This is a genomic window from Micromonospora sp. NPDC005197, from assembly GCF_040608295.1.
Taxonomy (GTDB): domain Bacteria; phylum Actinomycetota; class Actinomycetes; order Mycobacteriales; family Micromonosporaceae; genus Micromonospora.
The window spans coordinates 1-47709 of sequence record NZ_JBEXHY010000042.1; the positions used below are offsets into that span (position 1 = coordinate 1).

The following is a 47709-nucleotide window of genomic DNA, read 5'->3' on the forward strand; positions in this document are numbered from 1 at the left end:
CGACGGCCACCCCGGTGCCGTCGGCGTCGCCGCCCAGCGACGCGCGGTACGGGCTGCGGGACGGTTGGACCTGGCACGTCGACCCGACCGGCTTTCGCATCGCGGCGCCGGTGGCCTGGGCACGCTGGACCGAAGGGGCGGTGACCTGCTTCCGGGAGCCCAGCGGGGCCCGGGTGCTCAGCGTCGAGGCGGGGCCGCCGCAGGTCGATCCGGTGGCGCACTGGAAGGCCGAGGAGAAGCGGCTCGTCGCCGGTGGCGCGCTGCCGGGCTACCGCAAGGTGGACATCTCGGCGCTCGACGTCTTCGACGGCGGGGCCCTCTGGGAGTGCAGTTGGGAGAACGCCGCCGGTGAGCGGGTGCACAGCATCCGGCTGCTCGCCAACACCTCGGCCGGGCGCGCCTACACCGTCTCGTGGTTGACAAAAGAGTTCGACTGGCAGGTCAACGCGGCATACTTCGTGATGATCCGGCAGAGCTTCACGCCCACCCTCTGACACTGTCCGATGTGGACCGCATGACTGACGCCCCTGCGACACCGGCGCTGGCTACAGTGGCGTAGTTTTGGCGCTCAAGATCCCTGGGGAGGGTGAGCCGAGATGATGGGACCGTCGCACGCGCTGTCCGGCGCGGCGGTATGGCTGGCCGGGTCCTGGGCGCTGGACCAGTTCGCCGACTACCACCAGTCGCCGCTGGCGCTGGCGGTGGGCACGGCGGTGTGCGCGGGCGGAGCGCTCTTTCCCGACCTGGACCTGTCCGGCAAGGTGACCCGCAACCAGGGTGGCGCCACCGTCGCCCGTACGTTCGGGGTCTTCTCGCTCTTCGTCGCCGAGGTGATGGAGAAGATCTCGCTCGGTGTCTACTACGCGACGAAGCTCAGCAAGGATCCGCGTCGCAACAACGGGCACCGGACGCTCACCCACACGCTTCCGTTCACGCTGCTGGTCGGCTGGGGCACCACCGCCCTCTGCGCCGCGTACGGCAAGTGGGCGGTGATCACGATCCTGTTCTTCATGTTCGGTCTCGCCCTGCGCGGGCTCTTCGACGAGTGGGCCGAACGGGCCGGCTGGGTGATCGTGACGCTCGCGTCGGCCGGCGCGGCCTGGTTCACCTTCGCCAACCTGCCGGGTGGGCGGGGCTACCCCCTGATCGGCACGGCCGTCGGGGTGGGCTGCTTCGTGCACATCCTCGGCGATATGATCACCAGAGCCGGGGTGCCGATCCTCTGGCCGATCCCGATCCGCCGACGCATGTGGACGATGATCGGCCTGCCCAACAGCATCGCGCTGCGGACCGGCAGCAAGACCGAGGTCGTCGTGCTGCGCGCCGTGCTGACCGTGGTCTCGGTGCTCGCCACCGCCGGCCTGATCGCGCCATCGGTGCTGCAACGGTTCAACATCGACGTATGACCCACGCCGCCCCCGCGTCACCCCCGGCGGAGAGCCCGCCGCCACCGCCGGCCGAGGACGCGCGGGTGCCGGAGTTCTGGCGCGCGCTGGGACTTCCCGGACTGGCGGACGTGCACGTGCACTTCCTGCCGCCGAGGCTGCTGCGCCGCGTGTGGGAGTACTTCGACGCCGCCGGGCCGCTGGTCGGCACCGAGTGGCCGATCCGCTACCGGTGGAGCGACGCGGACCGCGTCGCCCACCTGCGCCACCTCGGGGTACGGGCGTTCAGCGCGCTGGCGTACCCCCATCGACCGGGCATGGCGGCGGACCTCAACCGCTGGACGCTGCAGTTCGCTCGGGACACCCCGGGCTGCCTGCCCTCGGCGACCTTCTTCCCCGAGCCCGGCGCCGCCGCGTACGTCGAGGCCGCGCTGGCCGACGGAGCCCGGCTGTTCAAGGTGCACGTGCAGGTCGGCGGCTTCTCCCCCACCGACCCGGCACTGGACGAGGTGTGGGGGACGCTGACCGACGCCGAGGTGCCGGTGGTCGTGCACGCCGGGCACGCCCCGGTGGGGACGACACACACCGGGCCCGCCCCGTTCGCCGACCTGCTCGCCCGTCACCCCCGGCTGGCCGCCGTGGTGGCGCACCTCGGCGCGCCGGACTACCGGGCCTTCCTCGACCTCGCCGAGGCGTACGAACGGGTCCGGCTGGACACCACCATGGCGTTCACGCCGTTCTTCGACCGGTTCGTGCCCTTTCCCGCTGACGAGTTGCCCCGACTGCGCGACCTGGGCCTCGCCGGCAAGGTGCTGCTGGGCAGCGACTTCCCCAACATCCCCTACCCGTACGCCGACCAGCTGACCGGGCTGGCCCGGCTGGACCTCGGTGACGACTGGCTACGCGCGGTCTGCTGGAACAACGCCGCCACCCTGTTCGACCTGCCGTAAAGCGCCCCAGCCGGGGCCGCCCCAGCCGGGCCAGTGGGCCCGACTTGTTTTCGACATCGGCTATTGACGTCGCCGTAACAGGTGGCCTAGCGTCTGTCGAAACGCTTCGTCGAAACGCTTCGACGATCATTCGGGAGCGATCCCACGCCGGGCCGGAGGAGGTGCGCGGTGGCCACGATGCACGACGTCGCCCGCCTTGCGCAGGTCTCGGTCAGCACCGTGTCGTACGTGCTCACCGGCACCCGGCCGATCTCCCAGGCCACCCGGGACAAGGTGCTCGCCGCGATGGCCGAGCTCGACTACCAGCCCAACGCCATGGCCCGCGGGCTGGCCAGCCGGCGCAGCCGCATCCTGGGCCTGCTGATGCCGATGGACGAGCGCGGCCTGGGCGCGACCGAGACCGCGTTCGTCACCGGCGCCGCCGCCGCGGCCAGCGCCGTCGGCTATCACCTGGTGCTCTCGCCGGTCGGCGGCGGCAACCTCGACGACCTGCGGCGGCTGGCCAGCCAGCGGATGCTCGACGGCGTCGTGCTGATGGAGGTGCAGCTCGCCGACGAGCGGGTCACCGTGCTCCAGGAGGCGGGCGTGCCGCTGGTGCTGATCGGGCGCACCGGCGACACCACCGGGCTCTCCTACGTCGACATCGACTTCGAGCAGACCGTGCGGGAGGCCGTCGCGCACCTGGTCGGCCTGGGGCACCGCCACGTCGTCTACGTCAACCACTCGGCCGCCACGCTCGCCAGCGGCTACGGTCCCGCGTTACGCACCCGGGACGCGTTCGTCACGGCGATGACCGGGCACGGCCTGGAGCCGGTCATGATTCCGGCCGAGGACAGCGCCGCCGGTGGGCGGGCCGCCCTGGCCGCCGCGTTCGCGCGGACGCCGGAGCTGACCGCCGTGCTGGCGATGAACGAGACCGCGATCTTCGGCATCCTCGGCGAGCTGACCGGACGGGGGCTGTCGGTCCCCGACGACGTCTCGGTCGTCTCGATGGTCACCTCGCCACAGGTCGCCGAGTTGGCCACCCCGGCGCTGACCGCGATGACGTCGCCCGGGTCGACCCTGGGCCGGATCGCGATCGAGGCGCTGGTGCGCCACCTGGACGGGCCCGGCCACGAGCGCCACCAGCAACTGCTGCCGTGCGCGCTGGAGATCCGGGGATCGACCGCCGGGCCACGTCGGCCGGCACGAGTAACCACCGAACCATCCCCGACGGGCGGGGGCTGACCAGCGAAAACGGCCCGCCGCCGCGCGGCAACGCGACGACGGACCCAGTGAAGTACCGGGCTCGATACTCAACGAGGAGGATAGCAATGCAGCGATTCCGCCGGATCGTCGCGGCGATCGCCCTGGCGGCGACCGCGACGACCACCGTGGCCGCGTGCGGCGGCGGCGAGAGCGAGGACGACAGCGGGGCCAAGACCCTCAAGCTCTGGCACTACGAGAGCGAGAACAGCGCGATGGGGGTCGGCTGGAACCGGGCGATCGAGATCTTCAAGGCCGAGCACCCGGGCGTCGAGGTGCGCTTCGAGCGCAAGGCGTTCGAGCAGATCCAGCAGAACGCCGGCATGATCATCAACTCGTCCGAGGGCCCGGACATCATGGAGTACAACAAGGGCAACGCGACGGCCGGCCTGCTGTCGTCGCAGGGTCTGCTCACCGATCTGAGCGCCGAGGCCGACAAGCGCGGCTGGGCCGGCAAGCTCAGCCCCAGCCTCCAGACCACCGCCCGGTACAGCGACAAGGGCGTGATGGGGTCGGGCAACTGGTTCGGCGTGCCGAACTACGGCGAGTACGTCACGGTCTACTACAACAAGGACCTGTTCGACCGCAACGGCGTCAAGGTGCCGACCAGCATGGCTGAGATGACCGCCGCGATGGACACCTTCGTCGGCAAGGGCGTCACGCCGCTGGGCATGGCCGGCGCGGAGTACCCGGCCGGGCAGCTCTTCTACCAGTTGGCGCTCTCCAAGGCCGACCGGCAGTTCGTCGACAACTACCAGCTCTACAAGAACCCGGTCGACTTCAAGGCCGACCCGCTGAAGTACGGCGCGGACACCTTCGCCGAGTGGGTGCGCAAGGGCTACGTGGCCAAGAACTCGGCGAGCCTCAAGGCCGAGGACATGGGCACCGCGTTCATCGCCGGCAAGACCCCGATGATCGTCTCGGGCAGCTGGTGGTACGGCCGGTTCAAGACCGAGATGAAGGCCAACTGGGACACGTTCCTCTTCCCCGGCAACACCCTCAACGCCGGCTCGTCGGGCAACATCTGGGTGGTCCCGTCGAACAGCAAGGCCAAGAGCCTGGCGTACGACTTCATCGACATCACCCTGCGTCCGGAGATCCAGGACCTGATCGGCAACAACGGTGGCGTCCCGGTCGCCGCTGACGCGTCGAAGATCAGCGACCCCAAGGACCGCAAGCTGATCGAGGACTTCAACACGGTCAGCAAGCAGGACGGCCTGGCCTTCTACCCGGACTGGCCGGTGCCCGGCTACTACGACGTGCTGGTCGGTGGCTTCCAGGGCCTGATCAACGGGTCGAAGTCCCCCGACCAGGTGCTCGACACGATCGCCAAGCCGTACGCCGATGGCGTCAAGGAGATCACCGGCAAGTGACACGGCGAGCGGCGGGCACGACCGGCACGACCGGCGTGCCCGCCCGCCCCGCCGGGAAGGATCTTCCATGGCAGTCTCCGAGACCGTCGCCGCCCCACACCCGACGGCGACCCCCTCCCCGCGCAAGCCCCGCCGCGGACCGCGCGGCCGCAACGCGGCGTACTGGCTCTACCTGCTCCCCGGAGCGGTGCTGTTCGTCCTGGTCATCGGCGCGCCCCTGGTCGGCACCGGTTATCTCTCGCTGACCAAGTGGTCGGGCATCGGCGACCCCACCTTCGTGGGGTTCGACAACTACCAGCGCCTGCTGCACGACGAGGTGTTCTGGGCGTCGTTCCGCAACACCGTGGCGATGATCGTCGCGATGGTGGTGGTGCCCACCCTGCTCGGGCTGCTGCTCGCCTCGGTGCTCTTCGACGTCATCGGGCGCCGGTTCAAGCCGCGTACCGCCGCCGCGCTGCGGGCCGCGTTCTACCTGCCGCAGGTGCTGCCCGTGGTGGTGGCCGGCATCGTCTGGGGTTGGATCCTGCGCCCCGACGGCGCGTTCAACAGCCTGCTCGACGCAGTGGGCCTCGGCGCGCTGCGCCACGACTGGCTCGGCGACCCGGGCACGGCCCTCCCGGCCGTCATGGCCGTGATGATCTGGGTGCAGATCGGCTACCCGGTGGTCGTGTTCATGGCGGCGTTGCAGCGGGTCGACCCGGAGCTGTACGAGGCGGCCGAGGTCGACGGCGCGAACTGGCTGCACCGTTTCCGGACGATCACCCTCCCGCAGATCCGGCCGGAGACCTTCGTGGTGGCCCTGACCTGCACCATCGCCGCGCTGAAGGTGTTCGGGCCGATCTTCGCGCTGACCCGCGGTGGCCCGGAGAACGCCACCAACGTGCCGTCGTACTTCGCGTACTACACGTTCTTCAAGAAACTCCAGGTCGGCTACGGCTCCGCGATCTCCACCGTGCTCACGCTGATCATCGTCGTGGTGGCCGTGGTCTTCATCTGGATGCAGGCGCGCAGCGAGCGCCGGGACCGGGGGTTCTGACATGGCCGTGACGCTCACGCCGGTGCCCACACCGGTGCACCGGCCCGTCCGCGACCGGCACCACCGCGGCGTCAGCCGCTGGGTCGTGCTCGTCGGAGTCACCCTCGGCGCGCTCGTCATGCTGGTGCCGTTCGCGTTCATGCTGCTCAACGCGTTCAAGTCGCCCGGCGACTATTCGTCGGGCGGGCCGCTGAGCTGGCCGGGCGAGTTCTACACCAAAGGTCTGCGGACGTACTGGACCGAGGTGAACTTCCCGCTCAAGCTGTGGAACTCGGCGCTCATCGCCGGCTCCGTGGCGGTGCTCGGCGTCGTCGTTTCCCTGCTCAACGCGTACGCCCTGGGCATCGGCCGGGTCCGCGGCCGGCTGTGGATCGTCGGGTTGTTCCTGCTGGCCAACATGCTGCCGCAGGAGGCGCTGATCTACCCGCTCTACTACGTGGCGAAGGAGATCGGCCTCTACAACACCCGGCTCTCGGTGATCATCATCTTCACGGTGATCCAGAGCGCGTTCGGCACGTACCTGCTGGCCTCGGTCCTGGGCACCTTCCCGCGCTCGCTGCTGGAGGCCGCCGCGCTCGACGGCGCCGGCAAGTGGACGGTGCTGTGGCGGGTGGTCTTCCCCAATCTGCGGCCCACGCTCGCCGTACTCCTCATCTTCTTCTTCATCTGGACCTGGAACGAGTTCCTCATCCCGCTGGTCATGCTCATCGACAACCAGACGCAGACCATCCCGGTCGCGCTGGCGTCGTTGCAGGGCGACCGGCTGATGGACGCCCCGACGACCAACGCCGGCGCGTTGATCAGCCTGGTGCCGGCCATCCTCTTCTTCCTCATCTTCCAGCGCACTCTGGCGCGCGGCATCACGGCAGGAGCCGAGAAGTGAAGTTCACCGACGGGTACTGGCAACTGCGCCCGGGGGTCAGCGTGCTGCGCCCCGGCACAGTGGAATCGGTCGAGCCGGACGAGCGCGGCTTCACCGTCTTCGCGCCGGCCGGTCAGATCACCGGTCGGGGCGACACCCTCAACCGGCCCGTCGTCACCGTCCGGTTCTTCTCCCCCGCCCCCGGCGTCGTCGGGGTGACCATCGGTCACCACAGCGGCGGGCTGCCCCGCGAGCCGCACTTCGGGTTGGCCACCGACGACGCGCACCCGGTCACCGTCGACATCACCGGCATCACCGCGTCGCTGACCACCGGCGAACTGACCGCCCGGGTGGCGCTCATCGACGGCTGGCGGGTCGAGTTCCTGCACGGCGACCGGTTGATCACCGCCTCCACCGCGCGCAGCGTCGGCATCGTCACCGACGGCGAGGGCCGCCGGCACGTGCACGAGCGGCTCGCCCTCGGAGTCGGCGAGACGGTGTACGGGCTGGGCGAGCGATTCGGCCCGTTCGTGAAGAACGGCCAGACCGTCGACATCTGGAACGCCGACGGCGGCACCGCCAGCGAGCAGGCGTACAAGAACGTGCCGTTCTATCTGAGCAGCGCCGGCTACGGGGTCTTCGTGGACCATCCCGAGCACGTGTCGTTCGAGGTCGGCTCGGAGGTCGTGGCGCAGAACCAGTTCAGCGTCGAGGGCCAGTCCCTCACCTACTACGTCATCGACGGACCCGCCCCCAAGGACGTGCTGCGCCGGTACACGGCGCTGACCGGCCGGCCGGCCCGGGTGCCCGCCTGGTCGTACGGGTTGTGGCTGTCCACGTCCTTCACCACCTCGTACGACGAGAAGACGGTGACCGAGTTCGTCGACGGAATGGCCGAGCGGGACCTGCCGCTTTCGGTGTTCCACTTCGACTGCTTCTGGATGCGCCAGTTCCACTGGGTCGACTTCGTCTGGGACCCGGCGACCTTCCCCGACCCCGAGGGGATGCTGCGCCGGCTGCACGAGCGCGACCTGAAGGTGTGCGTCTGGATCAACCCGTACATCGCGCAGCGCTCGTACCTTTTCGAGGAGGGCCGCCAGGCCGGCTACCTGGTCCGCAACCCGGACGGGTCGGTCTGGCAGTGGGACAAGTGGCAGGCCGGCATGGCGCTCGTCGACTTCACCAACCCGGACGCGGTCCGCTGGTTCACCGGCAAGCTCAAGGTCCTGCTGGACATGGGCGTCGACTGCTTCAAGACCGACTTCGGCGAGCGCATCCCGACCGACGTGGTGTGGCACGACGGCTCGGATCCGCAGCGGATGCACAACTACTACTCCTACCTCTACAACAAGGCCGTCTTCGAGCTGCTGGAGACCGAGCGGGGCGAGGGCGAGGCGGTGGTGTTCGCCCGCTCGGCCACCACCGGCGGGCAGCAGTTCCCGGTGCACTGGGGCGGCGACTGCGAGTCGACGTTCGTCGCGATGGCCGAGTCGCTGCGCGGCGGGCTGTCCCTGGCGTCGTCCGGTTTCGGCTACTGGAGCCACGACATCGGCGGCTTCGAGGGCACCCCCGACCAGGCCGTCTTCAAGCGGTGGATCGCCTTCGGCCTGCTCTCCTCGCACTCCCGGCTGCACGGCTCCGGCTCGTACCGGGTGCCGTGGGCGTACGACGAGGAGGCCGTCGACGTGCTGCGGCACTTCACCCGGCTCAAGCTGAGCCTGATGCCGTACCTGGCCGCCGCCGCGCAGGAGGCGCACCGCGACGGGATCCCCATGATGCGTCCGATGATCGTGGAGTTCCCGGACGACCCGGCCGCGGCGCACCTGGACCGGCAGTACATGCTCGGCTCGGACGTGCTGGTCGCGCCGGTGCTCAGCGCCGACGGCCAGGTCACCTTCTACGTGCCCGCCGGCACGTGGACGCACCTGGTGACCGGCACGCAGCTCACCGGCCCGGCCTGGGTGACCGAGAAGCACGAGTTCGACAGCCTGCCGGTGCTCGCCCGGCCGGGCGCGGTGATCCCGTTCGGATCGCGCTCCGATCGGCCCGACTACGACTGGGCGGACGGTGTGCAACTGCGCCTCTACGCTCCGGCGGAGGGACAACGGCAACGGGTACGGATTCCGTCGCCCGGCGAGGGGCCGGGCGCGGAGTTCGAGGTGAGCTTCCGCGACGGCGTGGCCACCGCGGAACTGGTGGCGGGTGACTCGTCGGCGTACCACTGCGTGGTCGCCGGGACGGAGGTAGCAGGACGATGACGGCACGCACCTTTCCGGAGAGCTTCCTCTGGGGTTCGGCCACGGCGGCGTACCAGATCGAGGGCGCGGCCACCGAGGACGGCCGAGGGCCGTCCATCTGGGACACCTACAGCCACACCCCGGGGCGGACGCTGAACGGCGACACCGGTGACGTGGCCGCCGACCACTACCAGCGCTGGCCGCAGGACCTCGACCACATCGCCGAGCTGGGCCTGGGCGCGTACCGCTTCTCGATCTCCTGGCCGCGGGTGCAGCCGGGCGGATCCGGCCGGTTCAACCAGGCCGGCCTGGACTTCTACTCCCGGCTGGTCGACGGCCTGCTGGAGCGCGGCGTCCGCCCGGTCGCCACCATGTACCACTGGGACCTGCCGCAGGAGCTGGAGGACGCCGGTGGGTGGCCGGTGCGGGACACGGCGCTGCGCTTCGAGGAGTACGCGTCGGGGATCGTCGCCGCGCTCGGTGACCGGGTGCACACCTGGACCACGCTGAACGAGCCGTGGTGCTCGGCGTACCTGGGCTACGGCTCGGGCGTGCACGCGCCGGGACGGACCGAGCCGGCGGCCGCGCTGGCGGCGGTGCACCATCTGAACCTCGCGCACGGCCTGGCCGGCCGGGTGGTCCGGGAATTGGCCCCGACCGCAGAGCTGTCGGTGACGCTGAACCTGCACGTGATCCGCCCGGCGTCGGACTCGGCGGCGGACGTCGACGCGGCCCGCCGCATCGACGCGCTGGCCAACCGGGCGTTCCTCGGCCCGATGCTGAACGGGGCGTACCCGGCCGACCTGCTGGCCGACACGGCGGGCGTCACCGACTGGTCGTTCGTGCACCAGGGCGACGAGAAGGCGGCCGCCGTGCCCCTGGACGTGCTCGGTGTGAACTACTACTCGAGCACCCTGGTTCGCGCCTGGGACGGGCACTCGGCCCGCTCGGACGCTGACGGTCACGGCGCGTCGGCACACTCGCCGTGGGTCGGCGCCGACGACGTCGACTTCCTGCCGCAGCCCGGCCCGTACACGGCGATGGGTTGGAACATCGATGCGCCGGCCCTGACCGAGCTGCTGCTGCGGCTGGGCCGGGAGTACCCGGGGCAGCCGCTGATGATCACCGAGAACGGCGCTGCCTTCGACGACGCCGTGTCGGCCGGCGGCCGGATCCACGACGACCGGCGGATCGACTATCTGCGCCGGCACATCTCCGCCGTGGCGGACGCCCGCGAGCAGGGCGTGGACGTGCGGGGCTACTTCGTCTGGTCGCTGTTGGACAACTTCGAGTGGGGTTACGGCTACGACCGCCGGTTCGGGATCATCCGGGTCGACTACGACACGCAGGACCGCATCTGGAAGGACAGCGCGCACTGGTACCGGCGACTGGCCGCCACCGGCGAGCTGGACCAGCCCGCGGAGTAACGGCTTGCCTCCCCACGCCGCGCCCCGGCTCCGCACGCCCCCAGCGCCGCCCTGCCCTGCCCTGGGCTGACCGCCGCACCGACCCCGGCCAAGGTCCGTACCGCAGCCTAACCAAGATCACTCAATCATCCGTGGGCATCGCAGAGGAGGCACAGGTGGGCGATCCGGTGAAGGATGCCTCGCTCGAGGTTCCCATTCCAGAGGTCTGGCGGCCGGCGCTCAAGGCGGTCGTGGACTCGCTGGTGCGACGAGACGCCGTTATCGGCGCAGCTCTGCCGTCAGTAGAGCCAGTTCCGCCCGAAATCTCGCAACAATGCCTCCAGGCGGTCGACGACTACGGCGCGGTCACGCTGATCACCCCACCAGACGAATCCTGGAACACGTCCGTTGCACTGTGGTACGGCGATCACTGGCGCTGCTTGGTCGACCTCTGGACCGAAGAAGAAGGCAGGAGCGACCTGGTCCTCGATGTCCACGTCTTCGAGCACGGGCCCGGATACCGCTACCGCGTGCACCTCGTCTACGTCCCCTGAGCAATCCATCCACAGGTCTTGACAATTGCTCCGTTGTTCGGCAGAAGTCCGAAGAAGGATTCCATGGCGGCGTTGTCGCTGGCAGCGCCGACTCTGCCCATTCAACGCATTCCAACAACCGAAACTACAAGATCGGCGCGGGGCGGGGTGGTGATCTGTTAGACGCCGACGCGCTGCGGCGGGACGGTGAGCCCGTAGAGCGCCATCAGCTCAGGGCTGTCGACCCGGCTGCCGTCGGCCACCGAGTCGCAGGCGATGTCGACGATCTGGTCCTTGTGCGCCAACAGGTACGGCCGGGCCCCCACGTCGGCGCTGGCCAGGGTCGCGATGCCGGGCCAGTGCCGGCGGCCGAACAGCATCGGGTACCCGCGCAGCCCGTCGTAGGTGGCGCAGACCAGCACATCCGGGTACGGCAGCGCGGCCACCCGGCGGACCGCCGCGGCGGTCAGGCCCGGCATGTCGACGGGCACCACCACCACCGCCTCGATCCCCGCGTCGTCCATGGCGGCCAGACCGGCGCGGATGGACGAGCCGACCCCGGTGCCCCACGCCTTGTTGATCACAACGGTCGCCTTGCCCAGGTCGGTGGTCTCCCGGACCTGGTCCGCGGCGGCCCCCAGCACGACCACGATCTGCTCGCAGCCCGCCTCGGTCATCGTGTCGATCATCTGGTTGACCAGGGGCTTTTCTCCCTGGTGCAGCAGCGCCTCGGGACCGCCGATGCGGCGTCCCCCACCTGCGGCGATGATCATTCCTGCGATCCGGTTCAGCTGCGCCCCCTCAAGCACGGGATCGACCGTGACGGCCGGCCCCCTCCTACGGACACTGCAACGAGGAGGGCCGCGCATGAGTGGCGGGGCGAAAAGGGAAAATAGTGCAACCGTTACGCACCGGACCACCGACGGCGAGGCCTGCGATGGCGTACTCCGCCACCGCCGCAGCACCGGACGGCCCGGCGACCGACGGGCGCACCCCCGGGTGGACGATCGACTCCACGTCGCCCACCTGGGGGTATTCAGGTACTTGGATGCCGCCACATCGGCGATGTGGAGTCGATCATCGCGCGCGATGACCTCCGCCGAACCGGCCACGCTCGCCGAACCGGCCACGCAGTGCGAGCCGGTCAGGCCGCGTCGGCGTAGCAGTCGACGATGGACAGATCCAGGGGAAAGCGCACCGGGGTGTCACCGAACAGCAGCGCGGTGGCCCGCTCACCCGCCCGGCTCACCGCCGCCGCCACGGCCTCGGCCTGCTCGGCCGGACAGTGCGCCATCACCTCGTCGTGCTGGAAGAAGACCAGCTCGGCGTCGGTGCCGGACAACTCGGTGCGCAGTGTGGCCAGCAGCGTCGAGGCCCACTCCGCGGCGGTGGCCTGGATGACGAAGTTGCGGGTGAAGCGCCCCCGGGACCGGGCGGCTCGCGCCCGAGGGCTCTGCCGATCGGCCGCGGCGTCCGGATCGGTCGGCCCCTCGTCGGGGTCACCGAGGCCGACCGAGCCGGGTGGGCAGGTGCGCCCCAGCCACGAGCGCACCAACCCGCCCGCCTCACCGGTGCGCGCCGCCGCCTCGACGTAGCCGAACGCCGTCGGGTAGCTGCGTTTGAGCACCGCCAGCGCGGGCACCGCCGCACCGCCGGTCTGCCCGTACATGGCCCCGAGCAGGGCCACCTTGGCCCGGGGACGGTCACCACCGAACGAGTCCCGGGCGAGCGCGGCGTACAGGTCACCGGCGCCGCCCGCCGCCGCCAGCCGCGCGTCGCCGGAGACCGCCGCCAGGACGCGGGGCTCCAACTGGCCGGCGTCGGCGACCACCAGCCGCCAGCCCGGGTCGGCCACCACCGCCCGGCGGATCACCTTGGGGATCTGCAACGCGCCACCGCCCCGGGTCGCCCAGCGGCCGGAGACCACCCCGCCCGGCACGTACTCCGGCTGGAACCGCCCGTCGCGCACCCACTGCTCACGCCAGGACCAGCCGTGCGCCGTCCAGATCCGGTACAGCTCCTTGTATTCCAGCACCAGGGGCACCGCCGGATGGTCCACCCCGCGCAACACCCAGGCCCGGGTGTTGGGCAGCTCCACCCCGGCCCGGGCGAACGCCTTGAGCAGCTCGGCCGGGGAGTCGGCGTGCAGCTGGCGGACGCCGAACGCGTCGGCGATCCGGGCCGCCAACTCGGCCAACCGGCGCGGCGGCCCGCCGACCGGAGACGGCTCCCCCAGCAGCTCGGCGAGGATCGCGTCGTGCACCTCGGCCCGCCAGGGCAGCCCGGCGACGCCCATCTCCACCGCGATCAACGCGCCGGCCGACTCGGCGGCCACCAGCAGCCGGAACCGGCCCGGGTGCTCGGTGGTGGCGACCCGGGCGAGCTGGTCGGCGTACACCCGGGTCAGTGCCTCGATGCCCGGCCCCGGCGGACCGGGCAGCGTGTCGAAGAGCGCACCCTGGCCGTGCCCGGGCGGCGCGGCGGCGCGCGGCGGCGGGTCGGCCGGCACCGGAGCACCGGTCAGGCGGGCCCAGGCGGCGGCCAGCGAGCGGGGCTCACCCCAACGGCCGGCCTGCCCGAGCAACAGGGCCTCGGTCAACTCCACGTCGTGGCACCGCTCGACGCGCACCCCGGCCCGCAGCAGCGCCGGGTAGATCGCACCCGCGGCGGCCCAGACCCACCGTGGGTGCTCGGCCGCCTCCCGTGCGGCCATCGCGGCCGCGAGGTCGCTGACGGTCTCGATCGGGCCGACGGGTCGGCCGGCGGCGTCGAGCGGACGCAGCTCTCCCCCACCGCGTTCGCCCGCCACCACCGCCACCAGCACGAATGTGATTCTGCCTTCCCCCTCCGACAGGAAAACAGGTCGGTGCGTCGGCCCGGTGCTCGATAGCGTGGCCAGGTGCCTCCCCAGATCCCACACTCCGACCCCGGCACCCCCGACACCCGCGGTCCGATGCGGTACCTGTGGTGGCTGGTCCGGTGCCAGCCCTGGCGGGTGCTGCGCGGCAGCCTGCTCGGCACGGCCTGGATGGTCGGGCTCTCGGCCCGGCCCTACCTGATCGCCCGCGCCGTCGACGACGGCCTGCGCGCCCGCGACAGCCGCGCCCTGGCCCTGTGGGTCGTGGCGATCGTCGTGGCGGGGGTGGCGTTGTCGTACCTGGGCATCATGCGACACCGCACGATGACCTTCATCCGGGAAGACGCCAAGGCCCGCTCGGCGGAGGTGCTGCTGCGTCAGCTGTCCCGGGTCGGCGCGGCGCTGCCCCGCCGTTCCGCCGCCGGTGAGGTCGCCACCGTGGGCGGTTCCGACATCGACTGGTCGGCGCAGGTGCTGACACTGACCGGGCCGGGGGTCGGCGCGATCGTCGCGTACGGGGTCATCGCCGTGGTGCTCTGGTCGATCTCACCGCTGCTCGCGCTCTGCGTGCTGGTGGGTATGCCGGCGGTCGCGCTGGTCGTCGGGCCGCTGCTGCGCCGACTGGAACGGGCGGAGTCGATCTACCGGAGGCAGCAGGGCGCGCTCACCGCCCGGTCCGGCGACATCGTGGCCGGGCTGCGCGTGCTGGCCGGGGTGGGCGGCCGGGATCTCTTCGCCCGACGGTACGCGGCCCGCTCTGCGGACCTGCGCGCCGAGGGCTACCGCGTCGGCGCGGTCGTCAGCTGGATCGACGCGGCGACCGTCGCCATCCCCGGCCTGTTCCTGGCGGCGGTGGTGTGGCTCACGGCCCGGATGGTGGTCAGCGGCACCGTCAGCGTCGGTGAACTCGTCGCCGTCTACGGCATCGTCGCGAGCCTGATCGTGCCGGTCTGGTTTCTCCTGGAGGGCAGCCACCAGCTGATCCGGGGTCGGGTCGCCGCCCGGCGGATCACCGACCTGCTCCGGCTCACCCCGGACGACGTCGGCGGGCCGGGTCGCCGGTGGCCGTCCGCCGTCCCCGACGCGCGCCACCCGCACGCGGTGGCCGCGCCGAACGGCCCCGCCGACCTGCACGACCCGGTGACCGGGCTGACCGTACGCGCCGGCCGGCTGACCGCGGTGGCCGCGGACGACCCGGCGGCGGCCGTGGCGCTGGCCGACCGGCTGGGCCGGTACGTCGTCAGCGACACCACCTGGGGTGGCCTACCGCTGACCCGGGTCGCCCTGGACGAGGTCCGTGCCCGGATCCTGGTCGCCGACCACGACTCGTACCTCTTCGCCGGGACGCTGCGCGACGTCCTGCGCCCCGGGACCGACGACGAACGGCTCGGCGCCGCCCTGCGGACCGCGTCGGCCGACGACATCGTCGACGCCCTCCCGGCCGGGCTGGACACCCCGCTGGACGCCCGGGCCCGGACGCTCTCCGGCGGGCAACGCCAACGGGTACGCCTGGCCCGGGCGCTGCTCGCCGAGCCGGAAGTGCTGATCCTCGTGGACCCGACCTCGGCCGTGGACGCGCACACCGAGGCGCGGATCGCCGAGCGGCTGCGGACCGCTCGGGCGGGGCTGACCACCGTGGTGCTCGCCACGTCGCCGCTGCTGCTCGGCCGCGCCGATGTGGTCGCGCACCTGAGCGGAGGCCGGATCACCGCCACCGGCAGCCACGAGAACCTGCTCGACCACGACCCGGGCTACCGGCACCTGGTGGCCCGGGGCAGCGACGATCCGGCGGCCGAGCGGCCCGCCGACGCCGAGGAGGCGTACCGGTGACCCGGCTGCCGATCGCGGACCGCGGCACCGTACGCCGTGCCCTCCGGGACATGATCAACCGGCATCGCCGGGCCGTCGGCGTCGTGCTGGCGCTGCACAGCGCCGCCGCGGTCGCCGGCCTCGCCCCGCCCTGGCTGTTGGGCGCCATCGTCGACCGGGTCACCGCCGGCGCCGGCGTGGCCACAGTGGACCGGCTGGCACTGGCGATCGCCGGCTGTGTCCTGGTCAGCGCCCTGCTCTCCCGCTACGCCCAGTACGCCGGCCACCGCTTCGGTGAACGGGCCGTCGCCGAGCTGCGCGAGGAGTTCGTCTCCCGGACCCTCGGGCTGCCGGTGTCGGTCGTCGAGCGCGCCGGCTCCGGGGACCTGGCCACTCGCAGCTCGGTCGACGTGGCGACGGTCGGGACCACCGTCCGGGACGTGGTGCCCACCATCGTCATCGCCTCGGTGCAGTTGACGTTGCTGTTCGGGGCGGTCTTCCTGCTGCATCCACTGCTCGGGGTCGCGGCGCTGGCCGGGCTGCCGTCGATCGTGGCGGTGACCCGGTGGTACCTGCGTCGGGCCAGCTCCGCGTACCTCACCGAGGGCGCCCAGGCGGCCGAGTTGACCGAGGCGTTGACCACCACCGCCGAGGGGGCCCGCACGGTCGAGGCGCTGCGGCTGGCCGACGACCGGATCCGGCACGGCACCACCCGCGTCACCCGGGTGTGGCAGGCCCGCCGGGCGACCCTCGCGCTGCGGACCGTGTTCTTCTCGGTGGTGGAGGCCAGCTATCCGCTGCCCGTCGCCATGGTCCTGCTCGTCGGCGGCTACCTGTTCGCCGCCGACCGGGTCTCGCTCGGCGCGGTGGTCGCCGCCGCGCTCTACCTCCAGCAGGCCATCGACCCGCTGGACCGGCTGTTGCAGTGGACGGAGCAGGCACAGCGCGGCTTCGCGTCGTACGCCCGGGTGCTCGGCGTCGGGCTGGTCCCACCGGAGCCGCCGGGGACCACGGCCACCTCGCGGGGCGAGCGGCTCGTCGTGCGCGAGGCGCGGTTCTCGTACGCCGACGGGCACGACGTGCTGCACGGCATCGACCTGGAGGTGCGGCCCGGCGAACGGCTGGCGGTCGTCGGCCCGTCGGGCGCCGGCAAGTCGACCCTGGCCCGGCTGCTGGCCGGCATCGACGCGCCACGGCGGGGCGTCGTCAGCATCGGCGGCTGCCCGGTCACCGACCTGGACCCGGCCGAACGCCGGCGGCGGATCGCCCTGGTCACCCAGGAGCACCACGTCTTCATCGGCTCGGTACGCGACAACCTCGCGTTCGCCGCACCGGACGCCTCGGACGAGCAGATGCGCGCCGCGCTGGCCACTGTGGGCGCCGACTGGTACGACGAGCTACCCGAGGGTCTGGACACCGCGCTCGGCGACGGCGCCCGGCAGCTCGGCGCGGCCGAGGCCCAGCAACTGGCGCTGGCCCGCCTGCTGCTCGCCGACCCGCACACGCTGATCCTGGACGAGGCGACCGCGGCGCTCGACCCGAGCACCGCTCGGCGGACCGAGCGGGCCCTGGCCGCCGTGCTCGTCGGGCGGACCGTCATCGCCATCGCGCACCGGCTCAACACCGCCCACGACGCCGACCGGGTGGCCGTCCTGGCGGACGGCCGGATCACCGAGATCGGCAGTCACGACGACCTCGTCGCGGCCGGCGGGGCGTACGCCGCCCTCTGGCGCTCGTGGCACGCCCACGCCGACGAGCGCCAGAGGTGACGGCCTACTTGACCGCGCCGGAGGTGAGGCCGGCCTGGATCTGACGCTGGAAGACCGCGTACACGATGATCATCGGGAGGATGGCGATGGTCAGCGCGGCGAACAACCCGGACCAGTCCGCCTCGTAGCCGGCGTTGACCGAGATGTCGGCGATGCCCTGGGTGAGCACCCACTTGTCCTTGGCGTTGGAGAGCAGCACCAACGGGAGCTGGTACTGCGCCCACTGCCCGATGATGTTGAAGATCGCCACGCTGATCAGACCCGGCTTCGCCATCGGCATCATGACCTTGAAGAACAGCCGGGTGTGCCCGCAGCCGTCGATCATCCCCGCCTCGGCCACCGAACTCGGCAGCGTCTTGAAGAACGCGGCCAGGAAGAAGATCGTGAACGGCAGCGAGTACGCGATGTAGACCAGCACCACGCCCTGGTAGGTGTCCAGCATGCCCAACTGCTTCACCACGAAGAAGAGCGGCACCAGGGCGAGGAAGACCGGGAACGCCAGCCCCGAGACGAACAGGTAGTAGATCGCCCGGTTGCCCCAGAACCGGTACCGCGCCAGCACGTACGCCGCCATCGAGCCGAGCAGCATGGTGCCGAAGGTGCTGCACGAGACCACGAGGACGCTGTTGAGGAAGTACCGGCCGACGTGCGCCTTGGTCCACGCCCGGCCGAAGTTCTCCCACCGCAGCTCCGCCGGGAGCGTCCACGGGCTGCTGAAGATCTCGCTGGTGTTCTTGAATGCGGCGAGGAAGGTCCAGAGGATCGGCACGATCACGATCACCGCCCACACGGCGAGCGCGATGTGTCCCAGGCCGGCGAAGAGCCGCACCTCCGAGCGGGGGCCCTTGCCGCGTCGGCCGGAGGGCGACGGGTCGCCGGTCTTCGGCGGTAGGGCCGCCGGCGTCGGCGGCAGCGTCGACTGCGGGTTCATCAGTACTCCACGCTTTCCCGCTTGGTGAGCCGCAGCGTCAGCGCCGCGAACGTGAGGGTGAGGAAGAACAGCGCCACGCCCATTGCGGAGGCGTAACCGTACTTCGAGTAGACGAACGCGTTGCGGTAGATCTCCATGGCCAGCACGGTGGTGGCGCCGTCCGGGCCACCACCGTCGACCGAGAGCACGGCCACGATGGCGAACGCGTCGAACGCCGCGATGCCCAGATAGACCCACGCGACCTGGAGGGTGTCCCAGAGCAGCGGCAGGGTGACCCGGAAGAACAGGGTCACCCTGCTCGCCCCGTCCATCTCCGCGGCCTCGTAGATCTCGCCCGGAATGGAGGCCATCCCGGCCGAGAAGAGCACCACGTAGAAGCCGACGGCCTGCCAGACCAGCACCGCGAGGATCGACCAGAGGGCCAGGTTCGGCTTGACCAGGAAGAGGATCGGATCCAGGCCGAGCTTCATCAGCACACCGTTGATCAGACCCGACTCGTTCGGCCGGTAGACCATCTGGAACAGCACCGCGATGATCGCCACCGCCAGGACCTGGGGGAAGAAGAACACCACCCGGTAGAACTTCGCCCCCCAGACTCCCTGGCGTTGCCCGCCACTGCTCTTGCCACCCACGTTGAGCAGGAAGGCGAAGAACAATGCGATGGCGATGGTGATCAGCGGCAGGGCAAGCAGCAGTACGCCGTGGTGCTGGACCGCCTTCCAGAAGGCGCCGTCGTCGAGCAGCTTCCGGTAGTTGTCGAAGCCCACCCACTGCGGGGCGGAGAGCCCTCGCCAGTTGGTCATCGAGATCTGGAACGCCTGGGCGTACGGCCAGATCACGAATGTCACGTACAGCGCGACCGGGGCGAACAGGAACCCGATCACGAATGGATACTTGCCGTGCCGCATGACCCTAGCTCCGATCGATCAGCGCTTGAACTTGGCGACCGAGCTGTCCTTCTTGATCGCGTCGGCGCGCTTCTGGATCCGCTCCACGAAGGCGTCCGCGTTGATCCGGCCGAACATCAGCTCGTTCGTGGCGCTGCGCGCCTCGGTGTCGAGCTCCTTGTACCAGCCGTCGAAGTACAGGTTGAACACGTCCTGCCCGGCCGCCTTGAGCGCGGCCTGCGAGCTGGCCACACCGGGCGGGAAGGCGAAGCCCTCCGAGCCGGCGGTGACCACGGTCGGGGCCTTGACCACCTCGGTGAAGCCCTTCGCGCCCGCCGTGGACAGCATCTGGCGCATGTACTCCAGGCCGCCCTTGGGGTTCTTGCTCTTCGCCGAGACGAAGTAGCCCTCGCCCGCGGTGGCCCGCAGCGCGGTGGCCGGCAGCTTGTCCGACGCGGTGAGGCTCGGCACCGGCATGAGCTGGTAGTCGAAGCCGGCCGGGGTGTCCTGCTTCTGCTCGCCCTCCAGCCAGTCACCGCTGGGGTACAGGGCCACCTTGTACTGGTTCTGCCGCAGCTGCACGTCGGTGTGCTTGAGCCCCTCGAAGCTCTTGTCGCTGAACTTCGCCCCGACCTCGGCCCACGCCGTGGCCGCCTGCTTGACCGCGTCCTGCTTCCAGGCGCCGTCCTCCAGGTTGTCGATGTTCTTCAGCACCTCCACGCCACCGATCTTGGCGGCCTGGGTGAGGATCACGTTCCACTGGTAGTACGCCGCGTTCGCCCCGGCGTAGCCGTACGGCGTGATGCCCTTGGCCTTGATGGCGGTGAGCAGCTTGATGAAGTCGTCCCAGGTCTTCGCCGGCGCCCAGCCGTTGTCCTTGAACAGCTTGGCCGAGTACCAGATGCCGAAGACGGTGGAGACGTAGTACAGCACGTACGGCTTGCCGTTGAACGAGCCCGCCTCGACGGTGCCCGGCACCACGGTGTCGCGGACCTTCTTGGCCGGGTCGTCGACCGACGGGGCGTCCCACAGCTCGGTGAGGTCCTGGAGCTGACCGTCGGCGACCAGCGCGCCGAAGTCCATCAGCTTCTCGCCCGAGTTGTTCACGAACTCCGGCGGGTTGCCGGACGCGAACCGCGGCTGGAGCACGGTGGAGATGGCCTGCGTGGACTGGTGCTTGATCTCCGCCTTGGGGAACGCCTTCTTGTAGAGCGGCTCGTGCACGTCGGTGGCGTACTTCTCGCCGTAGCCGCCGTTGAAGATGATCACCTCGATGGGGGCGTCCTCCTTGACGCCCAGCGGGTTGGTCGCGCTCTTGGTGCCTTCGGCGGCCTTCTCGTTGTCCTTGTCACCGCCGCTGCTCGTCGCGCAGGCGCTGAGCAGGCCGATGGCCGGAGTGGCGAGCATGCCCACGGCGGCGGCGCGACGCAGCACCGTGCGACGGTCGAGTGCGGCCGGGTGCTCGGGGGTAATCGACATCGTCGTCTCTCCTTGTGGAATTCGGGTCAGGCGGTGCGCCGGAGACGCCCGGCGTACCGCGACTCGAGGGCGTTGTTGTGCTCGTCCCCGCCGGGGACGTTGGCGGAGAGGTAGATAGGGGGTACCTCCCCGGCCTGATGGAACCGTCGTACGACCTCAGCGGTCAGCAACTGCGCCAGCAGCGCGGTGGTGACCGAGGAGACCGCACAGACCGCGCCGCCGCCCTCGAGCGGCAGCAGTGCGTCACCGTACGGCGCGCCGTTGTCCAGCACGACGTCGGCGAGGTCGGCGAGCCGTTGACCGGACGGGTGCCGTGGCGCCACCCGCGCGGTGTGCTCGACCGAGGTGACCGCGATCAACGGGTGACCGCGCTCGGTGACCAGCGCCGCCAGCTCGACCACCGAGCCGTTGATGCCGGACTGGGACGCCACCACGAACACGTCGCGCGGCTGGGGCGCCGCGAGGGCGTAGATCTGGTGGGCGATGGAGGGGTCGCGTTCCAGCTTGGGGTCGGCGAGCACGTCGCGCGGGGCGTCGCCGTGCACCACCAGGTCCCGTACCGAGAGCCGGTTGGTGGGGACCAGCCCACCGGCGCGGGCGACCAGCTCGGCGGCGAACGCCTCGGAGTGCCCGGCGCCGAACGCCTGGAGCACGCCGCCGGCGCGCAGGCTGTCGGCGATCAGGTCGGCGGCCCGGGTGATCCCGTCGGCCTCCGAGTCGAGCAGGCGGTCGAGCACCGGGCGGACGGCGTCCGCGTACCCCTGGGCACTGATCATGAGAGGGCCCCTTTCGCGGCCTTGTGCCCGTCGACGGCCTGCGCGGTGCGCCGGAAGGCCGCGTGGGCGCGGTCGTGGGTGCGCTGGGCGACGGCGATGTAGAGCAGGTCGAGCACCACCAGTTGCGGGTGGCGGGCGGAGAGGGCGTCCGGCCGGAAGGTGGTGGCCTGGCTGGCGGTGAGCAGCACGATGTCGGCCAGCTCGGCCAGCGGTGAGCGGGGAAAACCGGTGAGGGCGAGAGTGGTGGCGCCCCGGCTGCCCGCCTCGGCGAGCATCTCGATCGTCTCGCGGGTCTGGCCGGTGTGCGAGATGCCGAGCGCGACGTCGCCGACGCCGAGCAGCGCGGCACTGGCCAGCCCCTCGTGCACGTCGCTCCAGGCCCAGGCGGCCACCCCGATGCGGTGCAGGCTGAACTGCATCTCCTCGCCGACCAGGGCGCTGCCGCTGGCGCCGAAGATGTTCACCCGGCTGGCGCCGGCGATGGCCACCGCGGCGCGTTCCACCTCGCCGAGGTCGAGCAGCGCGGCGGTGTCGTGCATGGCCCGGGTGTCGGCCGCCATGATCTGGTCGAGCACCCGCGCGAGGGGGTCGGTGGGCTGGATCTCGCGGCCGATGTCGACGGTCCAGCCGGCCAGGCGGGCCCGGCCGGTCTCAGCGGCGATGCCCAGCCGCAGGTCGGCGTACCCCTCGAAGCCCATCGCCCGGCAGAAGCGGGTGATGGTCGCCGGCGAGGTGCCACTGCGCTCGGCAAGCTCCACAATGGTGGAGCGCGCGGCGGCCTCCGGGTCGCTGAGGACGTGCTCGGCGACGCGGCGCAGCGCGCCGGTCAGCTCGGCGAGCCCGTTGCGCACCCGGGCCAGCACCCCGTCGGAGGGTGAGTTCCTCCGGTCGGTCACGTGGGCGTCGACCACCGCGGTCCCCGCGACGGTGTCCACCTCGTGATCAACCATGGGTCGCCTCACCTTTCCGAAAAGACTGTTAACTGTTAGTGGTAAAAGTTCTTACTGAACGGCCCTCTGTGTCAAGACTGTGGGCGAAGTTTTCAAACTGTTACCTGGCGCACAGCCCTCCGCGCCGGCCCGAAGTTGCCCTCCGCGGCGGCGCCGACCAGCATGAACAGGCCCAGCACCGCGCAGCGCAAGGAGGCCCGTGCCGATGTCCGACACCGTCGTGGTCGGTCTCGACGTCGGGGGTACGTCCACCCGGGCGACCGCCCTGACCCTCGCCGGCGAACGCCTCGGCACCGGCCGAGCCGGCGGCGGCAACCCCACCAGCCACGGCGCCGAACGGGCCGCAGCCGAACTGTCGACCGCGCTGCGCGCCGCGCTCGCCGACGTCGACCCGAGCCGGGTGGCCGCCGGCACCATCGGGCTGGCCGGCGCAGCCCGGCTGCTCGCCGACCCCGCCGGACGGGCCGCCTTCGACCGGGCCTGGCACGACGCCGGCCTGCGCTGCCCGTACGCCGTACACGGCGACGCCCTGGTCGCCTACGCCTCCGGCACCGCCGAGCCCGACGGGACGGTGCTCATCGCCGGCACCGGCGCGATCACCGCGCAGGTCGTCGACCTGCGACTCGACCGGACCGCCGACGGCCACGGCTGGCTGCTCGGCGACGCCGGGTCGGGCTTCTGGCTCGGCCGCGAGGCGGTCCGCCGGCTCCTCGCCGACCTGGACGCCGGCCACGCGCCGGGCACGCTGGGCGCGGCGGTGCTCACCGACCTGGTGGGCAGCGCCGACGTCGCTCCCCGCCCCCGCGACACCGTCGACGCCACGATCCAGGCGGTCACCCGCCGGCCGCCGATCGACCTGGCCCGGCTGGCGCCACTGGTCGTCACCGCCGCGACCGACGGCGAACCGGTCGCCACCGCGCTGATCGCCGAGGCCGCCACCCACCTCGCCGGGAGCGTCGGCCGGATCCGTCTCGCCGGGGCGACGACGCCGGTCGTGCTCGGCGGCGGGCTGCTCACCGCGGACACCCCGCTGGCCACCGCCGTCCGCGCCGAGATCGGCCGACGCTGGCCGTCCGCGCCCCTGAGCACCGCCGGTGACGGGGCCGCCGCCGCGGCCTGGCTCGCCGCCCGCGAACTGCCCGAGCTGACCGACCCGGCCGCCCTGCACGCCCGCCTCTTCCCCGCTCCCTGACCACCCCATCGCGCCCCGCCGGCGCCCACCGCGCCCCAGCCACACGCCACCTCGCCGCGACACGCGCCGGCGACGACGCGTCGCTGCGACGGGCAAGATCGCGCCCGATCCAGGAAGTAGTGCCTCCCGCCGCGACGAAGGGACTCGTTCGAGGATCGAGCGCGACATGTCCGCGCGGGGCGCGATGCGGGCGCGGGGCTAGAGGGCGTCGAGGACCGTGGTGAGGCGGCGCCAGACGTGCGAGCGCCAGCCGCCGTCGAGCAGGGCGTAGGTACGCTGCTGGAGCGGGTCGTCCGGGTCGAAGCCGGAGTGTTCGAGGAACAGCCGGGTGCCGCGCCCCTCGGCGACGAGGGTCCAGGTCACCACGGTGTCCAGCGATCCGCCGCGCCAGGACCAGCACAGCAGGCGTTGCGGGTCCAGGTCGAGCACCTCGCAGTGCACGATGCCGTCGAACCCGGGGCGCGGGTCGGTGCGAAAGGTGAACCGGTGGCCGACGACCGGCACGAAGTCGGTCCGCATCAGCCAGCGCGCGATGAGATCAGGATCGGTCAGCACTCGCCAGACCTTGGCCGGCGGGTGCGGCAGGAACTGGTCCACCCGGATGGTGCCGCGCTCACTCATCGTCAAGCTCGTCCAGCACGTCGCGCAGCGCCCCGAGTCGACCGCGCCAGTACGCTTCGTACGGGCTGAGCCAGTCGGCGACCTCCTGCAGCGGCTCCGGCCGGAGCGCGTACAGCCGCTGCCGTCCGACCGGCCGCTCGACCACCAGGCCGGCCTCCTTGAGCACCTTGAGGTGCTCGGACAGGCTCGGCCGGCGCATGTCGAAGTGCTCGGCGAGCCGCTGCACCGGCTGCTGCCCGCCGTCGCGCAGCAGCCGCAGCAGCTCACGCCGGGTCGGGTTGGCCAGCGCCGCGAAGACGGCCGACTCAGACACGGGTCGCCTGGAGGACGATGCCGTTGCCGTCGGGGTCGTCGAAGGTGGCGTACCGGCCCCAGGGGGCGGACTGGATGCCCCCGTTGGCGAAGTCGACCCCCCGCTCCCGTAGCCGGGCGACGTCCGCGTCCAGGTCGTCGGTCTCCAGCACCAGGCCCTTGAGGGACCCGGGCGGCATGGTCGGGAACCAGGTGACCAGGGTGAGGGCGGTGGCGGCGCCCGGGGGCGCCACCTGCACCCAGCGCCCGCCGTCGGGGCCCATCGGGTTGTCCCGGACCAGGTCGAACCCGAGGACGTCGACGTAGAAGTCCCGGGCCCGATCCTGGTCGGTGACGGGTACGGAGAGTAGTTGCACGTGGGTCACGGTCATGCCGACCACAATAGGTAGGAGATTTCCTACCGGTCAAGCCGACACCCTACTTGAGCTGGCCCGCGGTCAGGCCGGCCTGGACCTGCCGCTGGAAGGCCACGTAGATCGCCAGCACCGGCAGCACCGCGATACTCAACCCGGCGAAGAGCCGAGCGTAGTCCCCCGCGTAGCCCTGACTGACCGACAACGCGAACAGCCCCTGGGCGAGCATCCACTTGGACTCGTCGCCCTGCATCAGCACCTGCGGCAGCAGGAACTGGTTCCAGTGACTGAGGAAGTTGAAGATCGCCACACTGATCAGTCCCGGACGCGCCATCGGGAGCATCACCCGGAAGAAGAGCCGGAAGTGACCGCAGCCGTCGACCATGGCCGCCTCGGCCACCGAGGTCGATAGGGTCCGGAAGAACGCGGTCAGGAAGAACACCGTGAACGGCAGCGAGTAGGCCGCGTACACCAGGATCAGTCCCGTCCAGGTGCCGAAGAGGCCGGCGTTGCGGACCACGAAGAACAGCGGCACCAGGGCGAGGAACACCGGGAACATGAGGCCGCCGACGAACAGGTAGTAGACGATCTGCCGGCCGCGGAACTCGTACCGGGCGAAGACGTACGCGGCGGCGGCGCCCATCAGCATGGTGAGGCTGACCGAGCCGGTGACCACCACGAGGCTGTTGAGGAAGTACCGGCCGATGTGCGCCCCGGTCCACGCGCGCGCCCAGTTGTCCCAGCTCAGCGACGCGGGCAGCCCCCACGGGTCGGCCAGGATCTCGCCGTTGGTCTTGAACGAGCTGAGGAACATCCACAGCAGCGGCAGGACGGTGAGCAGGCCCCAGAGCAGCAGGAAGCCGTGCGAGAGGGCGTTGGCGACGCCGAATTCCCGGCGGACGGGACGGTCCCGACCCGGGGTCGGCGTCGGCGCGGCGGCGGTGGGCTGGTCCAGTGTGGTCACGAGTACTCGATCCGATCGCGCCGGCCGACCCGCAGCGACAGCACCGCCACCGAGAGGGTCAGGAAGAACATCACCACGCCGATCGCCGAGGCGTAGCCGAACTTGGTCTCGCTGCCGAAGGCGGTGTCGTACATCCGTACGCCGATCACGTCGGTGGAGAAGTTCGGTCCGCCGTTGGTCATGAGCTGCACGAGGATGAACCCGTCCAGGGCGAAGATGGCCAGGTAGACCCAGGCGACCTGCACGGTGTCCCAGAGCAGCGGCAGGGTGATCCGCCGCAGCGTGGTGAACCGGGACGCGCCGTCGAGCAGCACCGCCTCGTAGATCTCCTTCGGCACGGCCGACATCGCGGCGCCGAACAGGACGACGTAGAAGCCGACGTTGCTCCACACCATCACCGCCAGCACACACCAGAAGGCGGTCGCCGGGTCGCCGAGCCAGGTCGGCGCGGGCAGGCCGACGGCGTGCAGCGCGCTGGTCAACAGCCCCTTGTTGGGGTGGTAGACCTCCTTGAACAGCAGCGCGATGATCACCACGGAGAGCACCTGCGGGAAGAAGTACACGGTGCGGTAGAACGCGCCACCGCGGACCCCGGTGACTCCGGCGCGGCCCCGGCGCCCGCCCAGGGCGAGCATGGTGGCGAAGAAGAGCCCGAACCCGATGGTCAGCACGGGCACCAGGGCCAGCAGGATCACGTTGTTCTTCAGCGCGTTCCACACGTAGTCGTCGTGCCACAGCGCCGTGAAGTTCGCCAGCCCGACCTGGTTGGCGTCGGCCGAGTAGCCGAGCCAGTCGGTGGTGGAGATCTGGAACGCCTGCAGGTACGGCGAGACGACGAAGAAGACGTACAGCAGCACCGGCGGCACCAGGAACGTGACGATCAGCGGCCACTTGCCATGTTTCACGGTGGACCTCTCCCGGAGTGCGACCGGTGGGGGCGCGCTCGCCCCCACCGGCCGGGCTGTCAAGCCGCTCGCTTGTACTTCTTGATCGAGCTGTCCTGGGCGATCGAGTCGGCGCCCTTCTGGCACTGGTCGAGGAACTCCGCCGGGCCGATCCGGCCGCTGAAGAACTCGCCGCACGCCGCGTCGACGAGGTTGCGCTCCAGCTTGCGGTAGTAGTTGTTGTAGACCCAGTTGAAGCCGTTGGCCCCGGACGCGTCGAGTGCCTTGACCACGGTCTTGAGCCCGTACGGCAGCTCGACGCCCTCGGTGGCGCCGGCGACCACGGTGAGGCTGGCAACCTTCTTGGTGAAGTCCTGCGCGCCCTTGCGCGACAGCATGGTCCGGAAGTACTCCAGACCACCGGCGACGTTGCGGGCCTTGGCCGGCACCATGAACGGCTCGCCCGCGGTGCCCCGGATCGCCTCGAACGGCAGCTTGTCGCCGCTGCCCAGGCTGGGGGTGGGCGCGATGGTCATGTTGAACCCGGCCGGCGTGACGTCCTTCTGCTCGCTCTCCAACCAGGAACCGCAGGAGATGAAGGCGGCCTTGCCCTGGCACCAGGCGGTCTGCGACTGCTTGTGGTCCAGGCCGGGCGAGCCCTCCAGGATGAACTTGTCCTTGACGATCTGGTGCCACGCGTCGGCGGCGGTCCGCATCGAGTCGGACTTCCAGGCGTTCGGCTCCAGGTTGTCGATCGCGGTCGCCACCGACGGCCCGCCGAGCTTGATCGCGGTGGCGATCAGCGGCCAGCTCATGTAGCGCGGGTGCAGGCCCGCGTACGTCCAGGGGGCGATGCCGGCCGCCTTGATCTGCTTGCACTGCGCGATGTGGTCGTCCCAGGTCTTGGCGTACTCCCACTTGCGTTCGGTGAACAGCTTCTCCGAGTACCAGATGCCGTAGGCGGTGTAGGTGTAGTTGAGCACCAGGAACGTGCCGTCGTACGAGCCGACCTCCACCGCGCCGGGCAGCAGGGTGTCCTTGACGGTCTTGCCGGGCACGTCGAGGCTCGGCGCGGCGAGCAGCTCGCCCAGGTCGGCGATGGCGTTCTGGCTGACCAGGCCGTTGAAGTCGATCTGGCTGGCGCCGGAGTTGTTGACCACGTCGGGTGGCGTGCCGTCGACGAAGCGCGGCTGAAGGGTCTTGCTGATCTCCTGGGTGGCGGAGTGCTTAATCTTCGCCTTCGGGTACTTCTCGGTGTACATGGCCTCGTGAGCCTTGGCGTACTCCTCACCGAACCCGCCGCCGAAGATCACCACCTCGAGCGGGGCATCCTCTTTCACGCCGAGCGGGTTCTCGGCGCTCTTGGTGCCCTGGTAGGTCTCGGTATCGCCCTTGTCACCGCCGCCTGTCGCACAACCGCTCAGCAGACCGGCGGCGGGGGTGGCCAGCAGGCCGGCGGCGGCGCTGCGCCGCAGGATGTCACGCCTGTTCATCAGATCTCCTCGGGTCGGGTCGGGCGGATCGCCGGAAGTGGGGGGAGGCGTCCGCCGCGCGAGGCACGTCGATTCTCTTCAGTTAACGCGTTGTTGCTGAAGAATTCTTACGACAGGCCGGCCCGGACTTCAAGTCCTGACTGTCGAACCGTTATCACCACCGGCCGCCGTCGGTCGCCTAGCCTGAGGTGATGCGCCGTCTGCGCGACCTCGCCGACCGCACCCCGGCCGGACGGGAGCGGTACGTCGACCTGCTCCGCGCGCTCGCTATCACCATGGTCGTTCTCGGACACTGGGGCGTCACGGTGATCGGGCGGGACGCCTCCGGCCAACCCACCGGGCACTCCGCGCTCGGCGACCTGCGCTGGGCGTACCCGCTGACCTGGGTGGCCCAGGTGATGCCCGTGTTCTTCCTGGTCGGTGGCTACGCCAACGCGGCCTCGCTGACCCGGCTGCGCGCCCGGGGTGGCAATGCGGCGGACTGGCTGCTCGACCGCAGTGCCCGACTGGTCCGCCCCACGAGCGCGCTGCTGCTCGTGCTCACCGGGGCGGCGGCGGTGGCCCGGCTGCGCGGCGTCGACCCGACCCGAATTCGCGAGGTGGTCTGGTTCGCCACCATCCCCCTGTGGTTCCTGATCGCCTACCTGGCGGTCGTCGTGCTCACCCCAGCCATGTACGCGCTGCACCGCCGTCTCGGCCTGGCCGTCCCGCTGGTGCTGGTCGCCCTGGTGGGCCTCGGGGACCTGGCCCGGCTGACCGGGTCGGTGGAGCTGAGCTACGGCAGCTACCTGTTCGGCTGGCTGGCCATACACCAGCTCGGCTTCGCCTGGTACGACACCCGCGCCACCCCGCCGACCGCCACCGAGACCACGCCCGCAGCGCCGCCGACCACCGAGACCGCGCCACCGTCAGCCGCCGACGCCGGCGGGCCGTCGGCTCCCGACCACCCGGGGGTACGCCGGCGGCGGCTGCCCACCTCCCGGCGGGCCGGGCTGGTGTTCCTGACCAGCGGGCTGGCCGCTCTGCTGCTGCTCACCGGGCCCGGCCCGTGGCCGGTGGCGATGCTGCACGTGCCCGGCGAGCGCCTGGACAACCTCAGCCCGCCCAGCCTCGCGTTGCTGGCCGTCGCCACCGCCCAGCTCGGCCTGATCCTGCTGCTGCGCCGGCCAGCGGAACGCCTGCTGCGCCGCACCGGCCCGTGGCAGCTGGTGATCGGGGTCAACCTGGTGGTGCTGACCATCTTCCTCTGGCACCTGACCGCCGCGATCCTGCTCATCGGGCTGCTCGACACGACCGGGACGCTGCCCACTCCGGCCGCCGGTTCAGGCGCCTGGTGGGCGTGGCGAGTCCCCTGGCTGCTGCTGCTCGCGGCCGTCCTGGCGGTGCTGGTCGCGATCTTCGGCCCGGTCGAGGCGCGCAGCGCCCGGCACCGCACCGCACGGCGGGTCGGCCGCAGCACCACGGCCCGCGCGGCGCTGACCGTGGCCGGGTACATCGCCGTGGTGGTCGCGCTGCTGATCAACAGCACGACCTCGCCGCACGCCCGGGAACCCTTCGGCACACCCGTCGCGGCGCTGCTGGCGTACCTGGCCGGGGCGGGCGTCCTGCGGTTGCTCAGGTCTGGGTGGGGAACCCGAGGTTGACCCCACCGTGGCGCGGGTCCAGCCACCGGCTGGTGACCACCTTGCCCCGGGTGAAGAACCGCACCCCGTCCTCGCCGTGCGCGTGCAGGTCGCCGAAGAGCGACGACTTCCAGCCGCCGAACGAGTGGTACGCCATCGGCACCGGGATCGGCACGTTGATCCCCACCATGCCGACCTCCACCTCGTGCTGGTAGCGCCGGGCCGCGCCGCCGTCGTTGGTGAAGATCGCCGTGCCGTTGCCGTACGGGCTGGCGTTGACCAGCTCCACCGCCTCGTCGTACGAGCCGACCCGAACCACGCTGAGCACCGGCCCGAAGATCTCGTCGGTGTAGATCGACATCTGCGGGGTCACCCGGTCGAACAGGGTCGGGCCCAGCCAGAAGCCGTCCGGGTCGCCGTCCGGCGTCACGTCCCGCCCGTCCACCACCGGCACCGCCCCGGCGGCCACCCCGGCGTCCACGTAGGAGCGCACCTTCGCCGCGTGCGCCGCGGTGACCAGCGGACCCATGTCGCAGCCCCGCCGGCCGTCGCCGGTCCGCAGCCCGGCCATCCGCTCGGCGATCCGCTCGACCAACGCGTCCGCGACCGGCTCCACCGCAACCAGCACCGAGATGGCCATGCACCGCTCCCCCGCCGAGCCGAATCCGGCGTTGACCGCCGCGTCGGCGGCCAGGTCCAGGTCGGCGTCCGGGAGCACCACCATGTGGTTCTTCGCGCCGCCGAGCGCCTGCACCCGCTTACCGGCGGCGGTTCCACGCTGGTAGACGTACCGGGCGATCGGGGTGGAGCCGACGAACGACACGGCCCGCACCTCCGGGTGCTCCAGCAGCGCGTCGACCGCCTCCTTGTCGCCGTTGACGACGTTGAGCACCCCGTCGGGCAGGCCCGCCTCGGCGAACCACTCGGCCAGCAGCAGCGCCGCGCTCGGGTCCTTCTCGCTCGGCTTGAGCACCACCGCGTTCCCGCAGGCCACCGCGACCGGCACGAACCACAGCGGCACCATCACCGGGAAGTTGAACGGGGAGATCACCGCGACCACCCCGACCGGCTGACGGATGGTGTACGAGTCGACCTCGGTGGAGACGTTCTCACTGAACGCGCCGCGCAGCGCCGACGGCAGGCCGCACGCGTACTCGATGACCTCCAGGCCGCGCTGCACCTCGCCGGCGGCGTCGGCGAGCACCTTGCCGTGCTCGGCGGTGATCACCTCGGCGAGCCGGTCCCGCCGGGCGTGCACCAGCTCGCGGAACGCGAACAGCACGGTCGACCGCTTCGCCAGCGACGCGTCGCGCCAGTCGCGGGCCGCGCGGGCGGCGGACCGCACCGCGACGTCGACGTCCGCGGTCGAGGCCAGCTCCACCTCGGCGGTACGCCGACCCGTCGCCGGGTCGAACACGTCACCGCGTCGCTCGGATGTGCCGCCGACCCGCTTGCCGTCGACGAAGTGGCCGATGCTCATGCCGCCACCTCCGCCGACGAACGGATCGCGTCGACCAGGATCGCCAGGCCCTCGCGGGCCTCCTCCTCGGTCAGCGTCAACGGCGGCCCCATCCGCAGCACGTTGCCGTACAGACCGCCCTTGCCGGCCAGCAGGCCACCGTCCCGAGCGGCTTCGAAGACCCGGTTGGTCAGCACCGGATCCGGCTCGCTGCCGCCCGGCCGGACGAACTCGACGCCGAGCATCAGCCCCTTTCCGCGTACCTCGGCGACGCAGTCGAGACCGCCCACCGCGGACCGCAGGCCATCGGCGAGGATCGCGCCGACGCGGGCCGCGTTGGCCTGGAGGTCGTGCGCGAGGAGGTAGTCGAGCACCGCGTTGCCGGCCGCCGTCGAGATCGGGTTGCCGCCGAAGGTGGAGAAGCTGATCCCCGGCACCGCCTGGAGCACCTCGGCCCGGCCGACCACCCCGGCGAGAGCGAACCCGTTGCCGACACCCTTGGCGAAGGTGAGCAGGTCCGGGGTGACGCCGTGCGCCTGGTAACCCCAGAAGTGCTCCCCGGTACGCCCCCAGCCGGTCTGCACCTCGTCGGCGATGAACAGGATGCCGTGCTCGTCGAGGACCTTCTTCCAGCCGGCGAAGAGCCCGTCCGGCGGGTGCACGAAACCGCCCACGCCCTGGATCGGCTCGGCGATCAGCGCGGCCACGTCACCGGCGGTCTGGGTGGCCAGCACCTCGCGCAGGTCCTCCACCGCCGCGTCGACCTGCTCCTCGGCGCTGAGCCGGGCCAGCAGACCGCGCACCCGGTCACCCGAGTGCAGCCAGGCCACCTGGAGCGGGTTGAGGCCGCTGGCCGACCAGTTGCGGTTGCCGGTGACACCCATCGCCGCGTACGACCGGCCGTGGTAGCTGTTCCGCACCGCCAGGATCTGGTGCGAGCGGCGGTAGTTGGTGGCGACCAGCAGCGCCGCCTCGTTCGCCTCGGTGCCGGAGTTGGTGAAGAAAACCCGGGCGTCCGGGATGCCGGAGCGCTGGGCGATCTTCTCGGCCAGCTCCACCTGCTGGCGGATCAGGTAGAGCGTCGAGGTGTGCACGATGCCGGTGGCGAGCTGCCGCTCGACCGCCTCACGGATCTCCGGGATGTCGTAACCGATCATGTTGGTCAGCACGCCGCCGAAGAAGTCCAGGTAGGTGCGGCCCTGCGCGTCGGTGACCCGGCGGCCCGAGCCGGAGACCAGCTCGATCGGCTCGTCGTAGTAGAGGGGCATCCAGGACGGGAGCACGGCCCGGTGGCGGGCCAGCAGGTCGTCGGTCATGGTGGCAACCCTTCAGCGGCGTTCGTGGATACCGCACGCTCCCACCGCCGGCCCGCGCGAACAACTGTCAGGGTGTAGCGCAAGGCCGTTCCGGCCTGACAGCACGTCAACGGTTTCCGAGACAATCCCGCCATTTCACCGCTGTTTCGCGCAGCGTCAGCGGCCTACCGCCACTCGATCCGCAGCCTCGCCGGGCCCCGTTACCCTGGTTCCGTCCACTGTCGCCGGGGAGGCACGCGGCGACGAGTGGGCCGACGCCCTCCTGCCCCGCTACGGCCGCCTGACGCACCTCATCGCCTGCGAACGGGTCGGGCCCGGGATGGACGGTCGACCCCGCAACATGCGCGGCGAGGACATCGGTGCGCACACGGCCCCCCTGGACCGGCTCTACCGCGCCGGTTCGGCGTTTCGGATCGGCATCGGCGACGGCGGCAACGAACTGGGGATGGGCCTCCTGCCGGCGGAACTCGTCGGGCGGGTGGTCGCCTCGGGCGAGCGGATCCGGTGCGTGGTCGGCGCGGACGCGCTGCTCGTCGGCGGCACCTCCAACTGGGCCGCCGCAGCCCTCGTCGGCGCGCTGTCGCTGCTGCGCCCCGAGGTGCCCGAGCTTCGTACGCTGCTGGAGCCCGCGTGGTCGTCCGACCTGCTGACCGCGATCGTCTCGGCGGGCGCGGTGGACGGGGTACGCCGCCGCCCCACGCGCAGCGTCGACGGACTCGACTGGCCCGCGTACGCCGAACCGCTCGCCCAGATCGCGGACCTGGTCAGGAGCGCCCGCTAGGCGGGCTCACCGCACGGTGGCTGGCTGGCTCGGCCGCCGGCCGCAGCGGTCTCGACACGCGTCTCGGCGGACTGGCCCGGGCGGATCCGCGGCGGCGCAGCGGCAGGTGCAGGGCGGTGGCGACCACCGCGAAGGCCGCCCAGCCGCTGCCCACCGCGACGGCCGACGAGACGTCCTGCAGGTAGTGGTACGCGGTGAGGAAACCGACCAGCGCGAGGCTGTTGCGCGCGAAGTGCCCGCTGAACTCGACCAACTGACGGCGAGCCTCGACGGCGACCAGCACCCCCGAGTACGGGAAGGTCACCACCATGCCGCGCAACACCGCGCCGAGCACCGCGGTGAGGATCGCCCCGACGAAGATGACCAGCAACTTGAGCAGCGCCGGCAGACCGTCCGGACGACCTTCGGCCGGCGTCTCCGCGCGGGAGTCCGCGTCGCCGGCAGCGGCCGGTCCGGCAGCGGCAGCGTCCGCTTCGCCGGCAGCGGCGGCGTCCGCTCCGCCGGCAGCGGCGGCGTCCGCTCCGCCGGCAGCGGTTGCGGGGGCGACCCGCGTACGGGCGCGACGGCGCAGCAGGAGCATGGCCGGCAGCCAGAGCACGAGCGTGGCGCCGAGGGCCTCCTCGAACGGGATGTCGACGGCCAACAGACCTGCGCTCAGCGCCACGTAGACAGCGATCCCCGCGCCGTCGGCGAGCAGGATGGGCCAGCGCAGCCGCTGGTGGGTGACCGCCACGGTGACGAAGAAGAGGTTGAGCCCGAGCACGCCGAGCACCTGCGCACCGCCCACCCCGTACGGCGTGCTGACCAGGGCGAGCGTCATCGGCAACGGAAGGCTGTAGACCAGCGCCCGGAGCCGGACCGAGCGGATCACGCTGACCGCCCAGACCACGGCCGTCACCAGCAGGACCGCACTCACCGTCATGGCTTCCCCGTCTCGGCCGTCAGTCCTGGAAGGTCGCGGCGTTCACGCAGACGTGGAACACGCGGGTGAGGCGCTCGACGTCCGTCCGGTTGACCGAGAACTGGTTCTCGCCGATCTCGCCGTGCGCGGTCATCCGGGCCTCCCAGCAGCTCGACCCGTCCCAGACTGTCAGATTGACGAGGAGCTGTGGACTGACCACACCGAAGGGCAGCAGACCCACCCGCGCCCCGGCCGCGCGCTGCCGCTGCACGAGCGCGGACAGCTCGTCGGTCAGCGTGGCGTAGACGAAGACCCGGGTGATCCGGACGCCCCGTTGCAGGGCCGCGACGTTCGCCTCCCAGTACCGTCGGCCGATCTCGCTGCGCCACCAGCTCAGCTCCCCGCTCACCCGGGGCATCACGTTCGTCAGCGCGTCGAGCCGGTGCACGCAGCCGCGGGTCGCACCGACCAGGTCCTCGTCCTCGTCGCCGCGGCGGATGATCCGCCCCTGCGCGAGCTGCTCGGCCTCCAGCCGGAACTGCTCGTAGCGCCGCTGCGCCTCGGCCGCGACCCGCGTGCCCGCGTGCTGCTCGGCCGCCTCCCGCATGGCCGCGGCCAGCTCCGTGGTGGTGTGGACGAGCCACGGCGGACCGTCCAGCAACGTCCGCAGGTGAAACCGGCGCTCCGCGCGGGCCAGCGAGTCCACCAGCAGCGAGATGGTGATGCCCATCAGGCCGGCCAGCAGCGACTCCACCCCGGAGGCGGCGTTGGTGAGGTCGAGCATGACGCTGAGGGTGATCGACAACGTGATGCCGACCAACGCCACCGGGTCGGTGTGCGCCACCAGACGCGCGAAGCCGTCGGAGGCGCCGCCGCGCTCCCGGGGCCGCCGACGGGCCACGTCACGGACCATCGAACTCCCCCAATCCGCCGGTGCCGCCAGGGTAGACGCCAGCCACAACCCGCCGGCCCCGCCGGACCGGAGCGGTAGCATCCGGCACGTGCAGAGCGCGGATGCGGCCCCGTCGACCGACACGGTCGCCGAGCAGATCACGGCGGACGTCCGGGCCTGGGTCGACTCCACTGCGCTCCGCGGCCTGGTCCGGCACTTCGGCGGCGACTGGCCGACCGGCGACCTCGCCGACGTGCTGCGGTTCCTCGACGACTTCTCCGCCCGGCACTGGGACTTCCGGCAGGGGCGCGAACGCCCGGACGCGCGGGAGCCGACCCTCGACGCGCTCACGTCCAGGCTGGTCCTCGACGCGGCCGCCGCGCTCGGCATGGCGCGTACGGTGCCGCCGGCCCGCCCGGCGTACGCCCACCTGGTCGTGCTGGGCGGCCTGGCGCACGCCTGCGTGCGTCGCGTCGCGTACGCCGCGCACCTGCTGCGCGCCGGCCTGCGGGTGACCGGCGAGGTCGCCGTGCTGGGCAGCTTCCGACCACTGTCCGAGTGGGAACGCGCCACCCTCGCCGACGCGGGCCTGCCCCCGGACGAGACCGAGGTGGACGTGCTGGACACGGCGGTCCGGCAGGTGTTCGGGGTGACCGCCCCGACCGAGCAGGACGGCGTCGACGCCGGCCACCCCCACCACTCCTGGTCGTCGCGGACCTACCGGCCGACGGGCCTGCCACCGGTACGGGTGCTGGCCGCGCCGTCCAGCGAACCCGACCGGCGACGCGCCCACACCGCCGACACCCAGCGGTTCTGGGCCGGACACGTCCGGCTCGCCCCGGGTGACGAGGCGCTGATGGTCACCGCGCCGATCTACGTGCCGTTCCAGCACTGCGACGCGCTACGCACCCTGGCCGTGCCGTACGGCTGCGCCATCGAGACCGTCGGGGTGGACCCGACGCTGGCCGACCTGGCAGTACTGCCCGAGCAGACCCTCACCCCCGGGCGGTACCTGCAGGAGATCCGCTCGGCCATCCGCTCGTTGCGCGCCCTGCACCACCAGGTCGCCCGGCGGTGACCCGACGATCCGCCAGGCCCTACGCCCCGGCGGTGTCGGCGACGGCCTGGGCGAAGACCTCGGAGCGGTGCTCGAAGTTGCGGAACCGGCCGTAGCTCGGGGCGGCCGGGGACAGCAGCACCACCCCGCCGGCCGGGGTCACCTCACGGGACAGCCGGACCGCTTCCACCAGGTCGTCGACCAGCTCCGTCCGCACCTTGGGCAGGCCGTCGAGCGCCGCGACGATGCGGGCGCCGCTGTCCGGGATGCCGATCACGGTCAGTTCCCGCTCGGCGAGGTGCTCGGCCAGCGGCGTGTAGTCCAGCCCTCGGTCGGTGCCGCCGACGATCACGGTCAACGGTCGCCCGTCGTACGCGTCGATGGCGTGCATGGCCGCGTACGGGCTGGTGGCCAGGGTGTCGTCGACGAAGGTCAGGCCGGACGGGTCGGTGATCTCGGTGAGCCGGTGGGCCAGCCCCTGGAACTCGGCCACCGCGACGGCCAGGTGGTCCTTGGCGGCCACCACGTCGATGCCGAGCGCGTCGAGCACGGCGAGGGCGACGCACAGGTTGCCCTCGTTGTGCCGGCCCACCAGCGGCAGCACGGCGCGGGGGAAGAGCGGCTGGTCGCTGAGGTGGAACCAGGGGGTGCCGTCCGCGCCGGTGGCGACGTTGGTGGTGTCGGGGCGGCCGGCCCGCACCGCCGGCAGCTCCCCCAGCTCGGCGGCGAGCCGTGGGTCGGCGCCGTTGACCACGATCGTCTGCGGATCGTGGGCGAGCAGGTTGAGCTTGTCGCGGTAGTACTCCCGCTCCCCGCCGTGCGCGTCCAGGTGCTCGGGGAACAGCGCGGTGACCACGGCCACCCGGGGCGAGTCGGTGAGGTCGCTGCACTGGTAGCTCGACAGCTCCAGCACGTACAGCTCCGCGTCGGGCAGGTCGAGGGTCGGCACCCCGATGTTGCCGCCGAAGACGTTCGGGCGGCCCATCGCGGTGAGCAGGTGGCTGATCAGGCTGGAGGTGGTGCTCTTGCCCTTGCTGCCGGTCACCCCGACGGTGCGCGCGGCGTGGTCGGCCATCCACAGGGCGGTGCCCTGGGTGACCGGCACGCCGCGTCGGCGCAGCTCGACCAGCCAGGGATGAGTCTGCGGCACGCCGGGCGAGCGGACCACCACGTCGGCGGCGGCCAGCCGGGCGAAGCCCGCCTCGCCGGTGACCAGCGGGGCCGCCTCGGCCAGCGGCCCGTCCCAGGGCAGTGACAGGAAGTTGGCGCTGTCGTCGACGGCGACCAGCTCGGCGGGGCCGTGCGCGGCGATCGCGGTCACAGCTGCCCGGCCCTCCCGGCCGGTCCCCCAGACGGCGACGGTACGTCCGCGCAGGTCAGACAGGCGCACTGGGCTCTCCTCGGGGTCACGGCGGCGGCAGGGCGGGGGCCGGTCCGGACACGGCCGGACGAACCAGGGCCTAGTATGGCGTGTGCCCAACGAGCAGCTCCGGCGGATGGACGCCTTCACCTTCCCGTCCTACTCGATCGACTTCGCCACCGGCGAGGTGTTGTTCGACTACGCGCTGACCGGCCCGGCCGGTGAGCAACGGTTCACCGAGGTGATCACCCTTCCGTTGCCGGCGCAGCCGCCGTCGGACGAGACCGTGGCCACCCTCGGCCGGGTGCTGGAGGTGCTGCACCTCGTCGCCGGTGTGAGCTACTACAAGGTCGCCGCGCCGCCCCGGCTGGTGCTGCCGGCGCCGCTGGGCGCGGCCACCGTCGACTACGTCACGGCCGTCTACACCAAGGGCCTCGCGGAGTACGCGTACCGCAACCAGTTGCCGCACGTGCTCGAGGTGCGCCCGCAGGTGCCGGCCGGCTCACCGGAGTCGCCGCGCGTCTACGACAACTCCGATCGTCGCCCCCTCTCCGCCGTCGGCGGCGGCAAGGACTCGATCGTGAGCTTGGAGGCGCTGCGCCGCGCCGAGCTGGACCCGGTGCCGTTCTCGGTCAACCCGAACCACGTGATCGTCTCGGTCAACGAGGCGTCCGGTCTGACCCCCCTCGCGGCCCGACGGCGCATCGACCCGGTGCTGTTCGACCTGAACGCGGCGGGCGCGCTGAACGGGCACATCCCGGTCACCGCCATCAACTCGCTGATCGCGGTGGCGACGGCGGTGCTGCACGGGCTCGGCCCGGTGGTGATGTCCAACGAGCGCTCGGCGTCCGACCCGAACCTGGTCTGGAACGGCCACGAGATCAACCACCAGTGGTCCAAGGGCGTCGAGGCCGAAGGGCTGCTGCGGGGGGCGCTGGCCGAGCACGCCGGCCTGACCGAACCGTACTTCTCGCTGCTGCGTTCGCTGTCCGAGCTGCACATCGCCCGGCTGTTCGCCGAGTTCACCCGGTACGACGACGTGGTGACGAGCTGCAACCAGGCGTTCAAGCTGCGCGACGCGTCCGAGCGCTGGTGCCGGGACTGCCCGAAGTGCCGGTTCGTCTTCCTCGCGATGGCGCCGTTCATGCCCCGCGAGCGGGTCACCCACATCTTCGGCGGCGACCTGCTGGCCGACCCGGAGCAGATCCCCGGCTACCGGGAGCTGCTGGGCGTGGACGGGCACAAGCCGTTCGAGTGCGTGGGCGAGGTCGAGGAGTCGGTGGTGGCTCTCGGCCTGCTCGCCGAACAGGACCAGTGGCGCGACGCCCCAGTGATCAAGGCACTGGTCGAAGCCGTACCGGAAACGGCCTGGTCCGCGGTGGCGACGTCGGACGTCTTCACCCCCGGCGGCCCCAACCACATCCCCCCAACCTACGCAAAAGCCCTAACCTCCCTGTCCTAACCCCCTCCCCCTGCCCCCTCCCCCCGTTGATCATGAAGTTATTGCCACTCTCATCGGCGTGTCTTGGCAATAACTTCATGATCAACGCGGGAGGTGGGGGGCAGAGAGGGAGGGGGTCAGGGGGTGCGGACTGCTTCCAGGGCCAGCAGGGCCACGTGCAGGGAGAGGCTTGCCTCTACCGAGTCGAGGTCGACGTCGAGGATGCGGGCTATGCGGGCCAGGCGTTCGTAGAAGGCCGGTCGGGACAGGTGGGCGGCCGCGGCGCCGGCGGACTTGTTGCGCCCCTGCTCCAGGTACGCGCGCAGGGTGTCGAGGAGCCGCTCCCGGGGGTGCTGGGCGTCGTACTCCAGCAGTGGGCCGAGTTCGCGCTCCACGAAGGTCTGTAGCCGGGGCTCGTCGCGCAGCAGGTGCAGCAGCCCCGCGAGGCCCACGTGCGGCAGTCGGAAGATCGGCAGGTCACGCCGGTCCCGTCGAGCCGCCTCGACGATCTGCCGCGCCTCGACGAGCGACCGTCGAGCCTCGCGCAGACTGCTCACCCCGGACCCGGCGGCCACGATCAGTCCGGCCGACGCGCCGCCGACGCCACCCCGCAGCGGGTCGACACCCGACCCCGGCCGGGACGGATCGGCGGCGGACGTGGCGCGGCCCGTGCCGGCGTCGAGGCGTACCCGACGAAGTGCGCCGGCGAACGCGGTCAGCGCGCGGTCCTCGGCGGCCGGGTCGGGCAGGGCCAGCAGCGCGCCCACCGAGTTGTCGTCGACCGCGCTGGTCAGCGCGGTCAGCTTCGCCTCCCGCAGTGCCTGGCCGACGGCCTCGGACAGGTCCCGCAGCCGGGCCTGGCCGGCCTCGGGGCCGTTCTCTCCGGCGGGGTCGTCGCCACGGTGGCGAACCATCACGCCGACGAGGTGCCTGCGGTCCAGCGCCACACCGAGCGCCTTGGCGCGCAGCGCCACCTCGTCGACCGGTCGGGAGTGGTCGAGCAACGCCGTGAGCAGGGTGCGGTGCAGCTGCCGTTCCAGCCCCTCGGCGTCGCGGCGGATCAACCGGCCCAGCGCGAGGGTGGACGCGGCCCGCTCGATGAGGATGGTGAGCCGGGTGGGCGGGGCGACGGTCGGCTCGCCAGACCGAGCGCTGGGCGCGTCTCCGCTGGCCGGCCAGCGCAGCAGCAACCGCCCCCAGTCCTGCCCTCGGGCGCCGACGACCGTCACCAGCCAGCCGCTGTCCGGGTCGTACGCGGTGCGCCCGGCCGGCCGGATCCGCCGCGAGTGCTGCTCCCAGCCGTCCAGCAGCAGCTCGGCGCTCTCCCCCGCCGGGTCGTACCCGAGGACCTGCCGGGACAGGTTCTCCAGCACGACGGGGCAACCGGACAGCTCGGCAGCCTGCCGGATCACCTCGGCCGCGTCGGCGCCCTCGACGGAGAGGTCGGTGAACCGCTGGTGGATCTCCTCGGCGGCCCGCAGCTCGGTGAGCTGCGCGTCGACGATCAGCGCGTGCACCGCCTCGGTGATCCGCACGAACGGGGTGGCCCGGCGCAGCTCGACCAGGGGCAGGCCGCGCCGCTCGGCGGCGGCGGCCATCACCCGGGGTACGCCGCTGACGTACCGGCGGCCCAGTTCGACGACGAGCCCGGAGACACCGACGTCGGCGAGGTCGCCGATGAACGCGCGCAGGCCCGCGTCGTCGGCCGGCAACCCGATGCCTGTGGTGAGCACCAGCTCGCCGCCGCCGAGCAGGGTGGCGATGTCGGGTACCTCGGCGACGTGCACCCAGCGGACCGGCCGGTCCAGCCCGGCGTCCCCGGCGACCACGCGGGGAGCACCGTGGCGGACGGGATCCAGGGCGAGGACCTCACGGACGGTAGGGAACACGGCCGCCACGCTACCGTCCGTGACCCCGGACCTCGACGTGCCGGGGCCGCTCAGTCGACGCCGAACTCCATGGCGGCGCGGTCGAGCGCCTCGTCGGCGGCGGAGGCGACGCCCCGGGAGGCGATGGCCTCCGCGCCGCCCTCGGGCATCGCGCCGATCAGCCCGGTCGAGGCTGCCTGCGCGGCGCCGATCATCCGCTGGGGTGCCGCGCCGCCGACCATCCCGAGGGAGGCGTACTGCTCGAGCTTCGCCCGCGAGTCGGCGATGTCCAGGTTGCGCATGGTGAGCTGGCCGATCCGGTCGGACGGGCCGAACGCCGAGTCCTCGGTGCGCTCCATCGACAGCTTGTCCGGGTGGTAGCTGAACGCGGGGCCGGTCGTGTCCAGGATCGAGTAGTCCTCGCCCCGGCGCAGCCGCAGCGTCACCTCGCCGGTGACCGCCGTGCCGACCCAGCGCTGCAACGACTCGCGCAGCATCAGCGCCTGCGGGTCGAGCCAACGGCCCTCGTACATCAGGCGACCGAGGCGGCGGCCCTCGCTGTGGTAGTTCGCCAGGGTGTCCTCGTTGTGGATGGCGTTGACCAGCCGCTCGTACGCGGCGTGCAGCAGCGCCATGCCGGGCGCCTCGTAGATGCCCCGGCTCTTGGCCTCGATGATCCGGTTCTCGATCTGGTCGGACATGCCCAGGCCGTGCCGGCCGCCGATGGCGTTGGCCTCCAGCACCAGGTCGACGGGGCTGCCGAACTCCTTGCCGTTGATCGTCACCGGGCGACCCTGGTCGAACCCGATCGTGACGTCCTCGGCCGGAATCTCCACCGACGGGTCCCAGAACCGGACACCCATGATCGGGCTGACCGTCTCGATGCCGGTGTCGAGGTGCTCCAGGGTCTTCGCCTCGTGCGTCGCGCCCCAGATGTTGGCGTCGGTGGAGTATGCCTTCTCGGTGCTGTCCCGGTACGGCAGGCCGCGCTCCAGCAGCCACTCCGACATCTCCTTACGCCCACCCAGTTCGGTGACGAAGTCGGTGTCGAGCCACGGCTTGTAGATGCGCAGCTGCGGGTTGGCCAGCAGGCCGTAGCGGTAGAACCGCTCGATGTCGTTGCCCTTGAAGGTCGAGCCGTCGCCCCAGATCTGGACGTCGTCGGAGATCATCGCCCGCACCAGCAGGGTGCCGGTCACGGCCCGGCCCAGCGGGGTGGTGTTGAAGTACGCCCGCCCGCCGGAGCGGATGTGGAAGGCGCCGCAGGTCAGCGCCGCCAGCCCCTCCTCGACCAGGGCGGCGCGGCAGTCGACCAGCCGGGCGACCTCGGCGCCGTAGCTGAGCGCACGGCCGGGCACGGAGCCGATGTCGGGCTCGTCGTACTGGCCGATGTCGGCGGTGTAGGCGCAGGGGACGGCGCCCTTGTCGCGCATCCACGCGACCGCGACCGAGGTGTCGAGGCCGCCGGAGAAGGCGATGCCGACACGTTCGCCGATGGGCAGGGAGGTGAGAACCTTGGACACGGGGAAGATTATTCAGCAAGACGCATGGTCATGCAAGCGGATCGTCGCGACCCAGTTCCCAGAACGCCACCGCCGCCGCGGCGGCGACGTTCAACGAGTCCACGCCGCGTCGCATCGGGACGACCACCCGCACGTCGCTGGCCGCCTGCGCCGCCGCGGTGAGACCGGGACCCTCGGCGCCGAGCAGCAACGCCGCCCGCGCGCGCTGCGCCGGGGTCAACCGCTGAATGGGTACGGCGTCCGGCGCCGGCGTCATGGCGAGCACCGTGAAGCCCGCCTCGCGTACCTCGTCGAGGCCGGTGGGCCAGCGTTCGAGCTTGGCGTACGGCATCGCGAAGACCTCGCCCATGCTGACCCGCACACTGCGCCGGTAGAGCGGATCGGCGCAGGACGGCGACAGCAGCACGGCGTCGATGCCCAGCGCGGCGGCGCCCCGGAAGATCGCGCCGAGGTTCGTGTGGTTGTTGACGTCCTCCAGGATCACCACCCGGCGCGCGGCGGCGAGCACCTCGGCCGCCGTCGGCAGCGAGCGGCGGTGGAACGACGCGAGCACCCCCCGGTGTACGTGGAAACCGGTGGCCCGTTGCAGCACGTCCTGGGTGGCGGCGTAGACGGGCGCGTCGCCGGTGTCCAGGTCGGCGAGCTGGTCGACGCGCTTGGCGTCGACCAGGTACGACCGGGCCGGATAGCCGGCGCGCAGCGCCCGGCGCAGCACCAACTCGCCCTCGGCGATGAACAGGCCGTGCGGAGGCTCCCAGCGGGTGCGTAGCTCGACGTCGGTGAGCGCGCGGTAGTCGGCGATCCGGTCGTCGTCGGGGTCGGTGATCTCGTGGACGGGCACCCGCCGATTCTGCCGGACGGCCGACCCCCGCTCCGGATGGCCGCCCAACGGGGTGTTTTGTCCGGTCGAGACGGGGAACGACCGGTGGAATACCGGACCCGACGGGAAGGACCAGCCAGGTGAGCGCAGACCACATGGCACCGGGCGAAGCGGGCGCGCTGCCCCGGCGACCGACCGTCGCGGACCACATCGTCTCCCGCCTGTTCAGCTGGGGCGTGCGGCGCTACTTCGGCTATCCCGGCGACGGCATCAACGGCATCACCTCCGCCCTGCAACGCACCAACGAGCGCGCCCAGTTCGTCCAGGTCCGGCACGAGGAGACCGCCGGCTTCGCCGCCTCCGGGCACGTCAAGTACGGCGGCGGGCCGCTGGGCTGCGCGCTGGTGACCAGCGGGCCCGGCGCCATCCACCTGCTCAACGGCCTGTACGACGCCAAGCTCGACCACCAGCCGGTGGTCGCCCTCGTCGGGCACACCGCGGTGACCGCCGAGGGCGGCGGCTACTACCAGGAGGTCGACCTCCTCGCCCTCTACAAGGACGTCGCGGCGGCGTTCCTGGCCCAGCTCGACCACCCGGCGCAGGTGCGTCACCTCGTCGACCGGGCGTGCCGCACGGCGCTGTCCCGGCGTACCGTCACCGCCCTGGTGCTCCCGTCGGACCTGCAGGACGAGCCGGCCATCCCGGACCCGCCGCACGCGCACGGCTACTACCACACCAGCAACGTGCCGAGCAGCACGCCGACCATTCCGCCGCAGGCCGACCTGCGCCGCGCCGCCGAGGTGCTGCGCGGCGGCGAGCGGGTGGCCATGCTGGTCGGGCAGGGCGCGCTCGGCGCGCAGGACGAGGTCCGCGAGATCGCTCACCGGCTCGGCGCCGGGGTGGCAACCGCGCTGCTCGGCTTCACCGTCGTCGACCATCGCGAGCCGTGGGTGACCGGCGCGATCGGGCTGCTCGGCACCCGGCCCAGCTGGCAGCTCATGACCGGCTGCGACCGGCTGCTGATCGTGGGCAGCAACATGCCGTACTCGGAGTTCTACCCGCCACCCGGTCAGGCCCGCGCGGTGCAGATCGACCTGGACGGCACCCAGCTCGGGCTGCGCTACCCGACCGAGGTGAACCTGACCGGCGACGCCCGTCCGACCCTGCGGGCGCTACTGGACGAGCTGGGCCCCGGCCCCGGGCCGACCGCCTGGCGGGCCGAGATCGCCGAGACCACCTCGGCCTGGCGGCGTGTCCAGCGCGACCTGGCCGCACAGACCGCCGACCCGGTCAACCCGCAACTGCTGTTCACCACGCTCAGCGACCGGCTCCCCGACGACGTGATGCTCGCCGTGGACTGCGGCACCGCGACCGCCTGGTACTCCCGGCACGTGCAGGTCCGGCCCGGGATGCTGGCCAGCCTCTCCGGCACGCTGCTGTCCATGGGTGGCGCCATGCCGTACGCCCTGAGCGCCAAGTTCGCCCACCCGGACCGGCCACTGGTCGCGCTGATCGGCGACGGGGCGATGCAGATGAACGGCGTCAACGAGCTGATCACCGTGGCGAAGTACTGGCGCGGCTGGGCCGACCCGCGGTTCGTGGTGCTGGTGCTCAACAACCGGGACCTGGCGTTCGTCAGCTGGGAACAGCGCTCCAGCGAGGGGACGCCGATGTTCCCGGACAGCCAGCAGCTGCCGGACATCGGCTATCACCAGTGGGCCCAGGTGCTCGGGCTGCACGGAGAGCTGGTCGACGCGCCGGAGCAGGTGCCCGGCGTCTGGGAGCGCGCGCTGACCGCCGACCGGCCGGTCGTCATCAACGCGCTGGTCGACCCGGCCGAGCTGATGCTGCCGCCGCACTTCACCGCCGAGCAGGCCCGCAAGACCGCAGCGGCGGTGCTACGGGGCGACACCGACTGGGCCGGCATCATCCGCCGCGGCCTCCCCGCGACGATCGCCAGCTACCGCCCCCGCCGCCGCGAGCGCTGACCCCGCCGGGTCAGCCGCGGCGGTCGAGCCAGCGTTGCAGGGCCGAGCGCGGGTCCTGGCCCTGGGTGGGCTGCTGGCGCTCGGGGACGGCGGGGCGCTCCACCGGGCGGCGGGGCTCGCCGGCCATCTCGCGGCTCGGCGCGACGAACGCCATCTCCGGCTGACCCTTCACCGCCGTGGCGATGACCCGGGCGACCGCGTCGATCACCTTGCTCTGCACCGCCGAACCCACCGAGTCGGCGGGATCGTCCGGGTTGGCGGCGATGCCGGCGACGGCCACCTGCGGGGTGAAACCGACGAACGTCTCGGTGGCGTTCTCCTCCGAGCTACCCGTCTTGCCGGCCACCGGCCGACCGCCGAGGATGTCGTTCACGCCGGTGGCGGTGCCGCCGTTGCACTGCCCGTACGGCGACTGCTGGCCCACCGGGCAGCGGGCCGCATCGGTCGCGGCGCGCGCCACGTCGGCGTCGAGGACCCGCTTGCAGGACGGCTGGCCGACCGGCACCGTCGCGCCCTTCGCGTCGGTCACCGAGACCACCGGCACCGGCGTGCAGTAGGTGCCCTCGGCGGCCACCGTGGCGTACGCGTTGGCCAGGTCCAGCGGGGTGGTGGCGGCGACGCCCAGGGTGAACGACCCCCAGTTCGCGGCGTTGTCCTTGGCGAAGGCGGCGTCCGTGTCGGCGCGGAAGGTGATGCCCAGCCGCTGCGCCATCTCCACCACCTTGTCCTGGCCGACCTGCTCGGCCAGCCAGACGAAGTAGGTGTTCACCGAACGGCCGAAGCCGTCCCACATCATCCGGTACCCGTCCATCCAGTCCGGGTTGGCGTTCGCCGGGCACCAGCGGCCGTCGCAACTGCCCGGCCCCTCGGCGGCGTACCGGGTGGGCAGCTTGGCGGGCGCGTCGAACCCGGTGGAGAGGGTACGGCCCGACTCCAGCGCGGCGAGCATGGTGAACAGCTTGAACGTCGAACCCGCCTGGTAGCCGTCGACACTGGCCCCACCGGAGATCAACGGGTTGACGGTGTTCGGGTAGTTCGCCTGCCCGGCCGGGTTGTCGGCGAGGCTGTAGTGCCGGTTGACCGCCATCGCCAGCACCCGACCGGTGCCCGGCTGCACGGCCGCGATCGGCAGGGCGCGCTTGTTGTCGTACCCGTACACCTTGGTGGCCTGCTGCTGCGCGGTGGCCTGGACCTGCGGATCGAGCGAGGTGACGACGGTGTAGCCGCCCGAGCGCAGGGCCTGCTCGCGCTCGGCGGTGGTGGCGCCGAAGGCCGGCTGGGTCAGCCACCACTGGCGCAGGTAGTCACAGAAGTAGCCCCAGTCGTCGTGGCCCTGGGCGACGGCGGTGCAGCCGTTGGGCTGCGCGGTCGGGTGCAGGGTCAGCGGCTCCGCCTTGGCCTGCGCGGCCTGCGCGGCGGTGATCGCGCCGGTGGCGGCCATCGAGTCCAGCACGTACGACCGGCGGGCCAGCGCCTCGTCCTTGTCGCCGCTGATCGGGCTGTACGCGTCCGGGGACTGCACCAGGCCGGCGAGCAACGCCGACTCGGCGAGGGTCAGGTTCGCCGGCGGCTTGCCGAAGTAGCGCTGGCTGGCCGCCGCGATCCCGTACGACCCGGAGCCGAAGTAGGCGATGTTCAGGTACCGGTTGAGAATCTCGTCCTTGCCGAGGCTCTTCTCCAGCGCGCCCGCGTACCGGATCTCCTGGAGCTTGCGGCCGACGGTCGGGTCGGTGGCGGCGGCGCGCTCCTGCGGCGTGCGGGTGGGGTCGGTCTTGAGCACGTTGCGGACGTACTGCATGGTCAGCGTGGAGCCGCCCTGCTCGGTGCCGCCGCCCTTGACGTTGGCGACCAGCGCTCGGGCCAGGCCCCGCAGGTCCGCGCCGCCGTGGTCGTAGAACCGCCGGTCCTCGGCCGCCACGATCGCCTGCCGCATCACCGGGGCGACGTCCGACAGCGCGACGTCGGTGCGGTTCACGTCGTAGAACGTGGTGAGCAGCGTCTTGCCGTCGTTGGCGTAGAGGTACGAGCGCTGCGGGGTGGCCGGGGTCTTCAGCGAGGCCGGCAACGCGGCGTACGACCCGATCGCGGCGCGCGCGGCGAACCCGACCAGCAGGTTGCCCGGGAGCGCGGCGACGGCCAGGGCGAGCCCGGCCAGCACGCCGGCGAGCAGCACGGTGAACAGCCGCGACAGCGGCGAGCGAGAGGCGGCCATGCTCCCCAGGATTGCCACAAAAACCGCCAACCGACCACCCCCGCCTCCCAACTGTCACCAACTTCACGGCCCCCGCCCAGCACCCGCCCAGCCCCCGGCCCGCGTTGATCATGAAGTTATTGCCACGACACGCCGAGGCCGAAGGCAATAACTTCATGATCAACG

At 71.8% G+C, this 47709-nt stretch carries 39 protein-coding genes and 1 pseudogene; 18 read left to right on the forward strand and 22 right to left on the reverse strand.

What is annotated here, in order from left to right; all coding sequences use genetic code 11:
- The 10 genes and pseudogenes from ABZU46_RS16210 to ABZU46_RS16255 form a co-directional block, all read left to right on the forward strand.
- Positions 1-494, forward strand: a pseudogene (locus ABZU46_RS16210) (serine/threonine protein kinase); the annotation flags it as partial.
- Between the two features lie 102 nt (positions 495-596).
- A complete protein-coding gene (locus ABZU46_RS16215; protein WP_354858361.1) occupies positions 597-1406 on the forward strand; it encodes a metal-dependent hydrolase in 810 nt (269 codons plus the stop codon).
- The gene (locus ABZU46_RS16220; RefSeq protein WP_354858363.1) at positions 1403-2335 is read left to right on the forward strand and encodes an amidohydrolase family protein; all 933 of its coding nucleotides are present in this window, start codon (positions 1403-1405) and stop codon (positions 2333-2335) included. Before ABZU46_RS16215 ends, ABZU46_RS16220 begins: the two co-directional genes overlap by 4 nt.
- Before the next feature lie 177 nt (positions 2336-2512).
- A complete protein-coding gene (locus ABZU46_RS16225; RefSeq protein ID WP_354858438.1) occupies positions 2513-3562 on the forward strand; it encodes a LacI family DNA-binding transcriptional regulator in 1050 nt (349 codons plus the stop codon).
- Between the two features lie 86 nt (positions 3563-3648).
- Positions 3649-4953 (forward strand): extracellular solute-binding protein, encoded by a 1305-nt coding sequence (locus tag ABZU46_RS16230; RefSeq protein ID WP_354858366.1) that lies wholly within the window; start codon positions 3649-3651, stop codon positions 4951-4953.
- A 67-nt stretch (positions 4954-5020) separates the two neighbouring features.
- Positions 5021-5989, forward strand: coding sequence for a sugar ABC transporter permease (locus ABZU46_RS16235; protein ID WP_354858368.1), 969 nt, complete (start codon positions 5021-5023; stop codon positions 5987-5989).
- A 1-nt stretch (position 5990) separates the two neighbouring features.
- Complete coding sequence (locus ABZU46_RS16240; protein WP_354858371.1) at positions 5991-6872, forward strand: carbohydrate ABC transporter permease; 882 nt, start codon at positions 5991-5993, stop codon at positions 6870-6872.
- Positions 6869-9109 carry an alpha-xylosidase gene (gene yicI / locus ABZU46_RS16245; protein WP_354858373.1) on the forward strand — a complete coding sequence of 747 codons (2241 nt, stop codon included), beginning with the start codon at positions 6869-6871 and terminating at the stop codon, positions 9107-9109. Before ABZU46_RS16240 ends, yicI begins: the two co-directional genes overlap by 4 nt.
- Complete coding sequence (locus ABZU46_RS16250) at positions 9106-10515, forward strand: GH1 family beta-glucosidase (RefSeq protein WP_354858375.1); 1410 nt, start codon at positions 9106-9108, stop codon at positions 10513-10515. Before yicI ends, ABZU46_RS16250 begins: the two co-directional genes overlap by 4 nt.
- Positions 10516-10670: 155 nt before the next feature.
- Positions 10671-11048, forward strand: a complete 378-nt coding sequence (locus ABZU46_RS16255; RefSeq protein WP_354858377.1) for a hypothetical protein — start codon at positions 10671-10673, stop codon at positions 11046-11048.
- Positions 11049-11206: 158 nt separating this feature from the next.
- On the opposite strand, the gene ABZU46_RS16260 is transcribed toward ABZU46_RS16255, so the two are convergent.
- Both ABZU46_RS16260 and ABZU46_RS16265 read right to left on the reverse strand, forming a co-directional pair.
- The gene (locus tag ABZU46_RS16260; protein WP_354858441.1) at positions 11207-11800 is read right to left on the reverse strand and encodes an NTP transferase domain-containing protein; all 594 of its coding nucleotides are present in this window, start codon (positions 11798-11800) and stop codon (positions 11207-11209) included.
- 371 nt (positions 11801-12171) lie between these two features.
- Positions 12172-13881: a bifunctional 3'-5' exonuclease/DNA polymerase gene (locus tag ABZU46_RS16265; RefSeq protein WP_354858443.1), complete on the reverse strand. Its 1710-nt coding sequence runs from the start codon at positions 13879-13881 to the stop codon at positions 12172-12174.
- Between the two features lie 99 nt (positions 13882-13980).
- Between ABZU46_RS16265 and ABZU46_RS16270 the strand changes: the two genes are divergently transcribed.
- Complete coding sequence (locus tag ABZU46_RS16270) at positions 13981-15714, forward strand: ABC transporter ATP-binding protein (protein ID WP_354858446.1); 1734 nt, start codon at positions 13981-13983, stop codon at positions 15712-15714.
- Positions 15715-15764: 50 nt separating this feature from the next.
- The gene (locus tag ABZU46_RS16275; RefSeq protein WP_354858448.1) at positions 15765-17462 is read left to right on the forward strand and encodes an ABC transporter ATP-binding protein; all 1698 of its coding nucleotides are present in this window, start codon (positions 15765-15767) and stop codon (positions 17460-17462) included.
- A 4-nt stretch (positions 17463-17466) separates the two neighbouring features.
- On the opposite strand, the gene ABZU46_RS16280 is transcribed toward ABZU46_RS16275, so the two are convergent.
- The 5 genes from ABZU46_RS16280 to ABZU46_RS16300 are packed head-to-tail and all read right to left on the reverse strand — an operon-like array spanning position 17467 to position 22485.
- The gene (locus tag ABZU46_RS16280; protein ID WP_354858380.1) at positions 17467-18393 is read right to left on the reverse strand and encodes a carbohydrate ABC transporter permease; all 927 of its coding nucleotides are present in this window, start codon (positions 18391-18393) and stop codon (positions 17467-17469) included.
- A complete protein-coding gene (locus ABZU46_RS16285; RefSeq protein ID WP_354858382.1) occupies positions 18393-19301 on the reverse strand; it encodes a sugar ABC transporter permease in 909 nt (302 codons plus the stop codon). Before ABZU46_RS16285 ends, ABZU46_RS16280 begins: the two co-directional genes overlap by 1 nt.
- A gap of 18 nt (positions 19302-19319) precedes the next feature.
- On the reverse strand, positions 19320-20759 hold the full coding sequence (ngcE, locus tag ABZU46_RS16290) for an N-acetylglucosamine/diacetylchitobiose ABC transporter substrate-binding protein (RefSeq protein WP_354858384.1): 1440 nt from the start codon (positions 20757-20759) through the stop codon (positions 19320-19322).
- 26 nt (positions 20760-20785) lie between these two features.
- Positions 20786-21535, reverse strand: a complete 750-nt coding sequence (locus ABZU46_RS16295; protein ID WP_354858387.1) for an SIS domain-containing protein — start codon at positions 21533-21535, stop codon at positions 20786-20788.
- A complete protein-coding gene (locus ABZU46_RS16300) occupies positions 21532-22485 on the reverse strand; it encodes a MurR/RpiR family transcriptional regulator (RefSeq protein ID WP_354858390.1) in 954 nt (317 codons plus the stop codon). Before ABZU46_RS16300 ends, ABZU46_RS16295 begins: the two co-directional genes overlap by 4 nt.
- A gap of 205 nt (positions 22486-22690) precedes the next feature.
- Between ABZU46_RS16300 and ABZU46_RS16305 the strand changes: the two genes are divergently transcribed.
- Positions 22691-23677, forward strand: a complete 987-nt coding sequence (locus ABZU46_RS16305; RefSeq protein ID WP_354858392.1) for a BadF/BadG/BcrA/BcrD ATPase family protein — start codon at positions 22691-22693, stop codon at positions 23675-23677.
- A 198-nt stretch (positions 23678-23875) separates the two neighbouring features.
- Here ABZU46_RS16305 and ABZU46_RS16310 read toward each other — a convergent pair whose 3' ends face one another.
- The 6 genes from ABZU46_RS16310 to ngcE (ABZU46_RS16335) are packed head-to-tail and all read right to left on the reverse strand — an operon-like array spanning position 23876 to position 28304.
- Positions 23876-24298, reverse strand: coding sequence for an SRPBCC domain-containing protein (locus ABZU46_RS16310; RefSeq protein ID WP_354858394.1), 423 nt, complete (start codon positions 24296-24298; stop codon positions 23876-23878).
- Positions 24291-24611, reverse strand: coding sequence for a metalloregulator ArsR/SmtB family transcription factor (locus tag ABZU46_RS16315; protein ID WP_354858396.1), 321 nt, complete (start codon positions 24609-24611; stop codon positions 24291-24293). The genes ABZU46_RS16310 and ABZU46_RS16315 overlap by 8 nt, the downstream gene beginning before the upstream one ends.
- The gene (locus tag ABZU46_RS16320) at positions 24604-24981 is read right to left on the reverse strand and encodes a glyoxalase superfamily protein (RefSeq protein WP_354858399.1); all 378 of its coding nucleotides are present in this window, start codon (positions 24979-24981) and stop codon (positions 24604-24606) included. The genes ABZU46_RS16315 and ABZU46_RS16320 overlap by 8 nt, the downstream gene beginning before the upstream one ends.
- Before the next feature lie 46 nt (positions 24982-25027).
- A complete protein-coding gene (locus ABZU46_RS16325) occupies positions 25028-25927 on the reverse strand; it encodes a carbohydrate ABC transporter permease (RefSeq protein WP_354858401.1) in 900 nt (299 codons plus the stop codon).
- The gene (locus ABZU46_RS16330; protein WP_354858404.1) at positions 25924-26832 is read right to left on the reverse strand and encodes a sugar ABC transporter permease; all 909 of its coding nucleotides are present in this window, start codon (positions 26830-26832) and stop codon (positions 25924-25926) included. Before ABZU46_RS16330 ends, ABZU46_RS16325 begins: the two co-directional genes overlap by 4 nt.
- A gap of 59 nt (positions 26833-26891) precedes the next feature.
- Positions 26892-28304: an N-acetylglucosamine/diacetylchitobiose ABC transporter substrate-binding protein gene (gene ngcE / locus ABZU46_RS16335; protein WP_354858406.1), complete on the reverse strand. Its 1413-nt coding sequence runs from the start codon at positions 28302-28304 to the stop codon at positions 26892-26894.
- 191 nt (positions 28305-28495) lie between these two features.
- On the opposite strand from ngcE (ABZU46_RS16335), the gene ABZU46_RS16340 reads away from it, so the two are divergent.
- The gene (locus ABZU46_RS16340; RefSeq protein WP_354858408.1) at positions 28496-29947 is read left to right on the forward strand and encodes an acyltransferase; all 1452 of its coding nucleotides are present in this window, start codon (positions 28496-28498) and stop codon (positions 29945-29947) included.
- On the opposite strand, the gene ABZU46_RS16345 is transcribed toward ABZU46_RS16340, so the two are convergent.
- Positions 29919-31406, reverse strand: coding sequence for a CoA-acylating methylmalonate-semialdehyde dehydrogenase (locus ABZU46_RS16345; protein ID WP_354858410.1), 1488 nt, complete (start codon positions 31404-31406; stop codon positions 29919-29921). The two genes, ABZU46_RS16340 and ABZU46_RS16345, sit on opposite strands and share 29 nt — an antisense overlap.
- Positions 31403-32701: an aspartate aminotransferase family protein gene (locus tag ABZU46_RS16350; RefSeq protein WP_354858413.1), complete on the reverse strand. Its 1299-nt coding sequence runs from the start codon at positions 32699-32701 to the stop codon at positions 31403-31405. The genes ABZU46_RS16345 and ABZU46_RS16350 overlap by 4 nt, the downstream gene beginning before the upstream one ends.
- Between ABZU46_RS16350 and ABZU46_RS16355 the strand changes: the two genes are divergently transcribed.
- Entirely contained in the window at positions 32700-33482 is a 783-nt protein-coding gene (locus ABZU46_RS16355) for a glutamate cyclase domain-containing protein (protein ID WP_354858416.1), read from the forward strand. The genes ABZU46_RS16350 and ABZU46_RS16355 overlap by 2 nt on opposite strands.
- Here the strand turns inward: ABZU46_RS16355 and ABZU46_RS16360 are convergent.
- Positions 33466-34404: a hypothetical protein gene (locus tag ABZU46_RS16360; protein ID WP_354858419.1), complete on the reverse strand. Its 939-nt coding sequence runs from the start codon at positions 34402-34404 to the stop codon at positions 33466-33468. The genes ABZU46_RS16355 and ABZU46_RS16360 overlap by 17 nt on opposite strands.
- Positions 34405-34423: 19 nt before the next feature.
- A complete protein-coding gene (locus ABZU46_RS16365; protein WP_354858421.1) occupies positions 34424-35296 on the reverse strand; it encodes a hypothetical protein in 873 nt (290 codons plus the stop codon).
- Positions 35297-35384: 88 nt separating this feature from the next.
- On the opposite strand from ABZU46_RS16365, the gene ABZU46_RS16370 reads away from it, so the two are divergent.
- Positions 35385-36353, forward strand: a complete 969-nt coding sequence (locus tag ABZU46_RS16370) for a hypothetical protein (RefSeq protein ID WP_354858423.1) — start codon at positions 35385-35387, stop codon at positions 36351-36353.
- A 19-nt stretch (positions 36354-36372) separates the two neighbouring features.
- Here the strand turns inward: ABZU46_RS16370 and murD are convergent, their stop codons facing one another.
- Positions 36373-37722 (reverse strand): UDP-N-acetylmuramoyl-L-alanine--D-glutamate ligase, encoded by a 1350-nt coding sequence (gene murD / locus ABZU46_RS16375; protein WP_354858425.1) that lies wholly within the window; start codon positions 37720-37722, stop codon positions 36373-36375.
- Positions 37723-37804: 82 nt separating this feature from the next.
- Here murD and ABZU46_RS16380 point away from each other — a divergent pair, with 82 nt between their 5' ends.
- Positions 37805-39154, forward strand: coding sequence for a hypothetical protein (locus ABZU46_RS16380; RefSeq protein ID WP_354858427.1), 1350 nt, complete (start codon positions 37805-37807; stop codon positions 39152-39154).
- A 116-nt stretch (positions 39155-39270) separates the two neighbouring features.
- Here ABZU46_RS16380 and ABZU46_RS16385 read toward each other — a convergent pair whose 3' ends face one another.
- Genes ABZU46_RS16385 through ABZU46_RS16395 form a run of 3 tightly spaced genes read right to left on the reverse strand, consistent with a single transcriptional unit; the run spans position 39271 to position 43413 of the window.
- A complete protein-coding gene (locus ABZU46_RS16385) occupies positions 39271-41031 on the reverse strand; it encodes a PucR family transcriptional regulator (RefSeq protein WP_354858430.1) in 1761 nt (586 codons plus the stop codon).
- Positions 41032-41072: 41 nt separating this feature from the next.
- On the reverse strand, positions 41073-42524 hold the full coding sequence (argG, locus tag ABZU46_RS16390; RefSeq protein WP_354858432.1) for an argininosuccinate synthase: 1452 nt from the start codon (positions 42522-42524) through the stop codon (positions 41073-41075).
- 28 nt (positions 42525-42552) lie between these two features.
- Positions 42553-43413: an RNA methyltransferase gene (locus tag ABZU46_RS16395; RefSeq protein ID WP_354858433.1), complete on the reverse strand. Its 861-nt coding sequence runs from the start codon at positions 43411-43413 to the stop codon at positions 42553-42555.
- Between the two features lie 86 nt (positions 43414-43499).
- On the opposite strand from ABZU46_RS16395, the gene ABZU46_RS16400 reads away from it, so the two are divergent.
- The gene (locus ABZU46_RS16400) at positions 43500-45332 is read left to right on the forward strand and encodes a thiamine pyrophosphate-requiring protein (RefSeq protein WP_354858450.1); all 1833 of its coding nucleotides are present in this window, start codon (positions 43500-43502) and stop codon (positions 45330-45332) included.
- A gap of 10 nt (positions 45333-45342) precedes the next feature.
- Here the strand turns inward: ABZU46_RS16400 and ABZU46_RS16405 are convergent, their stop codons facing one another.
- Complete coding sequence (locus ABZU46_RS16405; RefSeq protein ID WP_354858436.1) at positions 45343-47544, reverse strand: transglycosylase domain-containing protein; 2202 nt, start codon at positions 47542-47544, stop codon at positions 45343-45345.
- Positions 47545-47709 lie beyond the last annotated feature (165 nt).

Coding starts and splice junctions, on each gene's coding strand:
- ABZU46_RS16355 (WP_354858416.1), top strand. CDS start 32,700: ATGGTGGCAACCCTTCAGCGGCGTTCGTGGATACCGCACGCTCCCACC.
- ABZU46_RS16275 (WP_354858448.1), top strand. CDS start 15,765: ATGATCAACCGGCATCGCCGGGCCGTCGGCGTCGTGCTGGCGCTGCAC.
- ABZU46_RS16365 (WP_354858421.1), bottom strand. CDS start 35,296: ATGGTCCGTGACGTGGCCCGTCGGCGGCCCCGGGAGCGCGGCGGCGCC.
- ABZU46_RS16285 (WP_354858382.1), bottom strand. CDS start 19,301: ATGCGGCACGGCAAGTATCCATTCGTGATCGGGTTCCTGTTCGCCCCG.
- ABZU46_RS16235 (WP_354858368.1), top strand. CDS start 5,021: ATGGCAGTCTCCGAGACCGTCGCCGCCCCACACCCGACGGCGACCCCC.
- ABZU46_RS16215 (WP_354858361.1), top strand. CDS start 597: ATGATGGGACCGTCGCACGCGCTGTCCGGCGCGGCGGTATGGCTGGCC.
- ABZU46_RS16340 (WP_354858408.1), top strand. CDS start 28,496: ATGCGCCGTCTGCGCGACCTCGCCGACCGCACCCCGGCCGGACGGGAG.
- ABZU46_RS16280 (WP_354858380.1), bottom strand. CDS start 18,393: ATGAACCCGCAGTCGACGCTGCCGCCGACGCCGGCGGCCCTACCGCCG.
- ABZU46_RS16250 (WP_354858375.1), top strand. CDS start 9,106: ATGACGGCACGCACCTTTCCGGAGAGCTTCCTCTGGGGTTCGGCCACG.
- ABZU46_RS16300 (WP_354858390.1), bottom strand. CDS start 22,485: ATGGTTGATCACGAGGTGGACACCGTCGCGGGGACCGCGGTGGTCGAC.
- ABZU46_RS16260 (WP_354858441.1), bottom strand. CDS start 11,800: ATGATCATCGCCGCAGGTGGGGGACGCCGCATCGGCGGTCCCGAGGCG.
- ABZU46_RS16360 (WP_354858419.1), bottom strand. CDS start 34,404: ATGACGGTGAGTGCGGTCCTGCTGGTGACGGCCGTGGTCTGGGCGGTC.
- ABZU46_RS16270 (WP_354858446.1), top strand. CDS start 13,981: ATGCGGTACCTGTGGTGGCTGGTCCGGTGCCAGCCCTGGCGGGTGCTG.
- ABZU46_RS16240 (WP_354858371.1), top strand. CDS start 5,991: ATGGCCGTGACGCTCACGCCGGTGCCCACACCGGTGCACCGGCCCGTC.
- ABZU46_RS16345 (WP_354858410.1), bottom strand. CDS start 31,406: ATGAGCATCGGCCACTTCGTCGACGGCAAGCGGGTCGGCGGCACATCC.
- ngcE (WP_354858384.1), bottom strand. CDS start 20,759: ATGTCGATTACCCCCGAGCACCCGGCCGCACTCGACCGTCGCACGGTG.
- ABZU46_RS16305 (WP_354858392.1), top strand. CDS start 22,691: ATGTCCGACACCGTCGTGGTCGGTCTCGACGTCGGGGGTACGTCCACC.
- ABZU46_RS16400 (WP_354858450.1), top strand. CDS start 43,500: ATGGCACCGGGCGAAGCGGGCGCGCTGCCCCGGCGACCGACCGTCGCG.
- ABZU46_RS16310 (WP_354858394.1), bottom strand. CDS start 24,298: ATGAGTGAGCGCGGCACCATCCGGGTGGACCAGTTCCTGCCGCACCCG.
- ABZU46_RS16225 (WP_354858438.1), top strand. CDS start 2,513: ATGCACGACGTCGCCCGCCTTGCGCAGGTCTCGGTCAGCACCGTGTCG.
- ngcE (WP_354858406.1), bottom strand. CDS start 28,304: ATGAACAGGCGTGACATCCTGCGGCGCAGCGCCGCCGCCGGCCTGCTG.
- ABZU46_RS16295 (WP_354858387.1), bottom strand. CDS start 21,535: ATGATCAGTGCCCAGGGGTACGCGGACGCCGTCCGCCCGGTGCTCGAC.
- ABZU46_RS16230 (WP_354858366.1), top strand. CDS start 3,649: ATGCAGCGATTCCGCCGGATCGTCGCGGCGATCGCCCTGGCGGCGACC.
- ABZU46_RS16320 (WP_354858399.1), bottom strand. CDS start 24,981: ATGACCGTGACCCACGTGCAACTACTCTCCGTACCCGTCACCGACCAG.
- ABZU46_RS16350 (WP_354858413.1), bottom strand. CDS start 32,701: ATGACCGACGACCTGCTGGCCCGCCACCGGGCCGTGCTCCCGTCCTGG.
- ABZU46_RS16405 (WP_354858436.1), bottom strand. CDS start 47,544: ATGGCCGCCTCTCGCTCGCCGCTGTCGCGGCTGTTCACCGTGCTGCTC.
- ABZU46_RS16220 (WP_354858363.1), top strand. CDS start 1,403: ATGACCCACGCCGCCCCCGCGTCACCCCCGGCGGAGAGCCCGCCGCCA.